Here is a 54,163-nt window from a genome sequence, read left to right on the forward strand (position 1 = left end):
TGCCTGACCAGTGCTTCTGATGGCTGCCCCCTTGATACGTGTGGTAGCCCGGAGGGAGGTCGGTGGGATGACACGAAACCCGCACCAACGACGGACCCGGATGCATGACCGGGCAGTTGGGGTCATCCTGCTGATCTGCCCGTCCGGCGAGGACATGCTTTTAAGCTTTTAATCTTTTGATGGTCAACCATTCGACCCCACCTAGGCACGCCGCAAAACAACCAGCAACCACTCCTCCAGCGCCACGAAATCAGCCTCCGTCAACCCAACCCGAGCATCGACCCGATGAAGCAGAGCATGACCCGGGTGGTGCACGGCCACCCATGCCCGGTCAACGTCCGTGAGCTCGTCGTCCACCCACGCGAACGAACGCCCCGCCGCCCAGTCGACCAAGGCACGGGTCTTCCAGTGCAGCCCGGCGCGCTCGTCCCGCTCATCGGCCTCCGACGGCTCAGGCCACACCACCACGGCGAGCTCCGGCAGACCGAGCCGAGGCGCGACCGCGTCGTTCGCCTCCGTCATCCACGTCGTCGCCCAGACCACCTCGCACGGCAGCGCGGCCAACCGCGGCCCGTGCGCCGGATCGACCCTGGTCAGCAACGGGTTGTCGACGGCCGACGTCCCAAAGGTCGGGTACCGGGCGGCACCGAACGGGATCAACGGACCGTCCACGTCGAGAAAGAGCAGGGGTCGGGAACCGGGCACAGCGGGACGATAGCCCGCCGATCACGATCCCCACCAAGATCCCCACCCCCGCGACGACGGCGTCAGACCGGACCCCCGACGAACGTGACCGTCTCGGCGAGTGGCGCGCGTCCGGTGCGGGGGTGCCGCACCGAGGAGTCCTCGTACCCGATCGACATGCCGCAGAAGAGGATCAGGTCGTCCGGGGGCGACAGGACGTCCGCGACGGTCTTGCGGTACACCGACCACGCCATCTGAGCACAACTGTGCAGCCCTTCCGCGCGCAGCAGCAGCATGACGGTCTGCAAGTACATGCCGAGGTCGGACCACTGGGCCGGGCCGAGGTCCCGGTCGATGTAGCAGAACAGGGCGGCGGGCGCGCCGAAGCAGTCCCAGTTCTCGGCGGCGGCTCGCTGGCGGGCCTCGATGTCGTCACGCGGGATGCCGAGGGCGCCGTAGCGCTGCTCGCCGAACGCGGCGCGGCGCTCGCGGTACGGGGACTTCAGCACGGGCGGGTACATCTCGTACTCCCGCTCGTCCCAGGCGTCGCCCGCGGCGACGCGCTTGGCGGCCCGTGCCTTCAGCTCGGCCAGCGGCCCGCCGGTGACCACGTAGCTGCGCCACGGCTGGAGGTTCGACCCGGACGGCGCCCAGGCCGCGGCGGACAGCACGCGCTCCAGCGCCTCCGCCGGGACGGGTCGGTCGGTGAACCCGCGCACTGCCCGTCGGCTCGTGACCGCCTCGTAAACGTTCATGATCGCGCTCCCGTCTGTTCGACGTGTCTACGCGAGAGACAGTGGAAGGGCCGGGATCTGTGACAGGTCGACTACGCACTGTGCTCAGCGTCACGGGCACGTGGGCACGCGAAAGGCCCCGCACCAGCACGGGTGCGGGGCCTTTCACACGAACGAACGCTCAGTCCTCCGGCTGGGACGGCTTCCCGGCCAGTTCGCCCGCCGCCTTGTTCTCGGCGGTCAGGGCGTCCGCCGCGACGCCGCGCTCGGCCCGCGCACGGGCCACCGCGGCGGACTCCTCCGGCGGGTCCGGGGTCAGGAAGCTGCCCGGCACCGGGTGCCCGGCCGAGCCCAGCTTGTTCATCTTCTTCGGCACGGACGCGCCCTGGTAGGCCAGCGGCAGCGGGTGGCCGTGGTCGTCCACCGGGCCCAGCGGCTGGTGGACCTCAATGAACTCGCCGTGCGGCAGGCGCTTGATGATGCCCGTCTCGACGCCGTGCTCCAGCACCTCGCGGTCCGCGCGCTGCAAGCCGATGCAGATGCGGTAGGTGATGAAGTACGCCAGCGGCGGGACGAGGAGCATGCCGATGCGGCCCATCCACGTCATCGCGTTCAGCGAGATGTCGAACTTCATCGCGATGATGTCGTTGCCGCCCGAGAGCAGCAGCACCATGAAGTACGAGATCGCCATGGCGCCGAGCGACGTCCGGACCGGCACGTCGCGCGGGCGCTGCAGCAGGTTGTGGTGCGCGTAGTCCTTGGTCATCCTGCGCTCGATCCACGGGTACACCGCCGCGAGACCGGTCAGCAGCGGCAGGCCCAGGAGGAACGGCAGGAACGGCGCGGGCACCGTGTAGTTGCCCAGGTACAGCTCCCACGCGGGCCACAGGCGGATCAGGCCGTCGGTCCAGCCCATGTACCAGTCGGGCTGCACGCCCGCCGACACCTGCGCCGCGTTGTACGGGCCGAAGTTCCAGATCGGGTTGATCTGGAAGATGCCGCCCATGATCGCCGTGACGGCCACGACCACGGCGAAGAACCCGCCGCCCTTGGCCGCGAACACCGGCATGATGCGCACGCCGACGACGTTGGTCTCCTTGCGGCCCACGCCCGGGAACTGCGTGTGCTTCTGGTACCAGACCACGCCGAGGTGCACCGCGATCAGCGCCAGGATGATGCCCGGGATGACCAGGATGTGCAGCGTGTAGAGCCGCGGGATGATCTCCGTGCCGGGGAACTCGCCGCCGAACGCCAGCCAGTTGATCCACGTGCCGACCACCGGGAACGAGATCAGCAGCGCCGCCATCACCCGCAGGCCGGTGCCGGACAGCAGGTCGTCGGGCAGCGAGTAGCCGAGGAAGCCCTCGATCGCGCCCAGCATGAACAGCACGATGCCGATGACCCAGTTGATCTCACGCGGGCGCCGGAACGCGCCGGTGAAGAAGATCCGGAACATGTGCACGACGATCGCGCCCATGAACAGCAGCGCGGCCCAGTGGTGGACCTGGCGCACGAACAGGCCGCCGCGCACCTCGAACGAGATGTGCAGGGTCGACTCGAACGCCCGGGACATCTCGATGCCCTGGAGGTTCACGAAGCTGCCGTTGTAGACGACCTCCTCCATGGAGGGGTCGAAGAACAGCGCCAGGTAGGTGCCCGACAGCAGCAGGACGATGAAGCTGTACAGCGCGATCTCGCCGAGCAGGAACGACCAGTGCGTCGGGAAGACCTTGTTCAGCTGCTTCCGCATGCCGGAAGCCATGTGGAACCGGTCATCGGCCCACTTGGCGGCGCCACCCGCCACGCGGGCGCCCGCGCCCTGCCGCTTTGTCGGCGTGGTGATGCCACTCATGACTTACGCTCCCAGAACGCCGGACCCACAGCCTCGATGAAGTCGCTGCGGGCAATCAAGTATCCGTCCTCGTCAACCGTGATCGGAAGCTGCGGCAGGGCACGGGTCGCCGGACCGAACCGGGGCTTGGCGTAGTGGAAGACGTCGAACTGCGACTGGTGGCAGGGGCACAGGAGCAAGCCGGTCTGCTGCTCGTACAGCGAAGTGGGGCACCCGAGGTGGGTGCAGATCTTCGAGTACGCGTAGAAGTCGCCGTAGTTGAAGTCCTCCTGGCCGGCGCGCTTGGTCACGGCCTGGCCGGGGCGCAGGCGGATGAGCATGACCGGGCTGTCGGCCCGCTTCAACGCGTGGACCAGGGCTTCTTCGTCGTCACGCTCCGACTCGCGGAACGGGAACACCGTTTCGAAACCGCCGGCCTCGAGGTCTTCCGGACGCACCAGCGCGACCTCGTGGAAGTTGCCCGTGTGCCGGCGCAGGTAGACCTTCTCGCCGTTCTCGGGCTTCCACGCGGTGTGCCAGAGCGAGTCCTTCGAGTCGCTGTCCGCCCACGGGTTCTTGATCAGACCGCCGAGCGGCACGGCCAGCACGCCCAGGCCGAACACGCCGGCGCCGAGGCCCGCGGTCCGCTTGATGAGCGACCGGCGGCCGATCGTGGAGCGCTCGCCGGCGTCGGCCAGCTGGGCCACGATCGTGGCCTTGTCCACCTCGGGCGACCCGCCCTCGTGGCGCTGCTGGACGGACAGCTCCTCGGGGATGAACTTCTTCGTGTAGAGCAGCGCGCCGACGCCCAGGCCGAGGATCGACAGGCCGAGCGTGAAGCCGATGACCGGCGTGTAGAGGCTGTACAGGATGTGGTCGTTCGTGTGCGGAGCCTCGTACTTCCACGGCCACCAGATGAACGCCACGAGGAACGCGATGCCGGCGAGCGCGGCGATGGTGAACCAGAGGGCCACCAGTCGCTCGGCGCGCTTCTCCGCGCGCGTGCCCTTGACCGGCCAGCGGTCCTCGTAGTGGACGATCTCGACGCCGTCCAGCCCGGCGCCGAGCTTGACCAGCTCGTCCCGGTTCATCTCGGCGAGCTCCGCCTCGCTGGGCAGCTCGTTCGGCTTCACGCCGCTCATGCCTTGGCTCCGATCCAGAGGGTCACGCCGATGAGTGCGGCGATACCCACGATGAACGCGATCAGACCCTCCGATACCGGCCCTAGGCCGCCGAGGGGGGCGCCGCCGGGGTTGTTGTTCCCGTCGGTCACCGACTTGATGTAAGCGATGATGTCTTCCTTCTCCTCCGGCGTGAGCTGCCGGTCGGAGAACTTCGGCATGTTCTGCGGGCCCGTGAGCATCGCGGTGTACAGCTGCTCTTCGGACACGCCGTCGAGCTCGGGCGCGAACTTGCCGGACGACAGCGCCCCGCCGCGGCCGGTGAAGTTGTGGCACGCCGAGCAGTTGAGCCGGAACAGCTCGCCGCCGCGGGCCGGGTCCTCGCCGCGCAGCGCCTCGCCGCGCTCCTCGGGGGTCGTCGGGCCGCCGCCGCGGGTCTGGATGAACGCGCCGATGGCGTCCACCTCCTCCGGCGTGAACTTGGCGGGCTTGCGCTGCGCCTGCGCCTCCTGGCGGGCCATCGGCATGCGGCCGGAGGACACCTGGAAGTACACGGCCGCCTCGCCCACGCCGATCAGGCTGGGGCCGCGGTCCTCGACGCCGTCGAGGTTCTTGCCGTGGCAGGTGATGCAGGTGTTGTTGTAGAGCTGCTCGCCCAGTCGCACCTGCGCCGGGTCGTCCTGCGCCTGCGCGGTCTGCGGCTGCGGCGCGAGGGCGCTGAACAGGAAGCCCGCGGCCAGCAGCGCGAAGCCCAGCGCGAGCAGGCCCGAGATCCGCCTGCGCAGCTTCGTGCCGCGCTTCCGGGCCCGTGTGGTGTTGGTGGTCATGTGTGCGGCAACCCTTGCTGGTGTGAGTTCGGGGTTCGAGCTGGTCAGGGCACGATGTAGATGATGGCGAACAAGCCGATCCAGACGACGTCGACGAAGTGCCAGTAGTACGACACGACGATCGCGGAGGTCGCCTGCGCGGGCGTGAACTTGCTCAGCTTCGTGCGGACCAGCAGGTAGCCGAACGCGATCAGGCCACCGATCACGTGCAGGCCGTGGAAGCCGGTCGTCAGGTAGAAGACGGTGCCGTAGGCCGAGGCCGGGATCGTCGTGCCCTCGCTGACGAGGGTGACGTACTCACCGGCCTGGCCGGCGACGAAGATCGCGCCCATGATCAGCGTCACGATGTACCAGCGGCGCAGACCGAACACGTCACCCCGCTCGGCGGCGAACACGCCCCACTGGCACGTGAACGAGGACGCCACCAGGATGATCGTGAAGAACAGTGCGTAAGGCACGTTCAGGTGGGTCGGTGCTGGTGGCCAGTGCCCTTCGTTCTGGGCCTTCACCGTGAAGAACATGGCGAAGAGCCCGGCGAAGAACATGAGCTCACTGGACAGCCAGACGATCGTGCCGACGCTGACCATGTTCGGGCGGTTCAGCGAGTGCACGCGCTGGCCGATTGAGGGCGCTGCCGTTGTCACACGACGCATTATTGCTTGCAGGTTTTCGTCCCGCCCATCGGGTCCGGGGCACGTGCGCAGGTCATCTGGGTCACACAGACGGTGAGGACGGTCATGGGGTTGTTGAGCCGGTTGCGTGATCGACGCGCGCGGCAGGGTGTACCCGCACTGGAGATCGATTCACCCGGGCTGGCCGTGGTGGTGGAGGCGTTCGACGTCGCGGAGGCCGACTCGGCGGCGCTGGCCAGGTCGCCGCGGTGGCGCGCGGACGAGCCCGCGGTGCTCCGGCACCACCTGGAGCTGCCGCCTGACCAGGTAGAACGCGCGCGTGAGCTGCTCGCGCCGGACGGCTGGGAACTCCGGCACGAAGATCGCTGGCACGCGGTGCGGGTGCAGCGGCTGGACGCGTTGCGCTGCGCGCAGGAGCGGGCCCGGATGGCGAGCCTGGCCCAGCGGCTCGGCGGCGACTGGATCGGGTGGGACGCACTGCAAGTCACGCACCGTTAGCCGGATAACATCTGGGTCACCTGGCACCCCGACCCGCCGGAGGATCGCGCCGATGAGCACGCAGACGACCAGGATCCTGGTGTTCAGCCACCGCCCCGAGGTGCGTGAGACGATCATCACTGCGGTGGGCCGCCGTCCCGCGCCCGACCTGGGCCGCGTCGAGTACGTCGAGGTGGGCACGATCGCCGACGTCCTGTACGAGATGGACAACGGCGGCGTCGACCTGGCGATCCTGGACGGCGAGGCGCAGCCGACCGGTGGCATGGGCCTGTCCCGGCAGCTGAAGAACGAGATCACCGACTGCCCGCCGATCGTGGTCGCGGTGCGCCGCAAGGACGACCGGTGGCTGGCGACGTGGTCGCAGGCGGACGCGGTGCTGGTGCACCCGCTCGACCCGCTGGCCGCCGCCGAGACCGTGGCCGAGGTGCTGCGCTCCACGGCCCTGCCCGTCGTCCGGGGCTGATGTCGCCGTGGAGCGCACCTGGCCGTTACTGCTGAACCAGCTCGTGGACCGCGTCGACCTGTCCCAGGACGACACGGCGTGGGCGATGGACCAAGTGATGTCCGGCGCCGCGACGCCCGCGCAGATCGCCGCGTTCGCGGTGGCGCTGCGGGCGAAGGGCGAGACGCCGGAAGAGGTCGACGGCATCGCCACGATGATGCTGCGGCACGCCCGGCGGTTCACCGTCGACGTGCGCGCGGCGGACATCGTCGGCACGGGCGGTGACAGCTCCGGGTCGGTGAACATCTCGACCATGGCGGCGATCGTCACGGCCGGCGCAGGCGTGCCGGTGGTGAAGCACGGCAACCGCGCGGCGTCGTCCAAGTGCGGCACGGCGGACGTGCTCGAAGCGCTCGGCGTGGCCATCGACCTGCCGCCGCTCGGCGTGCAGCAGACGGTGGAGGAGCTGGGCATCGGGTTCTGCTTCGCGCCGGTGTTCCACCCCGGTTTCCGGCACGCGGGCGCGCCGCGGCGCGAGATCGGCATCCCGACGTCGTTCAACCTGCTCGGCCCGCTGACCAACCCGGCGCAGCCGAAGGTCGGTCTGGTGGGGTGCGCCCGGGTGGCGTTCGCGCCGCTGATCGCGGGCGTGTTCGCCCGGCGCGGCAACACGATGCTGGTCGTGCGCGGTGACGACGGGATGGACGAGATCACCACGACCACCACGACGTCGGTGTGGGTGGCCGACGGCGGCGAGGTGCGGACCGACCGGATCGACCCGTCCGCGCTGGGCATCGCGCCGGCGTTGGCCGACGACCTCAAGGGCGGCGACGCCTCGGTGAACGCCGAGGTCGTGCGCGACCTGCTGGCCGGGAAGCCGGGCGCGGTGCGGGACGCGGTGCTGCTCAACGCGGCCGGCGCGATCGCCACGTACAACGGGCTCTCGGGCGACCTGCACGCGGACATCGCGGGCGCGATGGGCCGGGCCGCGGAGGCGATCGACTCCGGCGCGGCGGCGGACCTGCTGCGGCGGTGGGCGGCGCGGTCGTCGGAGCTGAAGACGGCTCTCGCGGACGGCTGATTTCGACGGTCCGTCGAGGCCAGGGGCGCTCGCGGACGGGTGACCCCCTCGGCGGGTCCCGTCGAGGCTGGGAACGTCCGACGGCTGCCGTTGAACGCCGGGCGTTCGAGCCGTCGTCAACGGTCCTGGCGCGACACCCGGGAGCCGTAGACGGCCGCGGCGATCCGGGCGAACGAACGGACGAGCGGGCCCGGGTCGGCGCCGACCCAGGCCACCACGAGAGGGCTCGGCGGCAGGTCGACCAGTGGCACGGCGGTGAGCCCGTCGGGCAGCGCGTGGCCCAGCGGCGCCAACCCCACCGTGCCGTTCCACAGCACGGCTTGCAGGCACTCGTGCGCGGTCCGCACGACCGGTCCGTCCCGGTGCCGCCCGCCGCTCCAGTACGCCTGCCAGACCGGGTCCGTGCCCTCCGGCAGCCGGAACCACCGCCGGTCGGCCAACTCGTCCGAGTGCACGCTCTCGCGACCGGCCAGCGGGTCGTCCACGCGCAGGACCACGCCGACCGGGTCGCTGCGCAGCACGTGCGTGACGATGCCCTTGTCGTCGAACGGCGCCCTGGTGAGGGCCACGTCGACCAAGCCGGCGCGCAGCCCCGTGGTCGGGTCGGTGAAGTCGGCCTCGCGGATCCGGACGTGCACCCCGGGGTGGTGCGCGCGGTAGGCGGCGGCCAGCCGGGTGCCCGCCTGCTCGGCGCTGTCGGCGAGGGTGCCGATCGTGATGCTCGCCGTGCCCGCCGCGGCGGCCACCCTGGTGCGGACCTGGTCGGCCTGCGCCAGCAGGGTGCGCGCCTCGTCGTAGAGCGACGCGCCCGCCGGGGTGAGGGCCACCCCGGCCGGTGAGCGGTGCAGCAGCACGTGCCCGAGGTCGGTTTCGAGCTGCTTGATGGCGCGGCTGAGCGGCGGCTGGGTCATGTGCAGCCGTGCGGCGGCCCGCCCGAAGTGGAGTTCTTCGGCGACGGCGACGAAGTAGCGCAGCTCGCGGAGGTCCATCACCAGCGAAGATACCGGCACGGTATCGGCGTTGCGGCATCGGGCTTGGACGCCTCCGCACGGTCCGGAGTGGACTGGTGGCATGACCGAACCGACCGTGCTGCCCGATCCCGCCGTGCACGTCTCCGACGCCCGTGAACTCGCCCGTGACCTGCTGGTCGTCCCGGACCGGGGCGTGCCGCTCGTGCCCAACATCGGCGTCATCGGCGGCTCGCACTCCGTGCTCGTGGTGGAGACGGGGTTGGGCGTCCGCAACGCCGAGGCCGTGCTGGAGCTCGCGGTCGAGCACGCCCGCGGGCGCAGGCTGTACCTCACCACGACCCACTTCCACCCCGAGCACGCGTTCGGCGCGCAGGTCTTCGCGGGCGAGGCGACCTTCCTGCTCAACCGCGACCAGGCCGACGACCTCGAGCGCAAGGGCCCCGGTTACCTGGAGATGTTCCGGGGTCTGGGCGAGTCCGTCGCGCGGCGGCTCGTCGGTGTCGAACTCGTGCGGCCCGACGTCGTCTACGACCGCGAGCACACCCTGGACCTCGGTGGCCGGGTGGTGGAGCTGCGCGCCACCGGTCGGGCGCACAGCCGCGGCGACCAGGTCGTCCGGGTGCCGGACGCGGACGTGCTGTTCACCGGCGACCTGGTGGAAGCGGGCCAGTTCGCGATCTTCCCGTGGTTCCCGCCGCACGACACCGACGTCTCGGGCACCCGCTGGCTGGCCGTCGTGGAACGCCTCGCCGGGACTGGTGCGCGCACCGTCGTGCCCGGGCACGGCGAGGTCGGCGACGCGCGGCTGCTCGCCGACGTCCGCGACTACCTCCGGCTGCTGCGCGACGAGACGTGGGCACGCCGTGACTCGGCGATGGGCGAGGAGGCGATCGTCGCGGAGGTCGAGGCGCTGATGGTCGAGCGGCACCCCGGGTGGGACGGTCGCGAGTGGATCGGGAAGGGCGTCGGCTGCCTGTGCGCCGAACACCCGGCGTGAACGACCGCGCCCCCGCACGAGCCGGCCGCGCCAGAGATTGCGGCCACCTTTTCACCGCCGCGCAACCAGGGGCAGTCATGCTGTCCACATGCTCTACACGGTGATGAAACGAGTGGTGGCGCCCACGGCGCGGCTGGTCTACCGGCCGACGGTCGAAGGGCTGGAGAACGTGCCCGCCGACGGTCCGGTGATCCTCGCGCCGAACCACTTGTCGTTCATCGACAGCATCGTCATCCCGATGGTGGTGCCGCGGCGCGTCTCGTTCCTCGCCAAGGCCGAGTACTTCGAGGGCAAGGGCGTCAAGGGCGCGCTGTCGCGCTACTTCTTCGGCTCCCTCGGCCACGTGCCCGTGCGCCGGGGCCTCGGCCGGGCCGCCAGGGCGTCGCTGGACACCGCCAAGGACATCCTGGACGGCGGTGGCGCGTTCGCCATCTACCCCGAGGGCACGCGCTCGCTGGACGGCCGCCTGCACCGCGGTCGCACCGGGGTGGCGCGGATGGCGCTGGAGTCCGGCGCGCCGGTCGTCCCGGTCGGGCTCATCGGCACCGACGAGGTGCAGCCGGTGGACCGCAGGCTGCCCCGCGTCCGCCCGATCACGGTCCGGTTCGGCGAGCCGCTGCGCTTCGACCGCTACGCGGGCATGCACGAGTCGCTGCCGGTGCTGCGCTCGGTCACCGACGAGATCGTCTACCGCATCCTGGAACTGTCCGAACAGGAGTACGTGGACAGCTACCAGAGCTCGAACGCCGCGGCCTGACCGCGGCGACGCCGGAAGACGACGAAGGGGCCCACTTCGCGAGGTGGGCCCCTTCGTCGATCCCGAACTCAGTCGTGGCTCGGACCGGTGTGGTACTCGAACACCAGGCCGCCGACGGCGATCAGCACCAGCACCACGGCGATCACCAGCAGCCAGATGTGCCAGAACGCGAGCGCCAGGCCCGCCGTCGCGGCGGCCGCCGCGAGGCCGATGGGCCAGTAGCTGCCCGGGCTGAAGAAGCCCAGCTCACCGGCGCCGTCGCTGACCTCGGCGTCCGCGTTGTCCTCCGGCCGCACCTCGATGCGCCGGGCGACGAACCGGAAGTACGTGCCGACGATCAGCGCCAGGCCGCCGGTCAGCGCGAGCGCCACCGTGCCCGTCGGCTCGACGAAACCGGTGTCCGCCCACGTCCAGTAGCCGTACACGACGGCCATCAGGAACGAGAACGCCATCACCAAGTCAAAAATGCGGGCTTCGACCTTCATCGCAGCGTCCTCCTACTTCCCACCGTCGGACGCCTCGCGGACAGTCCGGTCGGTGTCGAAGGGCTTGGTCGTCACGGCGTGCGGCGTGCACAACTCACCGCAGTTCAGCTCGGTCAGCGCCTCGGCGGCGGTGTACGGCTGCCCGGTGTCGTCGTTGGTCTGCTGCCGCAGCTCGATGTACCGGTCGAAGTCGGCCGACTCCAGCGCCCTGACCTCGAAGTTCATCACGGCGTGGTAGACGCCGCACAGCTCGGCGCAGCGACCCACGAACGACCCGGTCCGGTCGATCTGGTCGATCTGGAACGCGTTGTCCTGGTTGTTCTTCTCCGGCTCGGGGAAGACGTCCCGCTTGAAGTGGAACTCAGGCACGTAGAACGAGTGGATGACGTCGGTCGACCGCAGGTTGAACCGGATCGACTTGCCCTGCGGCACCACCAGGAGCGGGATCTCGCCGGACGTGCCGACGGTGCTCACCGGCAGGTCCGCGGTCTCCGTCTTGTACTGGGGGTACTGGAACTCCCAGTTCCACTGGAACGCGATCACGTCGACCGTGACGTCGGGCGTCTTGGACTTGTCCGTGACGTAGTTCTGCGTCACCGCGGTGAAGTAGAACAACACCGCGACGATGATCGTCGGCACGACCAGCAGCACGAGCTCCAGCGGCAGGTTGTAGGCGACCTGGCGGGGCAGCTCCTCGCTCTTCTTGCGGTGGAACGCGACCGACCAGAGGATCAGGCCCCACACGATCACGCCGACCGCGAGAGCCGCGACGACCGACCAGGTCCACAGCTCGCGCATCGCCTCGGCCTGCGGCGTCACGGCCACCGGCCAGCCGAAGCGCAGCACCTCTTCCGTGGAGCAACCCGTGGCCCCGACGCCGACCAGGCCGACCAGCCCGCCGACCTTCGCCAGCCGGGCTGCCCTGGTGCCCTCCTTCAGGCCCACTGCTCGCCGCCTCCTCAGTCGCCCTCAACGTCAAAAAGCTCGCAGGCAGGGGTGTGGATGCACCCATGCCGGATCATGCGGGAGCGTAGCTCAGCGCATGGCGCGTCACCCGTCGGGGGCTGCCCCCTTGGAGTGCAGTTTCGGTCACACACCGGCCCCCCGGCATACTGGAGTCTTCTCCACACGACACGAAGGGTGTTTACGGCGTGTGCGGCCTGGTAGGACTGGTTTGCCCTGGCGAGAACGAGGCCCAGCGGGCGCGCTCGGCGGTGGCTGGGGCACTGCGCTGCCAGCGGCACCGCGGCCCCGACGAGAGCGGCACCTGGCAGGGCGGTGAGGTCGTCTTCGGCTTCAACCGCCTGTCCATCATCGACATCGAGCACTCGCACCAACCCCTGCACTGGGGTCCGCACGACCAGCAGGGTCGGTACGCGATCCTGTTCAACGGCGAGATCTACAACTACGTGGAGCTGCGCGCCGAGCTGACCAAGCAGTTCGGGGCCGTGTTCGCCACCGACGGCGACACCGAGACGATCGTGGCCGCCTACCACTACTGGGGCCCGGCCGCCGTGGCCAGGCTGCGCGGCATGTTCGCCTTCCTGATCTGGGACAAGGCGCGCCGGGTGGTGTTCGGCGCGCGCGACCCGTTCGGCATCAAGCCGCTGTACTACGCGGCCGGTCCGGGCGGTGTGGCGTTCTCCAGCGAGAAGAAGTCGGTGCTGGAGCTGGCGCCGACGATCGGCATCACGCCGAAGGTCGACGAGAAGGCGCTCCAGCACTACCTGATCCTGCAGTACGTGCCGGAGCCGGAGTCGCTGCAGAGCGGGATCCACCGCATCGAGTCGGGCACGTCGTTCACGCTCACGCCGGGCGGCAAGCCGGTGGTCGAGCGGTACTTCCCGGCCACGTTCCGGCCGCGCGCGGTGCGCGGCGACGCGGACGAGAACCGGCTGTACGACGAGATCACCGAGGCGTTGCGCGACTCGGTGGCCAAGCACATGCGCGCGGACGTGACGGTCGGCTCGTTCCTGTCCGGCGGCATCGACTCGACCGTGGTCGCGGCGCTGGCCAAGGAGCACAACCCGGACCTGATCACGTTCACCACGGGGTTCGAGCGGCAGGGCTACTCGGAGATCGACGTGGCCGCCGAGTCGGCCGCCGCGATCGGCGTGAAGCACGTGGTCCGGGCGGTGACGGCGCAGGAGATGATGGACGCCCTGCCGCTGATCACGTGGTACCTGGACGACCCGGTGGCCGACCCGGCGCTGGTGCCGCTGTGGTTCATCGCCCGCGAGGCGCGCGAGCACGTGAAGGTCGTGCTGTCGGGCGAGGGCGCGGACGAGCTGTTCGGCGGCTACACGATCTACCGCGAGCCGCTGTCGCTGGCGCCGTTCGAGAAGGTGCCGGGCGCGCTGCGCAAGGCCATGGGCAAGGTGTCGACGAAGATCCCGCAGGGCGTGCGCGGCAAGGACCTGCTGCGGCGTGGCGCGCTCACGTTGGAGGAGCGCTACTACGGCAACGCGCGGATCTTCATGGACGACCAGATCCAGCAGGTGCTGCGCACGTACGACCCGAGCGTGTCGCACAAGGACGTGACGGCGCACGTGTACCGGGAGTCCGAGGGTTGGGACCCGGTGACGCGGATGCAGCACGTGGACCTGTTCACGTGGTTGCGCGGCGACATCCTGGTCAAGGCCGACAAGATGACGATGGCGAACTCGCTCGAGCTGCGGGTGCCGTTCCTGGACCCCGAGGTGTTCCGGATCGCGTCGCAGGTGCCGTCGGAGCTGAAGCTCACCAAGGAGACGACCAAGCACGCGTTGCGCCGGGCGATCCGCGACATCGTGCCCGCGCACGTGCTCAACCGGCGCAAGCTGGGCTTCCCGGTGCCGATCCGGCACTGGCTGAAGGACGAGATGCACGACTGGGCGGTGGAGACCGTGCGCCAGTCGCAGACCGACCAGTACATCGACAAGGGCGCGGTGCTGCGGGTCATCGAGGAGCACCGGTCGGGCGTCGCGGACAACAGCAGGCGGATCTGGGCGCTGCTGGTGTTCATGATCTGGCACGGGATCTTCGTGGAGGGCCGGATCCGACCGGTCGTCCCGGAGCCGCACTACCCCGTCAAGCTCTAGGTTCCGCGGTGCGGGCCCCCGGCGCGTCGGCGCCGGGGGCCTTCCCGTGTGCCGGGGCGTTCGGGCGTGGTCTCAGCCGGCCTTCTCCACCGGTTCGACGGCGCACTTCGCGCCGGTCTTCTCCGCCATGATCCGGGTGACGTCGTCGACCAGCCTGGCCAGGTGCTCCTTGGTGCGGGCCAGCTGGTCGAGGCGGGTGTCGACGGACGCCAGCTCGTCGTTCAGCAGGCGCAGCAGCGGCACGCAGCCCGCCTCGTCCTCGGGCAGCTCGACGTCCTGGTCGAACGCGTGCGCGAGCACCAGCCTGGCCAGGCGCACGTTCAGGCCGGAGCTGATGAGGCAGCGGACGCTGCGGACGCGTTCCACATCGGACTCGTCGTAGACGCGGTAGCGGGAGTCCGTGCGCTGCGGGGTGAGCAGGCCCTGCTGGTCGTAGTAGCGCAGCATGCGCACCGTGGCGCCGGTCTTCTCCGCGAGTTCGCCGATCAGCACGTATTCCCACCCCTGCCCAAAAGAGCGCTCGATCACGCAACCTTGACCCTGACGTCAGTGTCACACTTTAGCGTCGTCGCCGTGATCGCCTTCATCCTGATGCTCAGCGCCTTCGCGGTGGGCACATCCGAGTTCATCATCGTGGGCGTCCTGCCCGAGGTCGCCGCCGACCTCGGCGTCGACGTGCCGACCGCGGGTCTGCTGGTGACCGCCTACGCCGTCTCGGTCGCCCTGGGCGGTCCGGTGCTCACCGTGCTCACCGCGCGCATCGCGCGCCGCAAGCTCCTGATCTCCGTCATGGCGTTGGCGCTGGTGGCCTCCGCGGGCAGCGCCCTGGCCGACGACTACACCCTGCTCATGGTGGCGCGCATGGTGGCCGCGCTCGCCCAGGGCCTGTTCTTCGCGGTGGCGTCCCAGATCGCCATCGCCGCCGTGCCGCCGGAGAAGCAGACCGCGGCCATCGCCAAGGTCGTCAACGGCGTCGCGCTGTCCACCATCCTCGGCATCCCGCTCGGCACGCTGATCGGCCAGAACTACGGCTGGCGGGCATCGTTCGTGCTGGTCAGCGCGTTGACCGCGATCGGCCTGGTCGGGGTGGTGCTCGGCACGCCGAAGGTCGCGCACGAGCCCGACCCCGGTGTGCGGGCCAGCCTGTTCGCGTTCGGCAGGCGGACCGTGCTGCTGGGGCTCGCCACCACGATCCTGTCGTTCACCGGCCTGATCACGGCGTTCACGTACGTCGCGCCGGCGTTGCGCGAGGTGAGCGGTTTCGAGCCGGGCTGGGTGACCGGCGTGCTGCTCGTGTACGGCCTGGGGACGCTCGTCGGCAGCACGCTGGCGGGCAAGGTGGCGCCGGACCGGATCGCCCGCGTGCTGCCGGTCCCGCTGGCCGTGCTCGGCGTGATGCTGCTGGCGCAGGGGCTGATGCTGGAGAGCAAGGTGGCGGCCGTGGTGAGCGTGTTCGTGCTGGGCGCGAGCGCGTTCACGGCGGGTCCGCTGATCCACACCTACCTGATGGGGCAGGCGGGTTCGGCGGCCGGGTTGGTCGCCTCGGTGAACATCTCCGCGTTCAACGTGGCCGCGGCGCTCGGCCCGATGCTCGGCGGCGTGGTGCTGACCAGCGGGCTGGGCCTGCGGTGGGTCGGGACCGTCGGCGGGGTGTCGACCATCCTCGGCGTGGGGGTGGCCCTGGTGGTCGGCAGGCTGACCGCCCGCCCGGCAACGTCCACCGCACCCACACCGCTGGCCGCGCACGTGTGAGATGGCCCTACCGGGCGGTACTACCGCCCGGTAGGGCTTTTGTCAAGACCTGGGCGCGCATACGGTCGCCGTTGTGAGGAACACCGAGGCGGACACGCTGGCCGAGCTGATCGAAGACTGCACCGACCTGCCGCGGGAGTTGCGCGGCGCCGAGGACGAGTCCCACCCCGAGCCGGGGTCCGCCACCGCTTGGCAGGTGGACGACGCCAACTACGCCCAGGTCGCGGACTTGGACGCCTACGTCTGACGCCGCGACCGCGCGCGCTTCGGCCTTCACGTCGTTGGGGGTTCGGCTGGAGCGGGTGAGGGCTTCGCTGCCCACGGTGCTTGGCGGCGCGCCGGTCGGCGACGTACCGGCGGAGGTCGGCGTGCCGGCCGGCCCGGCTCGTCACGACGGCGTCGAGCGCCCGCAGCAGCGCAGCGCCGACACCCTGCGTCGATAGGCCAACGCCGGGTTGCGCACGTGGGCGGCGTGGGCGCTGAAACTCACTCGGCCAGGCTAACCCGGGACCGGCGGGCGCTCCTCGAAGTCGATCATGACCGGCGTGCCGCGGGGCACCCGTCGACCGGCGGCGGGGTCCTGCGCGGTGACGACCCAGGTCCCGGGCCAGGTCAGCTCGCCCAGCGGCGGCCCGTCCAGGTCGCGCGAGGTCACGACCACGCCCGCGTCGTGGCCGGTCGTCCGCGCCTGCCGGACGGTCAGGCCCACTAAGTGGGGCACTTCCGTGTGCGTCATGGCTGCCAGCGTCCCATCATGCGCAACGGAAAAGGCCCCCGCCGTGGCGAGGGCCCTTCCGCGAACTGCGGTCCAGCGGGTCGATCAGTGGAACGAGTCGCCGCAGGCGCACGAACCGCCGGCGTTCGGGTTGTCGATGGTGAAACCCTGCTTCTCGATCGTGTCCACGAAGTCGATCACGGCGCCCTCGACGTACGGGGCGCTCATGCGGTCGACGGCCACCTTCATGCCGCCGAAGTCGCGCAGCGCGTCACCGTCGAGCGTGCGCTCGTCGAAGAACAGCTGGTAACGCAGCCCCGCGCAACCACCGGGCTGGACGGCGATGCGCAAGTGCATGTCGTCGCGCCCCTCCTGGTCCAGCAGCGCCTTGGCCTTCACGGCAGCCGCGTCGGTCAGCGTCACGCCGTGCGTGGGCGGGGCGTCAGGAGTCGTGGTGACTGCGTCCTGAGCGGTCGTCATGGCTCTCCCTCAGAGGTCCTTTGCGGGCATCTATTCCGGGCAACACGGGAAGTACCCGCTTTGTTCCTACCCCCATGGTCGCACAGACGTCACTGCCGGGAGTGTGACCAGTGCCTCGCCACGCGGGCGGCGAGGTCGGCCAGGGTGCCCGCCGGGTCCGCCAGGCTGCGCTCCACCGACCCGGCGTGCTCGGCCACCGCGTACGTCTCCTGCACGCCGGCCGCCGCGGCCTCCCGCCTACCCACCGTGACCTGGCCCGCGAGGACCACGCACGGCACGCCGCGTTCGGCCGAACCACTCGCCACGGCGGTCACCAGCTTCCCGCGCAGCGACTGCCAGTCGAAGCTCCCCTCACCGGTCACGGCCAGGTCGGCGTGGTCCAGCGCTTCATCCAACCGGGTGAGTTCCCGCACCATTCCCGCGCCGGACGCCACCTCGGCCCCGAGCGCCATCAGCGCTGCTCCGAGGCCTCCCGCCGCACCCGCGCCGGGCCGGTCGCGGACGTCGGCCAGCTCGTCCATCGCGGCCAGCCGGGCCTCCAGCCGTGCCACCGCCTCGGGTGACGCGCCCTTCTGCGGGCCGAACGTGCGCGCGGCGCCGTGCGGCCCGAGCAGCGGGTTCTCCACGTCGGCCGCGGCCACCAGCCGGGCCGTCGGAGGCCGGACGGTCTCGCGCAGCCCCGCGCCGCCGTCCGTGGTCCCCGAGCCGCCCAGGCCGACCACGATCGTGTGCACGCGGGCGTCACCGGCCGCGTTGACCAGCTCGCCGACACCTCTGGTGGTGGCGGTCTCGGCGGCCCGCGCGCGCTCGTCCACGGGGACGAGGTGCAGGCCACAGGCCTCGGCGGACTCGATGTAGGCGGACCCGTCGTGCTCCAGCCACCTCGCCTCGACGGGTGCGCCGAGCGGTCCGGTGACGGTCGTCGTGTGGAGCGTGCCGCCCAGGGCGGCGTGCAGGACGTCCACGAATCCGGGCCCGCCGTCGGCCAGGGGACGCAGGTGGAGCTCGTCGTCGGGAGCGGTGCGGCGCCAGCCCTCGGCCACGGCCTCGGCGACTTCCCGCGCGGTCAGCGTTCCGCCGAAGCAGTCCGGCGCAATAACAACTCGCACCTCGCGAACAGTACTTATCGGGGCATCTCCTACTCTGGTGTGGTGAGGTTCCTGCGCCGCAACGCCGACGAAACCGCCGAGACCACCACCGAGGACGCTCCCGCGGAGGTGAACCCGGCCGATCCGTCGCGCACGCCAGGCAAGGGGCGGCCCACGCCGAAGCGACGTGAAGCGGAGGGCAAGCGACGCGGTCCCGTGCCGCCGCCGCCCCGGACGCAGCGCGAGGCGTTGAAGCGGGCACGCGGGAACAAGGTGTCCAAGGAAGACCGCCGCGCACAGGCGGCCGAGCGCCGGCAGCGGATGATGGCGGGCGACGACAAGTACCTCCTGCCCCGCGACCGCGGCCCGGTGAAGGCCTACATCCGCGACGTGGTCGACTCGCGGCGCAACCTCATGGGTCTGTTCATGCCGCTGGCGATCCTGGTGTTCGTCGCGCTGCTCGTGCCGATGCCCGCGATCCAGCAGTACGCGACGCTGCTGACCACGTTCATGCTGCTGGCGATGATCGTCGAGGGCTTCGTGCTCGGCCGGATGGTGAACCGGCGGGTGCGGCTGAAGTTCCCCACCGACACCACCCGCGGCCTGTCCATCGGCTGGTACTCGTTCATCCGGGCCAGCCAACTGCGCCGCCTGCGCGTGCCCAAGCCGAGGGTCAAGCCCGGCGACAAGGTCTGACCGCTCGACCGGCGGGGTCGGTCGAGCGCGGTCCGTCAGAAGCCGGCGACGTTGAGCAGCCGGTCCGGCACGCCGTCCGGGTCGGTGCCGGTGTTCCAGTCGAGCGTGCCCGAGGCCCGCAGTGCGGCTTTCACGTCCGCGGGTGTCGCCGCGGGGTGCGTGACCTTGTACAGCGCGGCGCCGCCGGCCACGTGCGGGGTGGCCATGGAAGTGCCGGAGATGGTGCTGTACCGGCCGTTCTTCCAGGTCGACAGGATGCAGACGCCGGGCGCGATGAGGTCGATGTCGGCGCCGAAGTTGGAGAACCGGGCGAACGTGTCGTCCGTGTAGGACGGAACGCAGGTCGGCGTCCCACCGCCGCCCGGACGGCCGTTGAAGTCGGTCAGCGCGCTGACCGTGATGACTTCCTCGTAGTTGGCCGGGACGTGCCCGGTCGCGTCGGCGGAGCTGTTGCCCGCGGCCACGGCGTAGGTGACGCCCGCGGCGACGGAGCGGCAGATCGCCTCGTGCTCGGCGTCGACGTTGGTGCCGCAGGCGCTCTCGACACCGGTGCCGCCGAGGCTCATGTTGGCGACCTCGATCTGGTCGGCGTGCGCGGTGACGTGGTCGATGCCGCAGATGACGTCGGCGGTGCTGCCGCTGCCGCTGTTGTTGAGCACCTTCACCGGCCAGATGCGGGCGCCCGGCGCGACACGACGACACCGGCGTCGTCGTCCAGCGCGCCGATCGTGCCCGCCACGTGGCTGCCGTGGCCGTGACCGTCGTTCGCGGTGCGACCGAAGGAGCAGTTCCGCGCGCCGGCCAGGTGCACGTTGAGGTCGGGGTGGTCTAGGTCGACACCGGTGTCCAGGACGGCGACGTCCACGTCCACCCTGGTGTCGACGCCGTCGATGGCGGCCGTGGGGCTGAGCTCGGCGTCGACCCGGTCGATGCCGGTCGGCATCGTCTGCGCGGCGATCGACACCACGCCGTCCGGCTGGACGAGCACCACCCGGGGATCCCGTGCGAGCCGCTCGGCGTCGGCGGTGGACATGTGCGTGGAGTAACCGCGAACGGCGCTCCGGTAGAGGTGCCCCACCGCATCGCCGTGCTGCGCCGCCATCGTCGACACGTCGACTCCATCGGCCAGCAGCACGATGTAACCGCTGGTAGGAGCCTCGGCGTTGGCCGATGCGGAGGGCAGGACGGCAGCGAGCAGGACAGCTGCGAAGGGGACTTTGCCCATGAGTCTGCGCATGACTCTCCTCCAGGATGTGACCAGGAACACCGATCCTCCCTCACCCGATCAGGCGTATGCGATAGGCCGAAAGGCCTAAACACGGTGACAGTGCGGATGTGGGCGGAGTTCATTAGCTACCCGAACGACCCGGTACTAGGCTTGGCCGCATGGAGTTCCGACGCCTCGGCCGCAGTGGCCTGAACATCAGCGAGATCTCGTACGGCAACTGGCTCACCCACGGATCGCAGGTCGAGGAGGACCAGGCGACGGCGTGCGTCCACGCCGCGCTGGACGCGGGGATCTCGACCTTCGACACCGCCGACGTCTACGCCAACACCAAGGCGGAGTCGGTGCTCGGCCGGGCGCTGGCCGGTCAGCGCCGCGAGTCGCTGGAGATCTTCACGAAGGTCTTCTGGCCGACCGGCCCCGGCGGCCCGAACGACAAGGGCCTCGGCCGCAAGCACATCATGGAGTCGATCAACGGCTCGCTCGAGCGGCTGCAGACGGACTACGTCGACCTCTACCAGGCGCACCGGTACGACAAGTCGGTGCCGCTGGAGGAGACGATGCTCGCCTTCGCCGACGTCGTCCGCTCCGGCAAGGCCCTCTACATCGGCGTGTCCGAGTGGAACGCCGACCAGATCGCCCGCGGCGCGGCGCTCGCGCGTGAGCTGAACGTGCCGTTCATCTCCAACCAGCCCCAGTACTCGATGCTGTGGCGCGTCATCGAGTCGCAGGTCGTGCCGACCTCCGAGCGCGAGGGCATCAGCCAGATCGTGTGGTCGCCCATCGCCCAGGGCGTGCTGACCGGCAAGTACCTGCCCGGGCAGCCGGTGCCCCAGGGCTCGCGGGCGACCGACGAGACCGGGTCGAAGTTCATCCAGCGCTTCTTGCGCGACGAGGTGCTGACCAAGGTCCAGCAGCTCAAGCCGCTCGCCGACGAGGCAGGCCTGTCGCTTGCCCAGCTCGCGGTGGCGTGGACCCTGCAGAACCCGAACGTGGCCAGTGCGATCATCGGCGCGTCCCGCCCGGAGCAGGTGCACGAGAACGTGAAGGCCGCCGGCGTGAAGCTGGACGAGGACCTGCTGAAGAAGATCGACGACGTGCTCGAGGGCGTCGTCGAGTCCGACCCGCGGTTCACCGTCACCCCCTGACGCGCGTAACACCCCGGAAGCCCCGCTCGGACGATCCGGCGGGGCTTTCGCGTGGGACGGACGACCGCTCACCGCCGGTTCACCGTCCTGACCGTTCACTGAGGTCGTGGACGAACCGACCGACCGGCTTCCCGGTGAGGTTCTCGTGGCCCGGCTGGTCCAGCTCGAGCCGACGGGAGGACGAACCCGGTCGGCGGCTCGTACCGATGCCTACAAAGAGCTCTTCGAGCACGCACACGACAAGGCGCTGCTTTCCGACCCGGCCGGGAACCGGTGGTTGGCCGCGATGACGGCGCACCCGGTCAGGGCGGTACGCACCATCGCGATCAGCGCCCTCGCCGGGGTCCCGGATCCCGCCCATCAGACGATCATGGTGCGGGCGCTGTCGGACCCCGACCCGGCCGTGGTCGGGTCGGCCGTGCGCGGCCTGACGGCCCGGACCGTGGCGGAGGTCTTCGACCACTTGGTCGCGCTGGTGAACCGACCTGGCCCGACCTGGGCCTGGCCGCGTCGACACGCCGGGTGGCGAATCGCCGAGTCCTCGCACCCGCGGCGGCTGGGCATCTTGGCCGACGCGTTGGCGCACGCGGACAACGGCGGTGCGCACGACATCGCGCACGCGCTCGCTCGTGCAGGCGACCCTCGCTTCGCCCCAGCGCTGATCGAGCACCTGCGTTCCCGCGCGCCAGGCGGTTGCGCGGTCGCGTTCGCGCTCGGTCACCTGCGCGTCGCCGACGCGACCGGCGCGCTCGTCGACGCGCTGCACACGGCCGATGTCACGCAAACCGTGAGCGTGCTGGAGGCGCTGGCCAAGATCGGGGCGGACGAGGCGGCACCGGCCGTCCACTCGATGCTCGACCACCGGCAGGCGTTCGTTCGCGAGGCCGCCCTGCTGACCTTGGCGCGACTCGGCGGTCCGCTGGTCGTCCCCGCGGCTCTCGCCGCCACCGACGACGGCGACCCGGCCGTTCGCGAACGCGCCATCCGCGTGCTGGCCGAGCACGGTGATCACCGCGCCCTCGGTCGCTTGGCGGCGGCGTGCGACGGCCGACACGTGCGCGTCGCGCTCAAGGGACTCGTGCGCCTGGCCGAGCCTTCGGTCGCACCGACCCTGTCGGAGGTCCTGGTGACCACCACCGACCGGAGGACCCGCAAGCTCGCCGGACAAGCCCTCGCCCGGATCGGCGCACCGCCCCACCTGCCCACCTGGCACCGGAACCGGGTCGTCCGCCGCGCCGCTGTCTGGGTTGTCGGACAACGCGCGGACGCAAAGGACGCTCATGTTCTGCTCAGGGCCTTGCAGGACGAGGACGAACTGGTCCGTGCCCGCGCCGCGTTCGCCCTGGGCCGGATCCCGATCGCCGAAGCGCTCGCCCCGCTGACGGAAGCCCTGGACGACGCTCGTCCCCGGGTACGCGCGAGTGCCGCCACCGCCCTCGGTCGGATCTCACCGGCCGACCTGCGCAACCGCCTGGCAACCGCCCTGCTCGACCCGCACCCGGCCGTCCGCTCCGCCGCCACCGCCGCCCTGCGACCGGGCGCCCCGCCCAGCGGCCAACCGACCTGACCGAACCCGCCGACGCCGACCTCGACCGCCGGGACGTCCTACTCGATTCGGACGACGAACGGGGCACCCTCGTACGTGGGTGCCCCGTTCCCGATCGACCCCGCCGACCGCAGCGGCCCGGTCGGCAGGTCAGAGTTCGAAGACCGGGTAGATGGAGTAGTTGCTCGCGTTCCACGACTCGGTCGGGAACCCGCCACCCTGCCCGTAGTGGTAGACGCCCGCGTCGCGCGGGACGCTGAACGGTGGTCGGATCAACGTGCCGATGTGGAAGTCTTCGGTGGCGACGTACCCGCCTTCCGGCGTGTAGTAGGAGACGACGTACTCCTCACCGGTGACCACCGGGACCGGCGTGGTGAAGGCGATGGGCAGGTGGGACGGCGTCACCGTCGGCTCCTCCTGCTGGTGCAGCAGCACTCCGCCAGGGCCCCACACCCGGACCGTGATCGGTCCCCGGTAGACGCCCCGCATCACGCGGACACCGGTGAGGCGGCCCGGCCGGTCCAGCCGCACCCGCGTGCCCAGCTCCACCGGCAGCCTGTCGATGTCCGCGACAGGGAACTCGTACAGACGTGGGTCGCAAGGGCAGTAGACCGTCGCGAGCACGCCGGGGGTGCCGGCGTGCAGGACGAGCGACCTGCTCCCGTAGCCCCACTCGCCGTCGTGCTGGGCGCGCACGCTGACCGTGATGTCACCGGGCGTCGTCGGCGTGATGACGTATCGCCACGGCCAGTTGCCGTCGGCGGGCAGCCAGGGGCCCTTGTCGATCGAGACCTCGGTGCCCGCGGCGCTGGTGCCTTCGCCGACCCCGGAGATCCCGGTGATCAGCACCGGCTCGCCCACCGCCACGTGCGCACCGTCGTTGGGCGAGGTGAAGCCGGTCCACGCGCCACCCGCGGACGCTACCGGCGTGCAGAAGAACATCGAGACCAGTGCGGCGGCAACCGCCACCGGTCCGCGTAATCGGACCATCAGCCCTCCCAGGGCATGTGACCGGGAGCAGTCACCCTGCTCCCGCCTGGTGATCGTCCGGCACGGCCCCGGCGCTACGCGGGAACGCCGATCTCGTGGACGCGGCCCGGCACCTCGGCGAGCGGACGTCGCCGGCCGGGTAGCGGCAGTCCCGTCGCCTGCCTACTCGGCCGGGGCGAGGGACATCGGGCCGTAGACCTCGGATTCGCTGCGCAGCAACGTCACCTGGGCGACGCCCGCCTCCCGCAGCTCGACCCACGCGGAGCTGAACCAGTCCTCCGCGGCAGTCTGGTCGGGGAACGCGAGACGCGGCCCGTCGACCTCGTGCCCCTGCTCGTCCTGGTACCGCCACCGGTACTCCATGACGGACCTCCTCGCGCTGTGCCGTACGGGTAACGTTCCCGGTCAGGCTATGTCCTTCTGGAACGGTTGGAGTGCGGTGTGACGCGTCGGACACTGGTCTTGGGCGGCGCGCGTTCGGGTAAGTCCGCGCACGCCGAGGGTCTGCTCGCCGAGGACGTGGTGACCTACGTGGCCACCGCCCGCCGCTACCCCGACGACGCCGACTGGGAGCTGCGGATCGCCCAGCACGTGGCCCGCCGTCCCCCCACGTGGACCACGGTGGAGGCGCCCGCCCCGAGCGACCTGATCGCGCTGCTCACCGCCACCAGCGAGGCCGACCCGCCGATCCTGGTGGACGACGTCGCCACCTGGCTCAACGGCGTGCTGGACGACGCGGGCGCCTGGGAGGGCCACGGCATGGGCCAGGTCGACCAGGAGTGCGCGGCGCTGGTCCACGCGGTCGCCACCACACGCGCCCGGTTGGTCCTGGTCTCGGCGGAGGTCGGCCTAGGCGTCGTGCCCAGCACCCACTCTGGCAGGCTCTTCCGCGATCACCTCGGTTCGCTCAACGCGCGGCTGGCCGAGGTGTGCGACGAGGTGCTGCTGGTCGTCGCCGGAATCCCACTGCGACTGCGCGAACCCGGAGGTAGTCGGTGACCATCGAGTTCCCGTCCGTCGAGCCGCCCAGCGAGGACGTGCGCGCCCAGGCCCTGGCCAGGCACGCCGTGCTCACCAAGCCCGTCGGCTCGCTGGGCAGGCTGGAGCAGCTCGGCGCCTGGGTGGCGGCCTGCCAGGGCGAATGCCCGCCCAGGCCGTTCACCCGGCCCCGAGTGGTCGTGTTCGCGGGCGACCACGGCGTCGCCCAGCACGGCGTCTCGGCCTACCCGCCCGAGGTCACGGGCCAGATGGTGGCGAACTTCCTGGCCGGCGGCGCGGCGGTGAACGTGCTGGCCAACGTGGCGGGCGCGACCGTCCGCGTGGTCGACCTGGCCGTCGACTCCGAGACCTCCGTCGGCGACCTCAAGGTCCGCCGCGGCTCGGGCTCCATCGACCGCGAGGACGCCCTGACCCCCGACGAGGCCGAGCGCGCGATCGAGACGGGCCGCAAGCTCGCGGACGACGAGGTCGACGGCGGCGCGGACCTGCTCATCGCGGGCGACATGGGCATCGGCAACACCACCCCCGCGGCGGTCCTCATCGCCGCCCTCACCGGCTCCGAACCCGTGGCCGTGGTCGGCCGGGGAACGGGCATCGACGACCACGGCTGGATGCGCAAGACGGCCGCGATCCGGGACGCCCTGCGCCGCGCCCGCCCGGTGATCAACGACCCGGTGGCGCTGCTGGCCACCTCCTCGGGCGCGGACATCGCCGCCATGGTCGGCTTCCTGGCCCAGGCCGCCGTCCGCAAGACCCCCGTCATCCTCGACGGCGTGGTGGTCGGGGCGGCCGCCATCGTCGCCGAGGAACTGGCGCCCGGCGCCCGTGACTGGTGGGTCGCCGGCCACCGTTCGGTCGAGCCCGCGCATGCCTTGGCGCTCGGCCACCTGAGCCTGGAGCCGTTGCTGGAGTTCGACATGCGGCTGGGCGAGGGCTCCGGCGCGGTGGCGGCCCTCCCGCTGGTCGTGATGGCGACCCGCGTCCTGGCCGAGATGGCGACGTTCGACAGCGCGGGCGTCTCCGGACCCGCCTGATGCGCCTGGCGTTGTCGTGGCTGACCGTCCTGCCCGTCCGCGTCGGCTCGGACCAGGTCGACGCGCGGGCGGCACGACGGGCCATCGCCTTCGCCCCGTTCGTCGGCCTCCTGCTGGGCGCAGCGGCCACCGCCCTCCTCCTCCTGCCGCTGCCCGACCTCGTCGCCGGTTTCCTGGTCGTCGGGTTCCTGGCGCTCGCCACGCGCGGCATGCACCTGGACGGCCTGGCCGACACCGCCGACGGGTTGGGCTGCTACGGGCCGCCGGAGCGCGCGCTGGCGGTGATGAAGGACGGCGGCGCGGGACCGTTCGCGGTGGTGGCGCTGATCGTGGTGCTGGGCGCCGAGGCGGCCGCGTTCCCGCTCGTCGGCTGGGGCGCGGTGCTGCTGGCCCTGACCGCCGGGCGGGCCGCGTTCGTGCTGTGCTGCGTGCGCGGCGTGCCTGCCGCGCGGCCGGAAGGGCTGGGCGCCCTGGTGGCCGGCACCCAACCGCGGTGGACGGCCGTCGCGTGGTGGGCGGCCCTGGCCGTGGCCGGGTTCTTCGTCCACCCGTGGCAGGGCCCGGCAGCCGTCGTCCTCGCCGCCGCCCTCGTCGTGCTGCTGATCCGGCACACCCGCAAGCGCTTCGGCGGCATCACCGGCGACGTCCTGGGCGCGGCCTGCGAGACCGCCACCCTGACCGTCCTGGTCATCAACTCACTCTGACCAACGACCCACCGCAGTTCCCGGCCGGTCACCTGCCTCGACGCCACAGCGTGTAGAGGCCCGCCACCACCGCATCCACGACGATCAGGGCCTCCACACCCGCCAACAGGTACACACCTGCCGAGAGCACCGTCAGGGAGATCAACGCGATCAGGTCCACAACGCGGGCGCGTTCACGGTCGACGCGCATGTGATCGGCCGACGTGCGATCCACCAGCGGCGGATTGCTTGGTGTGCGGGCCGAAGCGGGACGGAGTTGTCCGGCTCGGTGAGCGCCCGTCCGACGGGGTTCTGGCGAAGTCGTAGCCACACTTCAGCCTAGCACTGTGCATGGCCCGATCCACTTGAATGATGTCAAACGAACGTGGAACCCTCACGCGTAGGCCTGCGTTCACTCTCCTCTTCCGTTCACGATCGTTCAACATGCAGTACTCTGAACCCGTGATCCCAGTCGACCCGGCCCTGCTCCAAGCCTTCGCCGCTGATCTGAAGGCGTGGCACGTCGCCCTTGGCGAGCCGAGCTACACCGCGATCAGCCGGACCGCGAGCAAGCACGGGGAGTCGCTGTCGCCGGCGAGCATCAACAACCTCCTCACCGGGAAGCGCCTGACGAGTTCCGCCATCGCGCTGGCCTTCGTCCGCAACGTGCTGCGCCACGTCGGAAACCACGACGAAGTCGTGCTCCAGTCGGAAGTCGCACGTTGGCTGAAGCGCTGGACCGAGGTGCGCAGTTCCGCCAATCCCGCCGTGATCACCATCGCACCGGGCGTGGACCGCACCGACACCTCGATGGCGAACCATCCAGGCTCAGCCCTCCCACCGGCACCGGAGAACCAGAACTCCGCACCACCTGACCAATGGCAAGCGTCGGAGCAGGAGGTGAGGCGCCCGCCCACGTCCGAACTGCTGCCGCCGAACCTCCGAATCTTCCGCTCGATGGTGGACGAGGCACTGCGCGCCGAAGACTCCCAGCGACGGCAATGGGCCGATGCGAGGTGGGGGTGTTACGCGTTCTACGACTTCGACGGCGAACCCATCTACGTCGGCCAGACGAACGAACGGCTGCGCATCCGGATCCGGCGGCACTTGACCAACCAGCGCACTGACGCGGTGGCGATGCGCATCCTGGACGTCATGGAAGTCGCCGAGGTCGAACTGTGGCCGTTGTGGGAACTGGAGCACGTCGCGGTATCGGATCCCAAGGCCAGGGAACGGATCGACGGGGTCGAGTACACGATCTACCGGAACGCCCTGGATAGAAGTTCACTCGGCCTGCTGCTCAACGAGAAGATCCCGCACCGAACCGAGCCGGTCGACCTACCGGCATCCGCGCGGTTCCCACTGGTGGACGCGACGATCCGACAGACGCAGGGCGCGCCGGACATCCGCATCGCCCGATGCGCCGAAACGTTGTCGCGCCTGGCCTCCGTCGCGGCGGAGCGTGGCATCGTCAGCACCGGCCTACGCCAGGTGATGGTGGTGCAGGCAGCCCGGCTCACTCGCCTCGCCGCATCCCGCCACGCCTACGCAGCAGGTCTTCACCAGCCGCCTGAGGACTTGGTCGACGTCCACTACCTACGAGCCCTGGACACGTACTGACCACACCCTCACAAGGGACCCGCCACACCACCGCAGAGGCCCGATTCGACACATGGGTTCGGGTGCCTAGGCTGGAGCAAGCCGGCAGGCCCGGCGGGACACTCTTCCCCGCCGGGCCTGTCGGCTTTGGCCTGCCTGGAGTGCCCATGAGGGCCCATGCCAAATCGAGCGGAACTCGAGTGAGCGGCCCAACGAACTGCGGCGTCCCGCTCAGTTGATCTTGACCATCCACCCGTGCGGATCCGCCACCAGGCCCTGCTGGATGCTGGTCAGGTGGTTGCGCAGCTTCATGCTCACGTCGCCCGTGCGGCCACCGGAGATGCTGAACTCGCCGTCGGCGTGCTTCACGTGCCCGACCGGCGTGATGACGGCGGCCGTGCCGCAGGCGAACACCTCGGTCAGCTCACCCGATTCGGCCTTCTTCTCCCACTCCTCGGTGGAAATCCGCCGCTCCTCCACCGCGTAACCGAAATCGGCGGCCAACCGCAGCAGCGAGTCACGCGTGATCCCCGGCAGCAGCGCGCCGGACAGCTCCGGCGTCACCACCCGCGCGTTGTCGCCGGCGCCCAGGACGAAGAACAGGTTCATCCCGCCCATCTCCTCGACCCACCGCCGCTCCACCGCGTCGAGCCACACGACCTGGTCGCACCCCTGCTCGGCGGCCTGCGCCTGCGCCACCAACGACGCCGCGTAGTTGCCCGCGAACTTCGCCGCACCGGTCCCACCGGGCGCCGCGCGCACGTACTCCGTCGACAGCCACACCGTCACCGGCTTCAACCCGCCCGCGAAGTACGACCCGGCGGGCGACGCGATGAGCACGTACACGTACTCCTTCGCCGGCCGCACGCCGAGGCCCTTCTCCGTCGAGAACAGGAACGGCCGCAGGTACAGCGACTCCTCGGGGATGGCGGGCACCCACCGCTCGTCCACGGCCAGCAGTTCCCGGATCGAACCCAGGAACAGCTCGTCGGGCAGCTCGGGCATCGCCAACCGGCGTGCCGACGCGCGGAAGCGCTCGGCGTTGGCCGAAGGGCGGAAGGACGCGATCGATCCGTCGGGCTGGCGGTACGCCTTGAGCCCTTCGAAGATCGCTTGGCCATAGTGCAGCACCATTGCCGCCGGGTCCAGTTCCAGCGAGTGGTAGGGCTCGACGACGGCGTCGTGCCAGCCCTGCTCCTGGTTCCAGCGGATCGTCACCATGTGGTCGGTGAAGTGCTGCCCGAAGCCCGGCTTGGCGAGTACCTCCGCAACGCGCTCCGGGGTCGCCGGCTGCGGGTTGGGGGTCCGGGTGAAAGGCAACGCGGTCGTCATAGCAGCACGATAGCCGCCACTTCGACGTCAGAAAATCGCTGTCCCGACGCTCGGACATCCGACCATCCACCCGGGCCGGACCGACCCCTAGCCGACCGCCTGCCGCACGCGACCCAACGCGAGCAACCCGGTACCGAGCGCGAGCGCCACCCCGGTGATGACCAACGCCCCGGCGGGCGCGCTCATCGCGAGCAGGACCGACAGGCCCAACCCCAGGCACGCCGTGCGCATCGGCCACGTCCGGTCTTCCTGCAGCAACACCCGCGCCGACGCGTTCGTGAAGCCGTAGTAGAACGCCGTGCCGCACGCGCCCACCGCCAACGCCGTGGCCGGCGACAGCACCACCACCGCGCCGACCGCCAGCGCCGCGCTCACCACCTCCAGCGGCCAGCCCGCCCGGATCGCCGGCAGGTCGCCCGTCTCGGTCAACCCGACCAGCGTCCGCCGTGCCGACGCCAGCACGAAGAACAGCGACGACACCGCCGCCACCGCCGCGCCGACCGAGAGCACGGGCAGCAGCCACCGCCCGTCGGCCACGATCAGCGCGTCCCGCAACGGCGCCGGCGACAACGCCAGCCGCGCGGACCCGAGCTGCCGCAGCACCGCCGCTCCGACGGCACCGCCCACCAGCAGCACCACGCCGATCACCACGGGCACCGCGAAGTGCAGCACCCGAGCGGAGAACACCTGGTCACCCGGCTTGGGAGCGGTGATCCGCTCGAAGCCGACGAACGCCGCGAACAACAGCAGCGACGCGCCCATCACGCCCTCGAACCCGGCGGCGGGCACGTTCCCGAGCCCGAAGGGGTTCTCCGGCGGCGCCACCGAGAAGCACACCAACACGACGAGCAGCAGCACGCCGAGCACCACGGCGGCGGCGGCCACGCTCAGCCCGACGCTCCACCGAACCCCGGCGGCGCCCAGACCGGCCGTCACCGCGATCAACCCCACGGCCGCGAGCACCCGGTGCTCGGGCACGACGTAGGCCCCGAACATGCCGGCCAGCGCCGCCGCCATCCCCGCTCTGCCGACCAGGTGCGCGCTGGCCCCGATGCGCGCGGGCCAGGGCCCGAGCTGGTTGCGGATGTAGGCGTACCCGCCGGGTGAGTCCGGATACGCCCGGTGCTGGTCCGCGGTCGAGAACGCGCAGCACAACGCGGCGACCGCGGCTAAGACCAGGCCGGGGAGGAACCACGGGCCCGCGATGGCCGCGGCGGGGGCGAAACCGGTGAAGACACCGGCGCCCAGCGTCGCGCCGAGAGCGAGCGCCACGGCCCCGGCACGGGGCGTGATTGTCACCGGTACACAGTCTCAGATCGACCGGGTGACTGCTAACGCCCGGCCGGTCGACCCCCATTCGTGTTAATTGTTACTCATTGCTATCGAAGGTGCGGCGGTCATGAGTGTGAACGGGACCTTTAGCATTCGTCACGATCCACCCCCATCCCGCCGCACGACCAGAAAGTGCCGGGAGGACCCCGTCAAGGAGCCGCAGTGACCGCGCCGAAGCTGGCCATCACCGACAGTGACCCGAGCAGCACCACCGCCGACGCCGTTGTGGTGGGCACAGTCCAGGGACCGGACGGGCTCGCCCTCGCGGCCGGGTCCGAGGCGGTGAACGCCGCGTTCGACGGCGCGCTGCTGGACGTGCTCGACGCCCTCGGCGCGAGCGGCAAGGCCGAAGAGGTCGTCACCGTGCCGTCGCTCGGCAAGCTCTCCGCCCGCGTCGTGCTCGCCGTCGGCCTCGGCAAGCCCGCCGACGACGGCTCCGTCACGGAGGACCAGGTGCGCCGCGCGTCCGGCGCCGCCGCCCGCGCGCTGTCCGGCCGCAAGCGCGCCGTCACCACGCTGTCCGCCCTGCACCTCGGCCCCGCCGTCGAGGGCACCGTGCTGGGCGCGTACTCGTTCACCGCGTACAAGTCGAACAAGGGCGACGGGCCGGTCGCGCGCGTCGACCTCGTCGCGCCCGCCGAGGGCAACATCCGGGCGCACCGGGCGACGCTCAAGGCGTCCACCGCGATCGCCGAGGCCGTCACCGCGACCCGCGACCTGGTCAACACCCCGCCGAACGACCTGTTCCCGGCGTCGTTCGCGGACCGGGCCGCCGCCCTGGCCAAGGCCGAGGGGCTCGAGGTCGAGATCCTCGACGAGAAGGCGCTACGCAAGCAGGGCTTCGGCGGCATCCTCGGCGTCGGCGGCGGCTCCAGCCGTCCGCCGCGCCTGGTGCGCATCACCTACCGCGGCCCGAAGGCGGGCAAGAAGGTCGCGCTGGTCGGCAAGGGCATCACCTTCGACACCGGCGGCATCTCGATCAAGCCCGCGGCGGGCATGGACGAGATGACCTCGGACATGGGCGGCGCGGCGGCCGTGATCGCCACCGTCGTGCTGGCCGCGAAGCTCAAGTACCCGCTGGAGGTCACCGCTTGGGCGCCGATGGCGGAGAACATGCCGTCGGGCACCGCCTACCGGCCCGGCGACGTGCTGACCATGTACGGCGGCAAGACCGTCGAGGTGCTCAACACCGACGCCGAGGGCAGGCTCATCCTGTCCGACGCGATCGTGCGCGCCTGCGAGGACGCCCCGGACTACCTGATCGAGACGTCCACGCTGACCGGCGCGCAGGTCGTGTCGCTCGGCAAGCGGACCGCCGGCGTCATGGGCACCGAGGACTTCCGCGACCGCGTGGCGTCGATCGGGCGTGCGGTCGGCGAGCAGGCGTGGGCCATGCCGCTGCCGGACGAGCTGCGCGGTGACCTGGACTCCAAGGTGGCCGACATCGCGAACGTGGCCGGGCACCGGTTCGGCGGGATGCTCGCCGCGGGCATCTTCCTGCGGGAGTTCGTGGCCGAGGGCGTGACCTGGGCGCACATCGACATCGCAGGTCCGTCGTTCCACACCGGTGGTCCTTACGGGTACACCACCAAGGGTGGCACCGGCGTGCCGGTGCGCACCCTGGCGGCGGTGCTCGCGGACATCGCGGCGAACGGCTGATCAGGGCTTTTCGGGTAGTCCGGGCTGGGTTGGGCTCAGCTCGGGCTCGGGTTGGGCTCGGGTTGGGCTCGGGTTGGGCTCGGGTTGGTTCGAGGGTTCGGGTTCGCCAGCCCGTCAGGTCGCCAGCCCTTCAGTTCGCCACGCTGATCGCTTTGTGCGAGGTCCCCGGGTCGGTCAGGCACCGCAACACCAGCGATGCCAGATCGGCCCGGGACACCCGCATGCCCCCGCGCACGTTGGTGTCCACCGCCGTGCGGTAGGAGTCCGTGCGCGGCCCGTCGGTCAGCTGCGGCGGGCGGACGATCGTCCACTCCAGACCGCTCGCGCGCACGACGTCCTCCATCCGCGCCATGTCACCCCACGGGTGCTTGAGCACCTGGCGCAGGATCGGCTTGACCAGGTAGCGGCTGAACGGGTCGTCGCCGTCGGTCACCATGCCGCTGTTGCTGACCACGACCAGCCGCCGCACGTCGTGCGCCTTCATCGCCGTGATCACCGACTTGGTGCTGTCGGTCTGCACGGACGTGGGCTTGCGCGCCGCACGCGTGCCGATGGCCGAGACGACGGCGTCCGCGCCGGCCACGTGCCGCCCGATCGAGTCGGGGTCCATCACGTCGGCCACGGTGTCGCGACCGTTGCGGGTGCGCACGATCGCGGTGACCTCGTGACCTGCCTCCCTGGCCAGCTCCACGATCTTCGTGCCGGTGCCGCCGCTGGCTCCCAGAACGGTGATCCTCATGCTTCGTCCCTCCAGGTTAGTGAGTGCTCACTAACCACTAGGGTAACCCCATGACCACACGCGACCGCATGCTCGACGCGGCAGCCCACGTCATGCGCACCAAAGGGCTCGCGCGGGCGACCACCAAGGAGATCGCCAAGGCGGCGGGCTTCTCGGAAGCGGCGCTGTACAAGCACTTCGCGGACAAGACCGAGCTGTTCCTGGCGGTGCTGCGGGAACGTGCGCCGAGCGACCTGGCCGGGCTGCTGGCCGGGCTGGAGGCGGGGCACGGCGACGTGCGGGAGGCGTTGGCCGAGATCACAAGGGTCGCGATCGCGTTCTACGTCGAGACGTTCCCGATCGCCGCGTCGATCTTCTCCGAGCCCGCGTTGCTGGCCGCGCACCGCGAGGCGTTGAAGGCGCACGGGGTCGGGCCGGGGACCGTGCCGGAGATGCTGGCCCGGTACCTGGAGGCGGAGCGCGGGTTGGGGAGGTTGCCGGCGGGGGTCGACGCCGGGTCAGCGGCGGACCTGCTCCTGGGCGCGTGCCACTACCAGGCGTTCCTGGGGTTCTTCGCGGACCGGCCGGTGGACGTGGACGCGCTGGTCAGGACGCTGTGGGACGGGATAGGCCAGGCGTAACGCCCGGTGCGGTCGGAAGCGGTCGGAAGCGGTCGGATGCGGCGAAGTGCGGCCACGTGCGATCGTCGACGCCGGTGCGACCACCCAGGTCGGTGCGACGACCCCTAGGCCTGGTTCTTCCGCCGCGAGTACTCCCGCATCCGCTTCGGGTAGCCCACGATGCCCGCGTCGTAGATCGGGATCTCCAGCTTCTTGGCCAACCGCTTGGCGCCTTCCGTGCCGTCGATCCGGCGCCGGGTCCACTCGCCGTCGTGCGCCACGAGCACGACCGTGGTCTCCGTCACGGTCGTCTTCGGCTCGACGTACGCCTCGACACCCCGGCGGGCGGCGGCCCACTGCTCCAGGTGCCCGGTGTCCGTGGACGTGGACGCCCGGAGCACGCCAGGGCGCTGCTTCCTGCGAAAACGGTCGAACAGCCCCACCGGGCCACCTCCTGCAAGGACTTCTGTCGACCATGGTGCCGGCGCGGGTGTGAAGGTGGGGGCAAATCGCCCGAAGACCGACACCGCGTCGCGGGCGTTCGCGCGGTAGTGACAAGATGGCAACTACACGCGCGCACCCGCGCGGAGTAAGGCATCAAGCTCTCCAGGGAGAACCCGTGACCGACACCTCCGCCGACCTTGTGATCCTCGGTGGCGGCTCGGGCGGCTACGCCTGCGCGTTCCGCGCGGCCGAGCTCGGCCTGTCCGTCATCCTGGTCGAGAAGGACAAGCTGGGGGGCACGTGCCTGCACCGCGGCTGCATCCCCACCAAGGCGCTGCTGCACGCGGCGGAGGTCGCGGACAACGCGCGCGAGGGTGACCAGTTCGGCGTGAAGTCCTCGCTGGAGGGCATCGACATCGCGGGCGTCAACTCGTACAAGGACGGCGTGGTCAGCCGGCTGTACAAGGGTCTCCAGGGCCTGGTCAAGGCCAACAAGGTGACCATGGTCGAGGGCGAGGGCCGGTTCGTCGGCCCGAACACCGTCGAGGTGGACGGTCAGCGCTACACCGGCAAGAACGTCGTCCTGGCGACCGGTTCGCACGCCCGCAGCCTGCCCGGTCTGGAGATCGGCGGCCGGATCATCACCAGCGACCAGGCGCTCAACCTGGACTTCATCCCGGAGAAGGTCGTCGTGCTCGGCGGCGGCGTGATCGGCGTCGAGTTCGCCAGCGTGTGGGCCTCCTTCGGCGCGGACGTGACCATCGTCGAGGCGCTGCCCCGGCTGGTCCCGGCCGAGGACGAGTACGCGTCCAAGCAGTTGGAGCGCGCGTTCCGCCGCCGCGGCATCAAGTTCAAGACCGGCGTGAAGTTCACCGGCGCGACGCAGAGCGAGTCGGGCGTGTCGGTCACGCTGGAGTCCGGCGACGTGCTGGACGCGGACCTGCTGCTGGTGGCCGTCGGCCGCGGCCCGAACACGGCGGGCCTCGGCTACGAGGAAGCCGGCGTCAAGGTGGAACGCGGCTTCGTGATCACGGACGAGCGGCTGCGCACCGGCGTCCCGGGCGTGTACGCCGTCGGCGACATCGTGCCCGGCCTCCAGCTCGCGCACCGCGGCTTCCAGCAGGGCATCTTCGTCGCCGAGGACATCGCCGGGCAGAACCCCAAGGTCATCGACGAGGCGGGCATCCCGCGCGTCACGTACTGCAAGCCCGAGGTCGCGTCGGTCGGCCTCTCCGAGGCGGCGGCCAAGGAGAAGTACGGTTCGGTCGAGACGTTCGTCTACGACCTCGCCGGCAACGGCAAGAGCCAGATCCTGAAGACCGCCGGCGGTGTCAAGCTCGTCAAGGCGCCCGACGGCCCGGTGGTCGGTGTCACCATGGTCGGTGAGCGGGTCGGCGAGCTGATCGGTGAGGCCCAGCTCATCTACAGCTGGGAGGCCTACCCCGAGGACGTGGCTCCGCTGATCCACGCCCACCCGACCCAGACAGAAGCCCTCGGCGAGGCATTCCTCGCCCTGGCCGGCAAGCCGCTGCACGTGCACGGCTGACCGTCGCACCCCAGTCAGCCGATCCCCGACCCACGCACGAGGAGTCAGCGAACGATGGCCTTCTCCGTCCAAATGCCCGCACTCGGCGAGAGCGTCACCGAGGGCACGGTCACCCGCTGGTTGAAGCAGGAGGGTGACCGCGTCGAGGTCGACGAGCCCTTGCTGGAGGTGTCGACCGACAAGGTCGACACCGAGATCCCGTCGCCCGCGGCGGGTGTGCTCCAGAAGATCGTCGCCCAGGAGGACGAGACCGTCGAGGTCGGCGCCGAGCTCGCCGTCATCGGTGACGGCTCGGACTCCGGTGCCTCGTCGTCTTCCTCCGACTCGTCCGCCGGTGAGGCGGCCGCGCCGGCCGAGGAGGCGCAGCCCGAACCGCAGTCCGCGCCCGAGCCTGCGCCGCAGGCTGCCGCGCCGCAGGCCGAGGCCGCTCCGGCTGAGGCTCCGGCGTCGTCCGGTGGTGGCTCGGCCGACGGCACCCCGGTGACCATGCCCGCGTTGGGCGAGAGCGTCACCGAGGGCACCGTGACCCGGTGGCTCAAGGCCGTCGGCGACTCGGTCGAGGTCGACGAGCCGCTGTTGGAGGTGTCCACCGACAAGGTCGACACCGAGATCCCGTCGCCGGTGGCGGGCACGCTGCTGGAGATCACCGCAGGTGAGGACGAGACCGTCGAGGTCGGCGGCCGGCTCGCGGTGATCGGCTCGGGTTCGCCCGCGCCCGCGGCGCAGGAAGCGCCCAAGCCCGCGCCTGCTCCGGCTGCTGCTCCGGCGCCGGCGCCCGCGCAGGAAGCGCCCAAGCCGGCTCCCGCACCTGTTCAGGAAGCATCGAAGCCCGCGCCGGCTCCCGTCCAGGAGGCGCCCAAGCAGGAAGCACCGGCGGACGACTCGTCGTCCAACGGCGCCCCCTACGTGACGCCTCTGGTGCGCAAGCTCGCGTCGGAGAACGGCATCGACCTCGCCACGCTCAAGGGCACCGGCGTCGGCGGCCGGATCCGCAAGCAGGACGTGCTCGCGGCGGTCGAGGCCAAGAAGGCCCCGAAGGAAGCGCCGAAGCCCGCTGCCGCGTCTGCTCCCGCTCAGCGCGTCGCCTCCGCGCCGGCGGACACCAGCGGCAAGCGCGGCACGGTGCAGAAGCTGCCCCGGCTGCGGCAGATCGTCGCCCAGCGCACGCGTGAGTCGCTGCAGGTCTCGGCGCAGCTCACCCAGGTGTTCGAGGTGGACGTCACCAAGATCGCCCGGCTGCGGAACAAGGCCAAGGCCGCGTTCGAGCAGCGCGAAGGCACGAAGCTGACGTTCCTGCCCTTCTTCGCCAAGGCGGCGGTCGAGGCGCTCAAGCAGCACCCGGTGCTGAACGCGTCGATCGACGAGGAGAAGAAGGAGGTCGTGTACCACGGTGCCGAGCACCTGGGTATCGCGATCGACACCGAGCGGGGCCTGCTGAACGCGGTCATCGCGAACGCGGGCGACCTGAACCTGGCCGGCCTGTCGCACAAGATCGGCGACTTGGCGGCGCGGGCGCGGGGCAACAAGCTCACGCCCGACGAGCTGACCGGCGGCACGTTCTCGCTGACCAACCTGGGCAGCAACGGCGCGCTGTTCGACACGCCGATCATCCAGCAGCCGCAGGTCGGCATCCTGGGTGTGGGCGTGGTCAAGAAGCGCCCGGTGGTGATCACGGACGAGAACGGTGACGACACCATCGCCATCCGGTCCATGGCCTACCTGGCGCTGACCTACGACCATCGACTGGTCGACGGCGCTGACGCCGGTCGGTTCCTCACGACGGTGAAGAACCGGTTGGAAGAAGGCTCGTTCGAGGCGGATCTCGGGCTCTGAGGTTCGTGTGAGGTCCGGCTCGGAGGTTCAGTCTCTGAGGTTCGGATGTGAGGTTGCAGGCTGAAGGCCGCTCCCGGGTGGGGGGCGGCCTTTGGTTTTGGGTGGTTCCTGAAAGATTAAAAGCGTCCTCGCCGGACGGCAGATCAGCAGGATGACGCCTGGTTTGGTGGTTGAGCGCCGGGTCCGTTGTGGTGCGGGTTTCGTGTCATCCCACCGACCTCCACAAGGGCTACCACACGCGTCAAGGGGGCGGTCATCAGTGGAAGCCGTGGGCAGAGGTGAACGGCCCCCTTGACACGCGCGGTAGGGCTGCGCCAGGTCGGCGGGATGACACGAAGCCCTTCCTTTTGGGGAGGAAGGGCGCAGGGCGTGGCGGGCGTGGTGGTGTGGGTGACACGTTCGCCGCTGTGCAACTGGGGGCGTGCTGCGAGACGATCAAGGCATGCGTGTTGTCATCGCGGGATCGTCGGGCTTGATCGGCACCAGTTTGGTTGCCGCGTTGCGCGGCGCGGGGCACGAGGTCCTGCGGTTGGTTCGGCGGAAGCCCTCCGCGCCGGATGAGCGTGGGTGGGATCCGCCTGCCGGGCGGATCGACGTGGGCGCGTTGGACGGTGTGGACGCGGTGGTCAACCTTTGTGGTGCGGGGGTTGCGGACAAGCGGTGGAGTGACGCGCGGAAGCAGGTGTTGTTGGACAGTCGCACGGTGCCGACCGAGGTGTTGGCGGCGGCGGTCGTGGAGCGCGGGGTTCCGGTGTTGGTCAACGCCAGTGCGATCGGTTACTACGGCGACACCGGTGACGAGGTGGTGGACGAGACCAGTCCGTCGGGCACCGGGTTCCTGGCGGAGTTGTGCCGGCAGTGGGAGGCCGCGACGGCGGCGGCGGACGGGCACGCGCGGGTGGTGCGGATGAGGACGGGGTTGGTCATCAGTCCGTCCGGTGGGTTGTTCGGGAAGATCAAGCCGTTGTTCACGGTGTTCCTGGGTGGGCGGTTGGGTGACGGGCGTCAGTACATGCCGTGGATCTCGTTGGACGACACGATCGCGGCCATCCGGTTCGTGGTGGAGCACGACGTGTCGGGGCCGGTGAACGTCACCGCGCCGAGTCCGGTCACCAACGCCGAGTTCACCCGGACGGTGGGGCACGCGTTGCACCGGCCGACGCCGTGGGTGGCGCCGGCGTTCGTGTTGAAGGCCGTGCTGGGTGACGTGGCCGAGGAAGGTCTGCTGGCCGGTCAACGGGCGGTGCCCAGGGTGTTGGAGCAGCGTGGTTTCCAGTTCCTGCACCCCGCGCTCGGTGCGGCCGTGGCGGCGGCCGTCGAGAGGTGATGGGCGCGTTGGTCGGCGTCGTGCTGGCGCTGGCCTCGATGGTGTTGGGGGTCACGGTCCGGGAGGAGCCGCCGGCGCTGGACGAAGGGCTGCGGCAGACGGCGGTGGAGTTGGGGCCTGGGTTCGCGCACGCGTCGGCGGTGGTGAGCTTCGTGCTCAGCCCGGGGTTGGCGACGATCGCGTTGATCTCGTTGGGGTTGCGTGCGCTCTTGGCGAAGGACCCGTTGTTGGCGCGGTGTGCCGTGCTGCTGGCGGTGTGCTGGTCGACGTTGTTCGCCCGGCACGCCTACCAGCGGGTTCGGCCGATCGAGTTCCCCAAGTGGGCCTATCCGAGCGGGCACGTCACGGCGGTCGCGGCGGTCGCGTTCACGGGAGTGGTGTTGTGCGGGTGGTTGGCCCGCCGGCACTTGAGGCTGGCGGTGGCGTTGGGGTGTGCGGCGGTGGTGTTGACGGCGGCGAGCCGGGTCGTGCTGGAGATGCACTGGTTCACCGACACGGTGGGCGCGGTGTTGGCGGTGGTGGGGGTGGGTCTCGTCGTTGCCCGTGCCCTGGGGCTGGTGCCGGTGGGCGTAATGTCGAGACGTGAGCAGTCCTGACCTTTCCTGCCGCACCTCGACGGACCCGATCGAGGTGCGCGAGCTGGGCACCATCGACTACCTGGCCGCGTGGGACCTGCAACGGGAGCTCGCCGAGGCACGCGCGGACGGCGCGGTCGGCGACACGATGTTGCTGCTGGAGCACCCGCCCGTCTACACGTGCGGACGGCGCACCGAGGCCGAGGAGCGGCCGAAGGGCGGCGACGTGCCGGTCATCGACGTGGACCGGGGCGGCAAGATCACCTGGCACGGGCCTGGCCAGCTGGTGGGCTACCCGATCGTGGGGTTGGCCGAGCCGTTGGACGTGGTGCAGTACGTGCGTCGGTTGGAGCAGGCGCTGATCCACGTGTGCGACCAGTTGGGCGTGCGCACGGGTCGGGTCGAGGGCCGCAGCGGTGTGTGGATCCCGGCGGACGACCGGGGTGTGGAGCGCAAGGTCGCGGCGATCGGGATCCGGGTGCAGCGGGGCGTCACCATGCACGGGTTCGAGATCAACTGCAACGCGGACCTGGCGGCGTTCGGCGAGATCATCCCGTGCGGCATCCGGGACGCCGGTGTGGCGTCGCTGTCGCACGAGCTGGGCCGGGACGTGACGGTGGCCGAGGTGCTGCCGTTGGCGCGCCAGGCCGTTGTGGACGCGTTGAACGGCGACTTGCCGTTGACGGAGCGCACGCTGGTCCGCGCGGAGCCGGTGGCGCCTGGGGTGACGTTCGCCCTTCAGACGGGCTGACAGGGTGATGCCTGCCCCCTAGTGTTCCGGAATTACGGATAACTAGAGGGGGACTCGTCGTGCTCCTGACTCGACGGCATCTGTTCCGGGCGTGCGGGGTCGCTGGTGTGGCCACGCTGGCGCCGACGGCGGCACCGGACGACTGGTTCGGTTGGTTACGGGCGAACCGGCAGCACGTGGCGGTGGTGCTGGACGACGGGCGGGGTGGCCGGGTCGCGCACCGGCCGCACGAGCGGCAGCCGTTGGCGTCGGTGCGGGTGGTCGCGCACCTGGCCAAGTACGCGGAGGGTGTCGTCGAGCCGGACGAGCGGGTGCGCGTCGCGGACTGGGAGCAGTACCGCGTGGGGCACGACGGTGGCGCGCACTCGGCGTCGTTGCGGGAGTTGGGTCTGGCCTGTTCGAACGGTGTGACGGCGGACGATCCGCGGCGGTTCGTGACCGTGGGCGAGTTGGTGGCGGTGATGGTCCGGCACGGCGACGGCGCGGCCGGTGACTGGTTGCGCGGGCGGCTGGGGGTGGCGGTGCCGGCGTTCTCGACCGAGGTGTTGCGGTTGGTGCTGGGGCGGTCGGTGGAGGTCGAGCGGTACGTGCGTGATCCGCGGCTCCGGTTGGAGGTGCTCGGGAAGTCGGCCGACGTGACGCACGAGGGACGGCGGTCGTGGGCTCGGGGGACGTGGGCGGGGACGGCGGCGGAGGTGAACCGGGCGTGCCGGGCGTTGGCCGGGGTGCTGATCGAAGGCACGGGGTTGCCGGGCATCGTCACGGTGGCGTGCAGCGTGCGGTGGGACGACGGCCGGGTGGGCAGTGCGGCGGTGTTGACCAGGGAGGTCGACGAGGCGTGGCACGCGCGGGCCGGCGAGCTGGTGCGGTTAGTCCGAACGGCCCTGGCGGAGCCCGCTGTCCTGCGGGAATTCCACGTGAGCCTCTCGTAGGATGACCGCGGTGGACCTGGTGCGACGACTTGCCGAGCTGGAACAGCGCGTGGCCGCGTTGGAGGGCGACGAGCGGGAAGCGCTCCCGGTGACCGACAGCGGCGCGTTCGGCTACGGCGGGCAGGTGGCGTTGGGCGACGAGCGGGTCTCGTGGCAGATCGACGTGACGCCGGAGCGCGCGCTGTCGTTGCCCGACCGGCCTCGGATCGAGGTGCTGTCCGCGTTGGCGCACCCCGTGCGGGTGGAGCTCGTGCGCACCCTGCTCGCCCGGGGCGCCCAGCCCGCGACGGCGTTGCAGGAGGCCGCCCGGCTCGGATCGACCGGGCAGTTGTACCACCACTTGAAGGCGTTGACCGCGTCCGGCGTGGTGGAGCAGGACAAGCGCGGGACCTACCGGCTGCGGCCGGCCGCGACCGTGCCCGTGCTCGTCCTGCTCACCGCCGCGTCGGACGTCGCCGGTCAGCTGGGCAGCTGAGGCGCGACGGCCGCCGCGATCAACTCCACGTGGTCGAGGTCGGCCAGGTCGAGGACCTGCAGGTACGCCCGGCTGATGCCGGTCCGCTCACGCCACGCGCCCAGCTTCTCGACCACCTCGTCGGGCGTGCCGGCCAGGCCGTTCTGCCGCAGGTCGGCCACCTCGCGGCCGATGGCGGCGGCCCGGCGGGCGACCTCGGCGTCGTCACGTCCCACGCACACCACCAGGGCAGCGGAACGGGTGATGTCCGCCGGGTCGCGGCCGATCTCCGCGCACGCCGCGTCCACGCGCGCCAGCACCTCGACGGCGTTCTCCACGGGCTGGAACGGCAGGTTGAACTCGTCGGCGAACCTCGCCGCGAGCGCGGGCGTGCGCTTGCGGCCCGTGCCGCCGACCAGCACCGGGATCCGGCCCGCGGGCTTGGGCAGGGCGGGCGAGTCGGCGAGGGTGTAGTGCTTGCCGTCGAAGTCGTAGGTCTGGCCGACGGGCGTGTTCCAGAGGCCGGTGATGATCTCCAGCTGCTCCTCGTACCGCTCGAAGCGCTCGACCGTGGACGGGAACGGCAGGCCGTACGCGGTGTGCTCGGCCTCGAACCAGCCCGCGCCGAAGCCGAACTCGACCCGGCCGCCGGACATCTGGTCCACCTGCGCCACGGAGATGGCCAGCGGGCCGGGGTGGCGGAAGGTGGCGGCGGTCATCAGCGTGCCGAGTCGGATCGTCTTGGTGTCGCGGGCGAGGCCGGCGAGCGTGATCCAGGCGTCGGTGGGGCCGGGCAGGCCGTCGACGCCGCCCATCTTGAGGTAGTGGTCGGAGCGGAAGAACGCGCTGTAGCCGGCCGCCTCGGCCGTGCGCGCCACCGCCAGCAACTGGTCGTAGGTGGCCCCTTGCTGGGGCTCGGTGAAGATCCGGAGGTCCACCACGGTGACGCTAGTCGGCCGGGCGGGAGGCTCGCGATCCGATCGTCTTCACCGGCGACGTGACCGCGAGCGCTTCTCCTCGACCGGAGCCGGCGCCGGGACGTCCCGGACGCGCAGCCCCTCGACGACGCGGACGATGGTGCGCTCCACCTCGGCGCTGGCCTTGCGGGGGTCGGACGCGCCGGCGATCGTGCTCGCGCCCGCCGAGAGGGCGCCGAAGAGCAGGCGGCTCATGGTTTCGACCGGCAGCTGTTCGAGTTCGCCCGATGTGACCAAGACCTCGATCGTGGCGCGCAGCAGGCCGTAGCTGAAGTGCTCCTCGGCCTCGCGCCAGCGCTCCCAGCCCATCACGACCGGCGCCTCGTGGATCACGATCCGCTGGTAGGCGGGCTCCAGGCAGACCCGCACGTACGCGCGCAGGCCCGCGATGGCGGTCTCCCACGGGTCGCCGGGCGCGCTGACGATCTCGCCGAGCTTCTCGATGAACTTGGTCTCCACCGAGTCGAAGGCGGCCTCGAACAACGCCTGCTTGCCGCTGAAGTGGTGGTAGAGCGCGCCCTTGGTGAGCCGGGCCCGTTTCGCCACCTCGTCCAGCGAGGTACCCGCGTACCCGCGTTTGGTGAACAGCTCCACGGCACTGTCCACGAGGGCCTGCCTCGTCGACTCCGAGTAGTCCAACCGCCTCGACCGCACTGTCACCACGTTCACAACCGTACGACATACCGACGGTACGTACTCGTGGTATGTTCGCCCCATCGGCCATACCGACGGTATGCCAAAGACCTGGGGTATGACGCCGGTCACCACGAGAGGAGGGCGTGATCATGAGTTGGTCCGACTTCTACCGACGGCGCGACGCTCTGGACGCCGTGCTCCGCGCCGCGGCGGGCAATCCCGCGGCTCCCCTGACGTTCGACCGCGACCTGTTCGCCACCGAGGACGAGCTGCTCCTGGCGTTGCACTACCGCTGGATGCAGCAGCTCACCGGACGGCTCGGCGCGGCGCTGGAGGACAGCGACGACGACCGCGTCGAGACGGTCGCCCGCACGTGGCGCGCGCTGGCCGCCGAGCAGCCCGTGCTGCGCGCGGTGCTGGACGCGCACCTGACGTCCACCGAGGCGAACGAGCGCGAGCAGCGCATGCTGGCCCTGACGGCGGGCTTGGCCGAGCTGTCCGAGCCCGGCGCGGAGATCGCCCGCGTCGGCGCGGCGTTCACGAGCCTGATCCGCACGCGCCCCGCCGTCGTGGCGGGCAGGCACCGCAGGCTCGCCAAGAGCGCCTGACCGCCTGGTAGGTATTGACCCATGCCGAAGTGGATCGCCCGGAAGTGGGACACCGCGGACATCCCGGACCAGAGCGGGCGCACCGTGCTGGTCACCGGGGCCAACTCGGGCCTCGGCCTGCGCACCGCGGAGGTGCTGGCGGGCAAGGGCGCGCGCGTCCTGCTGGCCTGCCGGTCCCCCGAACGCGGGCAACGCGCGCTGGAGCGGGTGCTCGCCACCGGTGGCCGAGCCGAGCTGGTGCCGTTGGACCTGGCCGACCTGTCGTCCGTCCGCACGGCCGCGTCGCTGGTGCGCGAGCGCACCGGTGACGCGCTGGACGTGCTGGTCAACAACGCGGGCGTGATGGCGGTGCCGCTGGGGCGCACCACCGACGGCTTCGAGCGCCAGTTCGGCACCAACCACCTCGGCCACGCCGCGCTGACGTGGCTGCTGATGCCCGCGTTGCGCACGCGGCCGGACGCGCGCGTGGTCACCGTGTCGAGCTTGGCCCACCAGGCGGGCCGCATCGACCTGGCCGACCCGAACTACGAGGTGCGCCGGTACACGTCGTGGGGCGCCTACGGCCAGTCCAAGTTGGCGAACCTGCTGTTCGCGAGGGAGCTGGACCGCCGGACGCGGGCGGCGGGCGTGGACGTGACGTCCGTCGCGGCGCACCCCGGCGTCACCGCCACCGAGCTGAGCGCCAACATGGCCCGGGCGCAGGGCAACCCGCTGCTGGGCATCGGCGCCAAGATCACCGACTTCTTCTCGCAGTCCGTCGAGGTGGGGGCGTTGCCGCAGCTCTACGCGGCGACGGCGCCGGACGTCGAGCCGGGCGGCTACTACGGGCCCGACGGGTTCCGCGGCATGCGCGGCCACCCGGCGCCCGCGGGGTCCACGACAGCCGCCCGCGACGAGCTCGCGGCCAGCCGGTTGTGGGACTTGACGGCCAAGCTCACGGGCGTGGCGCCCGACCCCTCGTGACGTAGGGTTGAAGTCGTGACCGTCGTACCTGAAGGTCGGAAGCTGCTGCGGCTGGAAGTCCGCAACAGCCAAACGCCCATCGAGAAGAAGCCCTCGTGGATCAAGACCAAGGCGAAGATGGGCCCCGAGTACCGGGAGCTCAAGGGCCTGGTCAAACGCGAGGGCTTGCACACGGTGTGCGAAGAAGCCGGTTGTCCCAACATCTACGAGTGCTGGGAAGACCGGGAGGCCACCTTCCTGATCGGTGGCGAGCAGTGCACCCGTCGCTGCGACTTCTGCCAGATCGACACCGGCAAGCCCGCCGACCTCGACCGCGATGAACCGCGTCGGGTGGCGGAGTCGGTGCAGGCCATGGGTCTGCGCTACTCGACCGTGACCGGCGTGGCACGTGACGACCTGGAGGACGGCGGCGCGTGGCTGTACGCCGAGACCGTCCGCCAGATCCACGCGATGAACCCGGGCACCGGCGTCGAGCTGCTGATCCCGGACTTCAACGCGGTGCCCGAGCAGCTGGCCGAGGTGTTCTCGTCGCGGCCCGAGGTGCTGGCGCACAACCTGGAGACCGTGCCGCGGATCTTCAAGCGCATCCGGCCGGCGTTCCGCTACGAGCGGTCGCTGGAGGTCATCACCGCCGCCCGGGAGGCAGGCCTGGTGACGAAGTCCAACCTGATCCTGGGCATGGGCGAGACGCCGGACGAGGTCACCGAGGCGTTGAGCGACCTGTACGACGCGGGCTGCGAGATCATCACCATCACGCAGTACCTCCGGCCCTCGCCCCGGCACCACCCCGTGGAGCGGTGGGTGAAGCCGGAGGAGTTCGTGACGCACAAGGAGACCGCCGAGAGCATCGGGTTCTCCGGCGTCATGGCGGGCCCCTTGGTCCGCTCGTCCTACCGCGCCGGGCGGCTGTACGCGCAGGCCGTGCAGAAGCGCGGCGACGTGCTGCCGGAGAACCTGCGCCACCTGCTCGAGGCGGGCAGCGCGGCGCAGGAGATCACCTCACTGTTGTCGGCTCGCTGACCACCACGCCGTCCAGCGCTCGGACGTAGTCGGATCCGAACGCGCTGGACGGCGTGTGCGCGCCGGGGGTCGTGTCGGCCAGGCGTTGGACCGCCTTGATCACCGAGTCGGCGGTGAGGTCGTAGGCGTTCGGTCCGGTGAGCGCGGCCTGGACCCGGTGGCCGTCGCCGTCCCAGACCTCGCCGAACACCTCGCAGCGGGTCCTGGCCCTGGTCGTGCCGCTCGGACCGCCGATGCGCTTGGCCAGCGCCCGGCCGAGCCGTTGCGCCAGGTCGGTGCGCAGCAGTGGCGCGGTGAGCGGCTGGAGTGCGCCCAGCACGCCCGGGATCGTGGTGAACGTGGTGATGTTCGGGATGCCGGTGGACCGGTAGGCCGTGCTCACGTCGCCCCACGGGATGGCGCCGACCTCCCTCGGCCGGTCGCGGAAGTGCGCCGTGCGTCGGCGGTGACCGAGCCGGACCGAGCGGATCTCGCCGTCCACCCGCGCCCGTCCCCCGCCGCCCGAGCCTTCGACGGCGGTCAGCGCCGTGCCCGTGCTCGCGCCGCCCTGGACCAGGAACGCGAGGTCGAGGTGCGTGGCCGTCGGCAGGGCGTCGTGCAGCATGGCGGCGAGGCAGTCCGTGGGTACGACGTCGAACCCGGCGCCGGGCAGCAGCACCACGCCGGCTTCCTTCGCGTCCCGGTCACGTCGGCTGACGGCCTCGAAGACGTCGATCTCGCCGGTGATGTCGACGTAGTGCGTGCCGCTCTTGAGGCACGCCTCCACCATGGGGCCCGACGTCGCCGAGAACGGCCCGGCGCAGTGGGCGACCGCGTCCACGTCCTCCAGTGCCCCTGAGGCTCGCTCAAGACCGAACACCCGGTGCTCCAGCCCCAGCCGTTCGGCGAGGGGACGGAGCTTCGCCGCGTCACGCCCCGCCAACACCGGCCGCAACCCCCGTCGCACGGCCAGTTCCGCGACGAGCGTGCCGGTGAACCCGTAGGCGCCGTAAACCATCCACGTCATGCGCTAGAAGCTACTCGCAGGTAGCTAGGCGGACGACCGGCGGCGCACCACGATGCTGCCGACGACCAGCAACGCACCCAACACGCAGACGGGAGCGGCCCAAGCCAACCGCTCCAAACGCAGCCGGCCGCAGATCTCGACGAACGCCGCACCCTCCGCCTCGACCGCCACAGGGTCGAACCCCATGCCGACGCTGTTGCCGCAGGCGACGGAGAACCCGGACGGCGAGTCGGTGGACAGGGGCAGCAGCATGATCAGCAACCCGGCCAGGAAGAACGCAACACCGACCACCGCGGTGACGGCCCTGGGCGACATGCGAGGAAGTTACGTCTTCGGCACGCTCCGGCATAGGGGGATGCCACATAGGGGGATCGCGTTAGCAGCCCCTAATGGGCCATCCGGCCTACTCGGGGCCAAGCGGACCTCCTGGTGCGCCGAACGGTCCCCCGCGCTCCCGGTCCGATCGGCCGAACCATTCAGGAACCGGACAATTTCAGGAACTCTTCAGGACGTGATCACGACCGAAAAACGATAATCACCCCATCGAGCGACTTGCTTTCCGTCGACGCCACCCATTACGCCCAACTCCGCGCCTCAGCGTGCAACTACGCACCTCATCACCCGCACCGAGCCCCACCACCGCTGGGCTCAGACCGCTTGCCGCTCGCCGACCGATCCGCCCGTTCCACCCGTTCGTGCGTCACGGTAAATGCACCTCACCGAACTCCGCGAGCCGTTCCGCCGCCGCCGCTAAAGGAGCTCCGACCCTCGTGAACAGCATTGAAGACCGCGCCCTGCTGACCACTCTGGAACGTCGTCTGGCCGCCGCATTGGGTGGCAGCACCCGATTCGGCCACCTGGCACTCCACTGGCCCGCCGCCGCGGCACGACGGGCCCGCGACACGGTCGCGTTCCGCACCAACGACGTTGGCGGCTACGGCCCGATCCCCCTCGACCGAACGTTGGACATCACCACCGTCACCGCCCGCTTCGCCCGGATCCCCGAGTTCGCCAGAACCGACGAGCTCAAGCAGTCCCGCTTAATCCCCTGCGCCGACCACGACCTCGAAGAACTGCTGACCGCCCCAATCCCCATGGACCGCTGGATCACCTTCGAGACCACCGTCGGGGGCCGCACCTACCGCCTCCACGAGGGCCGTTGGCACGAGGCGAGTCAGGCAACCCCCACGAACACCGCCTTGTCAGAACCGAAATCGGGCTGCAAAGTAATCTGGAGCTCTCCCGCCTGCGCCCCGACCGCGAACGCCACGTCGTAGGCGTAGGTCTTGCCGGGCAACACAGTGGCGCTCTCCATCCCACCACCCCCACACGGACCGTTGGAGTCGAACACAGCTTCCGCTTTCCTGCCGTCGAACTGCGCTTCGCCGCCAAACGAGAACACGGCCAGATCGAACGGCTCATCCGTGCCGTTGATGACGGTCACGGTCACCTTGGCCGCGCGAACAACGTCCGGCCCCGAACCGCGCTGCTTGGGCACGCACGACACGGGTGCGGAGACTTCAACGGCCAGTCCGCCGGCCCAGGTGTAGCGCTGCCCCCACGTGGGCGGCGACTGCACCGCGTCGGGCTTCCCCTCGGTCGGAGCGGCACTGCCCGTTCCACCGCTCACCCGCCCTTCGTTGGTGGAGCCGCCAAACTCCTCCACCACCGCTATCTGGGCCATGACGGTGAAGACGATCGCGAGCACGCACAACACGACACCGATCACCGCGATGATCTTCTTGGTGCCGAAGAGCGCGATGATGCCGAGCACGAGTCCGACACCGGCGACCACGATAGTCAGGTTGTTGAAGAAGGTGATGGGCGACCCGACGACGCCCGTGATGCCGAGAATGAGCGCCGTCCAGGCGAGCGCACCGAAACGACTCGGATTTGCCACGACCTGAGGCGGGTACGGCTGCGGATATGGTCGCGGGTAAGGATCTTGTTGGTGCTCCATGGCGCACTTCCCCGAATCCGACGTACGCCCGGAAGTCGCAGTACCCAAACGGGACGTTACAACGTATGCCCGACCGTTATCCGCCCAGCCACGGAGGTAACGCGCAGATCGCGCATGACGATTGGCCGCACCACCGATAATATGAACAGTTTTTGGATCGCCCTCGCCAGCGTCCTGCGATCAGCACCTACTCGATGGCGTCGAGAGCCAGGTGCCACGGGTAGTGGGGCATCACTTTGCCTCCGGTCCTCGGCGGGTGCGGTTGGAGGCCGTCTTCGCCGAACACCACCTTCACCCCGGACGACCGCAGCGCGTCGATGCTGCGGTGGAGGACGGGGTTGGCAGCGAGGGCGGTGTTGACGAAGGGCAGGACGGCGATCGGCACGCCGAGGCCGGTGAGTTCGGCGAGTTGGGTCAGCACGTAGGTGTCGGCGATGCCGGCGGCCCACTTGTTGATCGTGTTGTAGGTCGCGGGCGCGACCACCACCGCGTCGGCCTTGGGCAGCGCCGGCTGTCCCTGGCGCTGGTAGCCCGTGCGGACGGGGTGGCCGGTGAGGTCTACCAGCTTGTCCAGGTCGAGGAAGTGTTCGACGGCGGCGGGGGTGGCTACGCAATGAACCGACCAGCCTCTGCCTTGGGCAAGGTCGATGGCGACGTCGACGTGATCGGCCGGGCCGGCGGCGCAGACCATCAGGTACAGGACTCGCTCGGTCATTCGGGCACTCCGGCTCGGTGGGCAATCTGACGGGCGGGTTCCTGTGAGGCATGTGAAGGCGAAGCGAAGGCTCTACAAGATCGACCAGTGGATCTCGTCGCCGGCCTCCAGCGCCGCGATCCGACGACGCACCTCGTCGGCCTGCGGCGACCCGTTGACGGCCTTCCGCGCGTTCGTCGTCACCATGCGCAGCTCGCGAAGGTCCCGCATGGTGGCGAAGCCCTCCCACTCGCGGATGTCGCGGCCGTAGCGGGCGCAGAACTCCTGGTACTCCTGCTCAGGGAAGCCGAAACGGCGGCAGTGCACCTCGACCGTCACCAGATCCCACTCCACCGGCCCGACCGCCGCGCTGTCCCAGTCGCAGAGCACTGGCCGGTCGCTCCCTTCGTCCCACAGGGTGTTCCGGTGCTGCGGGTCACCGTGGATCAGGCGCGGCGGGCCGTCGTAACGCAGTCCGGGGACCGCGTCGACCAGGCGGCTCCAGCGCCGCAGCAGGACGTCGCGCTCATGGTCGGAAATGATCCTGCTCGCCTGGATCGAGTGGTGGATGGCGCCCAGCGCGTCCAATTCCGGCAGCGGCAACGACGGAAGCGGCACTTCGTGCAGAGCTCGAAGGGGTACGGCGATGTCACTTGCCGCGATCTGGCGCGTCGGTGGCAGGTATCGCCACAGCGTCACCCCGCAACCGGCGGCTTCGAGCGGCTGGCTGGTGCCGGCGAGCAACGGCACCGACGGCACCCCGTGCTCGGTCACCCACTCGACGAGGGCCACCACCGCCGCGGTGTGTCGGATGTTCGGCCGCGCCACCTTCACGATGACCGGCGCGGTGACGAGGCGGAAGACGGCGTTGGTCTGATGCCTGAGGAGTTCGGCACCTGCGGCATCGAGACCTGCCCGTTCGCAGACGGCTTGCAGAACCAGCCGAGTGCGTTCGGGCGTAAAAGTGTTTTCCGTGAGCCGGGGAAGATCGTGGCCGGCGAGCGCCATCAGCCGGAACCCTCCTGTGCGGTGACCAATTCACGCAGTTCCACGGCAGCGGGCAACTGTCGCTGAGCGGCAGGAATGGCTGCCACGACGTCAAGCGCGCGGGTCAGCACGATGCGGGTCCGATGTTCGGGCGGCAACTGTTCCAGGGTACGTACCGCCAACTCGCAGGCACTGTCAGCATCGCCGCGAATCACTTCACCGACCGCCTGATCCAACTGGATCAGTGCCGGGTCGATCGGGATCGACGGCTCCTGGCTGTAGCGCTCGAGCGCCTGCGCTTGGACGTGGCGGGCACGGTCGGTCTCACCCAGGTACGTGAGCGCCCCGGACAAGTAGAGGAGCAGTCGCTTGTCGTTGAACTGGAAAGCCGCGTCGGTCATCGGCTCATCGAGTTCGTCGACCATCTGTTGCGCCCTGCGCATAGCGCGGCCGGCACCTTCCCGGTTGCCGAGCCGGGCCAGCGCCCGACCTTCGGCTGCGGCGGCAAGGGCACTGGCGCTGCAAACGGTTCTCGGCAGCAATGCCTGCGCTGCCCGTGCGAGGACGACGGTTTGCTCCACTCGACCGTAGTAGTAGGGCAACATGGCTTCCTGTGCACGCACCTGTGCCTGCAGTCGGGGGTTCGCCGTGTCGTCTGCCGCGAGTCGGGCTGTGCCGTACCAGTAGCGAGCGCGGCTGACCTCCCCGAGCTTCATCAAGGCGTCGGCGCTCAACAGGCCAAGGACTGCGGTGGCTTCAGACAGCCGAGCCTGCACGCCTGCCGGCTGACGCTCCGCCGCCATCGACTGGACCTCGATGAGGTCCGGCACCACCGCTCGAAGCACCGAGACCGGTGCGGTGCGGGTGTACGTCATGACGTGCTCCGCTACCCGTTCCTCGATCACGCCGAGACGCGCGACGGACGCGAGGCCGGTGGAGAGCGTCTGGTCGACGAGAAGCCGCGTGCGGTCGAGCGCGGTCATGAGCGCGGGTCCATCCGGAACGTCCGGGTCGCCCACAGGAGCAACCAGCCGGCCGTCCGCGTCAAGCAGGCGCGCGAGTTCGCGCACCGACACGCCCAGCAGTTCCATGAGCTTCGGTCGCACGTGAGGCGACGGCTCGCTGTCGCCGGATTCCCAGCGCCGAACCGTGGACGTGTCGACGTCCAGGGCTTCGGCCAGCCGTTCCTGGGTGTAACCGGACATGCGACGGACCTGGGCGAACCGTGCGCGTTTCGCTGCCATCGGCCGACCTCCGGGAGATGCCGCCACCACCGTAGCGGACGACCGTTTCCCTGAGTCAGCACCCGGTACGCGGTCGATGCGCGGTCAATGCGCTCCTCGCGCACTGTTGTTCCGAAGTTCACTGCGATTCGCTTTCCACCAACGAATCCGCGGTGTCGGGAGAACTCTCGACTGAACGATCGGGAAAGAGAACCATGTCCACAGACGCGCAGTCATCCACCACCCTGCGGGCCGCGCTCGACTACGCCGAGATGGGCTGGCCCGTCATACCCGGCGCGATTTGGCACGCCGGGCACTTCGCCCATCCACTGGACGAGCGTCCGGTCACCGACCCTTGCCTCCGTCCGATCGGAGAGGCCACCACAGACACCGCTCGCGTGCGGGAATGGTGGTCGGCAACAGGCCTCCACCTGCCCAACGTCTTCACGGTGATCGGTGCGCGCCTCGGCGCGATCATGGTGGCCGAATCGCTGGTCATGGATTTGGCGGACAACCCTTGGTTCGTTGCCAATCCCACGCCGGTCCTGGCCTTCCCGAACATGCCGATGGCCTACTTCCTCGTTCGACTGCCGATGCCCTCGGTACTGCTCAGCGCTCAAGCACGAGTGCTCGATCCGGGGACGCCCCTGCCCATGCCGCCGAGCGCCCTCGGTGAAACGCCGGTGATCTGGCTGGTCTCACCCGAAGAGGCAGGTCATGCCCTGATGGTCGGTGACGAACTGGCCGATCTCATCCAAGCTGTGGAAAGGAAGACCGCGTGAACGAGTCGATGCACGAGTTGGCCGCCGGCGAGGCCCCGCGGCTCTTCGCCATCGTGGAGGAGCACGGCGACCCGAAAGACCTCCGCGTCGCCGGGTACGGCCTGGCCTACGAGGACCGGGCCGAGGTCAACTCGGTGGAAGGCGACTTCCACCTCGCCTCCCAGAGCCCTGAACACGCCCGCACTCTGTTCGAGATCAGCTCCCGTTCGGCCGGAGTGCGGCGAGCACACGTTGTCTGGCTGGACGGCACCCGAAGCACGCAGCCGGACCGCGGCGGTCTTGACGGGCGAAGCGAAGGCGCGAAGCGCTGAAGCGAAGCCCGCCAACGTGGGGGCCAGGGGCGCCAGCCCCGGCGGGGGTCCGGGGGCGGAGCCCGCCGGGCGGGGCGCGGGGGTTGCACCCCCGCACTAGCACAGTGGGCGCGGCAGGATTCGAACCTGCGACCGCTCGGGTGTAAACCGAGTGCTCTTCCGCTGAGCTACGCGCCCCCGAAGCGCCGGCCCTCTCGGTGGCCGGCGTCGGAAGGTATCAGGACAGGGCTGCCACGGCCTTCTTCCACGCCTCCTGGTCGCGTGGTTCGCCGGGGGCGTTCACCTCGGCGTAGCGGACCACGCCGGCGGTGTCGAGGAGGAAGGTGCCGCGGTTCGCCAGGCCCGCCTGTTCGTTGAACACGCCGTAGGCCTGGGCGACCTGCCCGTGCGGCCAGAAGTCCGACAGCAGCGGGAACTGGTAGCCCTCCTGGGCGGCCCACGCCTTCAAGCTGAACGGTGTGTCCACGGACACGCCGATGACCTGCACGTTCTCGTCCTCGTACGCGGCCAGCTCGTCGCGCACCTGGCACAGTTCGCCGGTGCAGATGCCGCTGAACGCGAACGGGTAGAACACCAGCAGCACGTTGCGCTCCCCGCGGAACGAGGACAGCGTCACGGGCTGCTTGTTGTAGTCGTTGAGCGTGAAGTCAGGGGCCTGTGCGCCGACCTCGACCATGCAACCCTCCAGCGAAATCATGCAACCCGAAGAACGGGCTCCACCCGATCGGGGAGCCCGCCGTCGAGCCTAGGGCATGGCGGTCGGCGTGCCTCGTCGCGGTTAGCGCTTCGTCTTGGCCGACTTCGGCGAGACGAGCCTGGTCGCGGACCAGTCACCGCTCACCGTGATGTTGGAGGTCTGGGCGAGTCCCGCGGTGGACACGGCCTCGGCGATGTCACTCGGCTCGACGTGACCGGCCCGACCCGTCTTGGGCGTCAACACCCAGATCACGCCGTCGTCGGCCAGGGCCGTGGTGGCGTTGATCAAGGCGTCGGCGAGGTCGCCGTCCTCCTCGCGCCACCACAGCAGGACCACTTCCATGACCTCGTCGGAGTCCTCATCGAGCAGATCACCGCCCACCCGCTCCTCGATCGCGGCACGGAGGTCGTCGTCGACGTCCTCGTCCCAGCCGATCTCCTGGACCACGCTGCCCGGTTCGATCCCGAGCCTGTCGGCGACACCGATCTTGCCGGCGTCTTCCGCGGCGACCACGGCTTCCACTCCTCCAAGTACACAAGAGCGGCAGTCGGGTACGACTGCCGCGCGATGTCACTACCAGTCGCGGCTAGCGAACACTGTCAGCCCCGCCACGCGCAACCGTAACGGCCAAGACACGCCGCATCGGGTACCCCCGAGTGCGGTACTCCGACCGGATGAGGC

General features: G+C 70.4%; 62 protein-coding genes and 1 tRNA gene. 30 read left to right on the forward strand and 33 right to left on the reverse strand.

What is annotated here, in order from left to right; translation table 11 throughout:
• Positions 1-201: 201 nt before the first annotated feature.
• The 6 genes from ADK67_RS30315 to ctaE form a co-directional block, all read right to left on the reverse strand.
• Complete coding sequence (locus ADK67_RS30315) at positions 202-705, reverse strand: HAD domain-containing protein (RefSeq protein WP_053719963.1); 504 nt, start codon at positions 703-705, stop codon at positions 202-204.
• 62 nt (positions 706-767) lie between these two features.
• The gene (locus ADK67_RS30320; protein ID WP_053719964.1) at positions 768-1,439 is read right to left on the reverse strand and encodes a nitroreductase; all 672 of its coding nucleotides are present in this window, start codon (positions 1,437-1,439) and stop codon (positions 768-770) included.
• A 160-nt stretch (positions 1,440-1,599) separates the two neighbouring features.
• A complete protein-coding gene (gene qcrB, locus ADK67_RS30325; protein ID WP_053719965.1) occupies positions 1,600-3,270 on the reverse strand; it encodes a cytochrome bc1 complex cytochrome b subunit in 1,671 nt (556 codons plus the stop codon).
• Positions 3,267-4,391 (reverse strand): cytochrome bc1 complex Rieske iron-sulfur subunit, encoded by a 1,125-nt coding sequence (gene qcrA / locus ADK67_RS30330; protein ID WP_053719966.1) that lies wholly within the window; start codon positions 4,389-4,391, stop codon positions 3,267-3,269. The genes qcrB and qcrA overlap by 4 nt, the downstream gene beginning before the upstream one ends.
• Entirely contained in the window at positions 4,388-5,197 is an 810-nt protein-coding gene (gene qcrC / locus ADK67_RS30335; RefSeq protein ID WP_053719967.1) for a cytochrome bc1 complex diheme cytochrome c subunit, read from the reverse strand. The genes qcrA and qcrC overlap by 4 nt, the downstream gene beginning before the upstream one ends.
• A gap of 44 nt (positions 5,198-5,241) precedes the next feature.
• Positions 5,242-5,850, reverse strand: a complete 609-nt coding sequence (gene ctaE / locus ADK67_RS30340) for an aa3-type cytochrome oxidase subunit III (protein WP_082404045.1) — start codon at positions 5,848-5,850, stop codon at positions 5,242-5,244.
• An 84-nt stretch (positions 5,851-5,934) separates the two neighbouring features.
• Here ctaE and ADK67_RS30345 point away from each other — a divergent pair, with 84 nt between their 5' ends.
• The 3 genes from ADK67_RS30345 to trpD are packed head-to-tail and all read left to right on the forward strand — an operon-like array spanning position 5,935 to position 7,850.
• Entirely contained in the window at positions 5,935-6,327 is a 393-nt protein-coding gene (locus ADK67_RS30345; protein WP_053719969.1) for a hypothetical protein, read from the forward strand.
• A gap of 52 nt (positions 6,328-6,379) precedes the next feature.
• Positions 6,380-6,790: a hypothetical protein gene (locus tag ADK67_RS30350; RefSeq protein WP_053719970.1), complete on the forward strand. Its 411-nt coding sequence runs from the start codon at positions 6,380-6,382 to the stop codon at positions 6,788-6,790.
• 7 nt (positions 6,791-6,797) lie between these two features.
• Positions 6,798-7,850 carry an anthranilate phosphoribosyltransferase gene (gene trpD, locus ADK67_RS30355; RefSeq protein ID WP_053719971.1) on the forward strand — a complete coding sequence of 351 codons (1,053 nt, stop codon included), beginning with the start codon at positions 6,798-6,800 and terminating at the stop codon, positions 7,848-7,850.
• 116 nt (positions 7,851-7,966) lie between these two features.
• Here the strand turns inward: trpD and ADK67_RS30360 are convergent, their stop codons facing one another.
• On the reverse strand, positions 7,967-8,839 hold the full coding sequence (locus ADK67_RS30360; protein ID WP_053719972.1) for a LysR family transcriptional regulator: 873 nt from the start codon (positions 8,837-8,839) through the stop codon (positions 7,967-7,969).
• A gap of 82 nt (positions 8,840-8,921) precedes the next feature.
• Between ADK67_RS30360 and ADK67_RS30365 the strand changes: the two genes are divergently transcribed.
• Together ADK67_RS30365 and ADK67_RS30370 are read left to right on the forward strand one after the other, a co-directional pair.
• Positions 8,922-9,818, forward strand: a complete 897-nt coding sequence (locus tag ADK67_RS30365) for an MBL fold metallo-hydrolase (RefSeq protein WP_053719973.1) — start codon at positions 8,922-8,924, stop codon at positions 9,816-9,818.
• A gap of 88 nt (positions 9,819-9,906) precedes the next feature.
• Positions 9,907-10,575: a lysophospholipid acyltransferase family protein gene (locus tag ADK67_RS30370; RefSeq protein ID WP_053719974.1), complete on the forward strand. Its 669-nt coding sequence runs from the start codon at positions 9,907-9,909 to the stop codon at positions 10,573-10,575.
• Positions 10,576-10,643: 68 nt separating this feature from the next.
• Here ADK67_RS30370 and ADK67_RS30375 read toward each other — a convergent pair whose 3' ends face one another.
• Both ADK67_RS30375 and ctaC read right to left on the reverse strand, forming a co-directional pair.
• On the reverse strand, positions 10,644-11,060 hold the full coding sequence (locus ADK67_RS30375; protein WP_053719975.1) for a cytochrome c oxidase subunit 4: 417 nt from the start codon (positions 11,058-11,060) through the stop codon (positions 10,644-10,646).
• Between the two features lie 12 nt (positions 11,061-11,072).
• Positions 11,073-12,005, reverse strand: coding sequence for an aa3-type cytochrome oxidase subunit II (gene ctaC / locus ADK67_RS30380; RefSeq protein ID WP_053719976.1), 933 nt, complete (start codon positions 12,003-12,005; stop codon positions 11,073-11,075).
• 206 nt (positions 12,006-12,211) lie between these two features.
• Here ctaC and asnB point away from each other — a divergent pair, with 206 nt between their 5' ends.
• Positions 12,212-14,140, forward strand: a complete 1,929-nt coding sequence (asnB, locus tag ADK67_RS30385; RefSeq protein ID WP_053719977.1) for an asparagine synthase (glutamine-hydrolyzing) — start codon at positions 12,212-12,214, stop codon at positions 14,138-14,140.
• A 72-nt stretch (positions 14,141-14,212) separates the two neighbouring features.
• Here asnB and ADK67_RS30390 read toward each other — a convergent pair whose 3' ends face one another.
• Positions 14,213-14,668, reverse strand: a complete 456-nt coding sequence (locus ADK67_RS30390; RefSeq protein ID WP_231648421.1) for a MerR family transcriptional regulator — start codon at positions 14,666-14,668, stop codon at positions 14,213-14,215.
• A gap of 45 nt (positions 14,669-14,713) precedes the next feature.
• Here ADK67_RS30390 and ADK67_RS30395 point away from each other — a divergent pair, with 45 nt between their 5' ends.
• Both ADK67_RS30395 and ADK67_RS52840 read left to right on the forward strand, forming a co-directional pair.
• On the forward strand, positions 14,714-15,892 hold the full coding sequence (locus ADK67_RS30395) for an MFS transporter (protein ID WP_231648422.1): 1,179 nt from the start codon (positions 14,714-14,716) through the stop codon (positions 15,890-15,892).
• Between the two features lie 73 nt (positions 15,893-15,965).
• Positions 15,966-16,139: a hypothetical protein gene (locus ADK67_RS52840; RefSeq protein ID WP_197289687.1), complete on the forward strand. Its 174-nt coding sequence runs from the start codon at positions 15,966-15,968 to the stop codon at positions 16,137-16,139.
• Between the two features lie 252 nt (positions 16,140-16,391).
• On the opposite strand, the gene ADK67_RS30400 is transcribed toward ADK67_RS52840, so the two are convergent.
• The 3 genes from ADK67_RS30400 to ADK67_RS30410 all read right to left on the reverse strand — a co-directional run bounded on the left by ADK67_RS30400 (position 16,392) and on the right by ADK67_RS30410 (position 18,196).
• Positions 16,392-16,628: a PASTA domain-containing protein gene (locus tag ADK67_RS30400; RefSeq protein WP_053719979.1), complete on the reverse strand. Its 237-nt coding sequence runs from the start codon at positions 16,626-16,628 to the stop codon at positions 16,392-16,394.
• 84 nt (positions 16,629-16,712) lie between these two features.
• Positions 16,713-17,087: a HesB/IscA family protein gene (locus ADK67_RS30405; RefSeq protein WP_053719980.1), complete on the reverse strand. Its 375-nt coding sequence runs from the start codon at positions 17,085-17,087 to the stop codon at positions 16,713-16,715.
• 89 nt (positions 17,088-17,176) lie between these two features.
• On the reverse strand, positions 17,177-18,196 hold the full coding sequence (locus tag ADK67_RS30410) for a glycerate kinase family protein (RefSeq protein ID WP_053719981.1): 1,020 nt from the start codon (positions 18,194-18,196) through the stop codon (positions 17,177-17,179).
• Positions 18,197-18,238: 42 nt separating this feature from the next.
• Between ADK67_RS30410 and ADK67_RS30415 the strand changes: the two genes are divergently transcribed.
• The gene (locus tag ADK67_RS30415) at positions 18,239-18,871 is read left to right on the forward strand and encodes a DUF3043 domain-containing protein (protein WP_053719982.1); all 633 of its coding nucleotides are present in this window, start codon (positions 18,239-18,241) and stop codon (positions 18,869-18,871) included.
• Positions 18,872-18,906: 35 nt separating this feature from the next.
• Here the strand turns inward: ADK67_RS30415 and ADK67_RS54815 are convergent, their stop codons facing one another.
• Complete coding sequence (locus ADK67_RS54815; RefSeq protein WP_269436055.1) at positions 18,907-19,536, reverse strand: S8 family serine peptidase; 630 nt, start codon at positions 19,534-19,536, stop codon at positions 18,907-18,909.
• Positions 19,533-20,108, reverse strand: coding sequence for a S8 family serine peptidase (locus ADK67_RS54820; RefSeq protein ID WP_269436056.1), 576 nt, complete (start codon positions 20,106-20,108; stop codon positions 19,533-19,535). Before ADK67_RS54820 ends, ADK67_RS54815 begins: the two co-directional genes overlap by 4 nt.
• Before the next feature lie 149 nt (positions 20,109-20,257).
• Between ADK67_RS54820 and ADK67_RS30425 the strand changes: the two genes are divergently transcribed.
• Entirely contained in the window at positions 20,258-21,244 is a 987-nt protein-coding gene (locus ADK67_RS30425; RefSeq protein ID WP_053719983.1) for an aldo/keto reductase family protein, read from the forward strand.
• Between the two features lie 106 nt (positions 21,245-21,350).
• Entirely contained in the window at positions 21,351-22,811 is a 1,461-nt protein-coding gene (locus ADK67_RS30430) for a HEAT repeat domain-containing protein (RefSeq protein ID WP_053719984.1), read from the forward strand.
• A gap of 129 nt (positions 22,812-22,940) precedes the next feature.
• On the opposite strand, the gene ADK67_RS30435 is transcribed toward ADK67_RS30430, so the two are convergent.
• Positions 22,941-23,780, reverse strand: a complete 840-nt coding sequence (locus ADK67_RS30435) for a DUF4082 domain-containing protein (RefSeq protein WP_082404047.1) — start codon at positions 23,778-23,780, stop codon at positions 22,941-22,943.
• 162 nt (positions 23,781-23,942) lie between these two features.
• Positions 23,943-24,143, reverse strand: coding sequence for a hypothetical protein (locus ADK67_RS30440; RefSeq protein WP_053719986.1), 201 nt, complete (start codon positions 24,141-24,143; stop codon positions 23,943-23,945).
• 78 nt (positions 24,144-24,221) lie between these two features.
• On the opposite strand from ADK67_RS30440, the gene cobU reads away from it, so the two are divergent.
• From cobU to ADK67_RS30455, 3 genes are read left to right on the forward strand one after another with little or no spacing between them, the layout of a single operon-like run.
• The gene (cobU, locus tag ADK67_RS30445) at positions 24,222-24,779 is read left to right on the forward strand and encodes a bifunctional adenosylcobinamide kinase/adenosylcobinamide-phosphate guanylyltransferase (RefSeq protein WP_053719987.1); all 558 of its coding nucleotides are present in this window, start codon (positions 24,222-24,224) and stop codon (positions 24,777-24,779) included.
• The gene (cobT, locus tag ADK67_RS30450; RefSeq protein ID WP_053719988.1) at positions 24,776-25,813 is read left to right on the forward strand and encodes a nicotinate-nucleotide--dimethylbenzimidazole phosphoribosyltransferase; all 1,038 of its coding nucleotides are present in this window, start codon (positions 24,776-24,778) and stop codon (positions 25,811-25,813) included. The genes cobU and cobT overlap by 4 nt, the downstream gene beginning before the upstream one ends.
• The gene (locus tag ADK67_RS30455) at positions 25,813-26,517 is read left to right on the forward strand and encodes an adenosylcobinamide-GDP ribazoletransferase (RefSeq protein ID WP_053719989.1); all 705 of its coding nucleotides are present in this window, start codon (positions 25,813-25,815) and stop codon (positions 26,515-26,517) included. Before cobT ends, ADK67_RS30455 begins: the two co-directional genes overlap by 1 nt.
• A gap of 28 nt (positions 26,518-26,545) precedes the next feature.
• On the opposite strand, the gene ADK67_RS51365 is transcribed toward ADK67_RS30455, so the two are convergent.
• Complete coding sequence (locus tag ADK67_RS51365; RefSeq protein WP_157620941.1) at positions 26,546-26,707, reverse strand: hypothetical protein; 162 nt, start codon at positions 26,705-26,707, stop codon at positions 26,546-26,548.
• 161 nt (positions 26,708-26,868) lie between these two features.
• Here ADK67_RS51365 and ADK67_RS49510 point away from each other — a divergent pair, with 161 nt between their 5' ends.
• On the forward strand, positions 26,869-28,116 hold the full coding sequence (locus ADK67_RS49510; RefSeq protein ID WP_157620942.1) for a GIY-YIG nuclease family protein: 1,248 nt from the start codon (positions 26,869-26,871) through the stop codon (positions 28,114-28,116).
• A gap of 210 nt (positions 28,117-28,326) precedes the next feature.
• Here the strand turns inward: ADK67_RS49510 and ADK67_RS30465 are convergent, their stop codons facing one another.
• Together ADK67_RS30465 and ADK67_RS30470 are read right to left on the reverse strand one after the other, a co-directional pair.
• Entirely contained in the window at positions 28,327-29,427 is a 1,101-nt protein-coding gene (locus ADK67_RS30465) for a branched-chain amino acid aminotransferase (protein ID WP_053719991.1), read from the reverse strand.
• An 87-nt stretch (positions 29,428-29,514) separates the two neighbouring features.
• The gene (locus ADK67_RS30470) at positions 29,515-30,726 is read right to left on the reverse strand and encodes an APC family permease (protein ID WP_063797767.1); all 1,212 of its coding nucleotides are present in this window, start codon (positions 30,724-30,726) and stop codon (positions 29,515-29,517) included.
• Positions 30,727-30,921: 195 nt separating this feature from the next.
• On the opposite strand from ADK67_RS30470, the gene ADK67_RS30475 reads away from it, so the two are divergent.
• Positions 30,922-32,418 (forward strand): leucyl aminopeptidase, encoded by a 1,497-nt coding sequence (locus tag ADK67_RS30475; RefSeq protein ID WP_053719993.1) that lies wholly within the window; start codon positions 30,922-30,924, stop codon positions 32,416-32,418.
• 130 nt (positions 32,419-32,548) lie between these two features.
• Here the strand turns inward: ADK67_RS30475 and ADK67_RS30480 are convergent, their stop codons facing one another.
• Positions 32,549-33,157, reverse strand: coding sequence for an NAD(P)-dependent oxidoreductase (locus ADK67_RS30480; RefSeq protein ID WP_053719994.1), 609 nt, complete (start codon positions 33,155-33,157; stop codon positions 32,549-32,551).
• Between the two features lie 50 nt (positions 33,158-33,207).
• On the opposite strand from ADK67_RS30480, the gene ADK67_RS30485 reads away from it, so the two are divergent.
• Positions 33,208-33,777 carry a TetR/AcrR family transcriptional regulator gene (locus tag ADK67_RS30485; RefSeq protein WP_053719995.1) on the forward strand — a complete coding sequence of 190 codons (570 nt, stop codon included), beginning with the start codon at positions 33,208-33,210 and terminating at the stop codon, positions 33,775-33,777.
• A gap of 104 nt (positions 33,778-33,881) precedes the next feature.
• On the opposite strand, the gene ADK67_RS30490 is transcribed toward ADK67_RS30485, so the two are convergent.
• Positions 33,882-34,199 (reverse strand): hypothetical protein, encoded by a 318-nt coding sequence (locus tag ADK67_RS30490; protein WP_053719996.1) that lies wholly within the window; start codon positions 34,197-34,199, stop codon positions 33,882-33,884.
• A 176-nt stretch (positions 34,200-34,375) separates the two neighbouring features.
• Between ADK67_RS30490 and lpdA the strand changes: the two genes are divergently transcribed.
• From lpdA to ADK67_RS30525, 7 genes are all read left to right on the forward strand, one after another.
• Entirely contained in the window at positions 34,376-35,746 is a 1,371-nt protein-coding gene (gene lpdA / locus ADK67_RS30495; protein ID WP_053719997.1) for a dihydrolipoyl dehydrogenase, read from the forward strand.
• Positions 35,747-35,800: 54 nt separating this feature from the next.
• Positions 35,801-37,579, forward strand: coding sequence for a 2-oxoglutarate dehydrogenase, E2 component, dihydrolipoamide succinyltransferase (gene sucB, locus ADK67_RS30500; RefSeq protein WP_053719998.1), 1,779 nt, complete (start codon positions 35,801-35,803; stop codon positions 37,577-37,579).
• Positions 37,580-38,021: 442 nt separating this feature from the next.
• Entirely contained in the window at positions 38,022-38,906 is an 885-nt protein-coding gene (locus ADK67_RS30505) for a TIGR01777 family oxidoreductase (RefSeq protein WP_053719999.1), read from the forward strand.
• Positions 38,906-39,502, forward strand: coding sequence for a phosphatase PAP2 family protein (locus ADK67_RS30510; RefSeq protein ID WP_053720000.1), 597 nt, complete (start codon positions 38,906-38,908; stop codon positions 39,500-39,502). Before ADK67_RS30505 ends, ADK67_RS30510 begins: the two co-directional genes overlap by 1 nt.
• The gene (gene lipB, locus ADK67_RS30515; protein ID WP_053720001.1) at positions 39,489-40,232 is read left to right on the forward strand and encodes a lipoyl(octanoyl) transferase LipB; all 744 of its coding nucleotides are present in this window, start codon (positions 39,489-39,491) and stop codon (positions 40,230-40,232) included. The genes ADK67_RS30510 and lipB overlap by 14 nt, the downstream gene beginning before the upstream one ends.
• Positions 40,233-40,339: 107 nt before the next feature.
• Positions 40,340-41,164, forward strand: a complete 825-nt coding sequence (locus tag ADK67_RS30520) for a hypothetical protein (RefSeq protein ID WP_053720002.1) — start codon at positions 40,340-40,342, stop codon at positions 41,162-41,164.
• 1 nt (position 41,165) lies between these two features.
• Positions 41,166-41,639 (forward strand): ArsR/SmtB family transcription factor, encoded by a 474-nt coding sequence (locus tag ADK67_RS30525; RefSeq protein ID WP_053720003.1) that lies wholly within the window; start codon positions 41,166-41,168, stop codon positions 41,637-41,639.
• Here the strand turns inward: ADK67_RS30525 and ADK67_RS30530 are convergent.
• Together ADK67_RS30530 and ADK67_RS30535 are read right to left on the reverse strand one after the other, a co-directional pair.
• Positions 41,624-42,556, reverse strand: coding sequence for an LLM class F420-dependent oxidoreductase (locus ADK67_RS30530; RefSeq protein WP_053720058.1), 933 nt, complete (start codon positions 42,554-42,556; stop codon positions 41,624-41,626). The genes ADK67_RS30525 and ADK67_RS30530 overlap by 16 nt on opposite strands.
• Before the next feature lie 48 nt (positions 42,557-42,604).
• A complete protein-coding gene (locus ADK67_RS30535; RefSeq protein ID WP_053720059.1) occupies positions 42,605-43,249 on the reverse strand; it encodes a TetR/AcrR family transcriptional regulator in 645 nt (214 codons plus the stop codon).
• 131 nt (positions 43,250-43,380) lie between these two features.
• Between ADK67_RS30535 and ADK67_RS30540 the strand changes: the two genes are divergently transcribed.
• From ADK67_RS30540 to lipA, 3 genes are read left to right on the forward strand one after another with little or no spacing between them, the layout of a single operon-like run.
• Positions 43,381-43,839: a hypothetical protein gene (locus ADK67_RS30540; RefSeq protein ID WP_053720060.1), complete on the forward strand. Its 459-nt coding sequence runs from the start codon at positions 43,381-43,383 to the stop codon at positions 43,837-43,839.
• Positions 43,840-43,860: 21 nt separating this feature from the next.
• Positions 43,861-44,802: an oxidoreductase gene (locus ADK67_RS30545; RefSeq protein WP_053720004.1), complete on the forward strand. Its 942-nt coding sequence runs from the start codon at positions 43,861-43,863 to the stop codon at positions 44,800-44,802.
• Between the two features lie 15 nt (positions 44,803-44,817).
• Positions 44,818-45,822, forward strand: a complete 1,005-nt coding sequence (gene lipA, locus ADK67_RS30550; protein WP_053720005.1) for a lipoyl synthase — start codon at positions 44,818-44,820, stop codon at positions 45,820-45,822.
• On the opposite strand, the gene ADK67_RS30555 is transcribed toward lipA, so the two are convergent.
• Both ADK67_RS30555 and ADK67_RS30560 read right to left on the reverse strand, forming a co-directional pair.
• Positions 45,797-46,828 carry a saccharopine dehydrogenase family protein gene (locus tag ADK67_RS30555; RefSeq protein WP_053720006.1) on the reverse strand — a complete coding sequence of 344 codons (1,032 nt, stop codon included), beginning with the start codon at positions 46,826-46,828 and terminating at the stop codon, positions 45,797-45,799. The two genes, lipA and ADK67_RS30555, sit on opposite strands and share 26 nt — an antisense overlap.
• A gap of 24 nt (positions 46,829-46,852) precedes the next feature.
• Positions 46,853-47,143 carry a hypothetical protein gene (locus ADK67_RS30560; RefSeq protein WP_053720007.1) on the reverse strand — a complete coding sequence of 97 codons (291 nt, stop codon included), beginning with the start codon at positions 47,141-47,143 and terminating at the stop codon, positions 46,853-46,855.
• A gap of 455 nt (positions 47,144-47,598) precedes the next feature.
• Between ADK67_RS30560 and ADK67_RS49515 the strand changes: the two genes are divergently transcribed.
• The gene (locus tag ADK67_RS49515; protein ID WP_197289688.1) at positions 47,599-48,105 is read left to right on the forward strand and encodes a TIGR04141 family sporadically distributed protein; all 507 of its coding nucleotides are present in this window, start codon (positions 47,599-47,601) and stop codon (positions 48,103-48,105) included.
• Here ADK67_RS49515 and ADK67_RS51370 read toward each other — a convergent pair.
• The 4 genes from ADK67_RS51370 to ADK67_RS30585 all read right to left on the reverse strand — a co-directional run bounded on the left by ADK67_RS51370 (position 48,003) and on the right by ADK67_RS30585 (position 51,713).
• The gene (locus ADK67_RS51370) at positions 48,003-48,788 is read right to left on the reverse strand and encodes a hypothetical protein (protein WP_157620943.1); all 786 of its coding nucleotides are present in this window, start codon (positions 48,786-48,788) and stop codon (positions 48,003-48,005) included. The two genes, ADK67_RS49515 and ADK67_RS51370, sit on opposite strands and share 103 nt — an antisense overlap.
• A gap of 187 nt (positions 48,789-48,975) precedes the next feature.
• Positions 48,976-49,503, reverse strand: a complete 528-nt coding sequence (locus tag ADK67_RS30575) for a flavoprotein (RefSeq protein WP_053720010.1) — start codon at positions 49,501-49,503, stop codon at positions 48,976-48,978.
• A gap of 72 nt (positions 49,504-49,575) precedes the next feature.
• A complete protein-coding gene (locus tag ADK67_RS30580; protein WP_063797769.1) occupies positions 49,576-50,490 on the reverse strand; it encodes an aminoglycoside phosphotransferase family protein in 915 nt (304 codons plus the stop codon).
• On the reverse strand, positions 50,490-51,713 hold the full coding sequence (locus tag ADK67_RS30585; RefSeq protein WP_082404054.1) for a helix-turn-helix domain-containing protein: 1,224 nt from the start codon (positions 51,711-51,713) through the stop codon (positions 50,490-50,492). The genes ADK67_RS30580 and ADK67_RS30585 overlap by 1 nt, the downstream gene beginning before the upstream one ends.
• Positions 51,714-51,907: 194 nt before the next feature.
• Between ADK67_RS30585 and ADK67_RS30590 the strand changes: the two genes are divergently transcribed.
• The gene (locus tag ADK67_RS30590) at positions 51,908-52,474 is read left to right on the forward strand and encodes a bifunctional DNA primase/polymerase (protein ID WP_053720012.1); all 567 of its coding nucleotides are present in this window, start codon (positions 51,908-51,910) and stop codon (positions 52,472-52,474) included.
• Entirely contained in the window at positions 52,471-52,785 is a 315-nt protein-coding gene (locus ADK67_RS30595) for a hypothetical protein (protein ID WP_197289690.1), read from the forward strand. Before ADK67_RS30590 ends, ADK67_RS30595 begins: the two co-directional genes overlap by 4 nt.
• 105 nt (positions 52,786-52,890) lie before the next feature.
• Here the strand turns inward: ADK67_RS30595 and ADK67_RS30600 are convergent.
• The 3 genes from ADK67_RS30600 to ADK67_RS30610 all read right to left on the reverse strand — a co-directional run bounded on the left by ADK67_RS30600 (position 52,891) and on the right by ADK67_RS30610 (position 53,995).
• Positions 52,891-52,962: transfer RNA gene (locus ADK67_RS30600), tRNA-Val, on the reverse strand.
• A gap of 40 nt (positions 52,963-53,002) precedes the next feature.
• Positions 53,003-53,461 carry a peroxiredoxin gene (locus ADK67_RS30605; RefSeq protein WP_053720013.1) on the reverse strand — a complete coding sequence of 153 codons (459 nt, stop codon included), beginning with the start codon at positions 53,459-53,461 and terminating at the stop codon, positions 53,003-53,005.
• A gap of 102 nt (positions 53,462-53,563) precedes the next feature.
• On the reverse strand, positions 53,564-53,995 hold the full coding sequence (locus ADK67_RS30610; RefSeq protein WP_053720062.1) for a DUF3052 domain-containing protein: 432 nt from the start codon (positions 53,993-53,995) through the stop codon (positions 53,564-53,566).
• Positions 53,996-54,163 lie beyond the last annotated feature (168 nt).

It is taken from the genome of Saccharothrix sp. NRRL B-16348 (genome assembly GCF_001280085.1).
Taxonomy (GTDB): Bacteria; Actinomycetota; Actinomycetes; order Mycobacteriales; family Pseudonocardiaceae; genus Actinosynnema.

Bases quoted from the DNA above. Each gene is read 5' to 3' on its own strand.
- ADK67_RS30560 (WP_053720007.1), bottom strand. From the start codon at position 47,143: ATGTCGCCCAGGGCCGTCACCGCGGTGGTCGGTGTTGCGTTCTTCCTG.
- ADK67_RS30370 (WP_053719974.1), top strand. From the start codon at position 9,907: ATGCTCTACACGGTGATGAAACGAGTGGTGGCGCCCACGGCGCGGCTG.
- ADK67_RS30485 (WP_053719995.1), top strand. From the start codon at position 33,208: ATGACCACACGCGACCGCATGCTCGACGCGGCAGCCCACGTCATGCGC.
- ADK67_RS30555 (WP_053720006.1), bottom strand. From the start codon at position 46,828: ATGACGTGGATGGTTTACGGCGCCTACGGGTTCACCGGCACGCTCGTC.
- ADK67_RS30440 (WP_053719986.1), bottom strand. From the start codon at position 24,143: ATGGAGTACCGGTGGCGGTACCAGGACGAGCAGGGGCACGAGGTCGAC.
- ADK67_RS30480 (WP_053719994.1), bottom strand. From the start codon at position 33,157: ATGAGGATCACCGTTCTGGGAGCCAGCGGCGGCACCGGCACGAAGATC.
- ADK67_RS30510 (WP_053720000.1), top strand. From the start codon at position 38,906: ATGGGCGCGTTGGTCGGCGTCGTGCTGGCGCTGGCCTCGATGGTGTTG.
- ADK67_RS30375 (WP_053719975.1), bottom strand. From the start codon at position 11,060: ATGAAGGTCGAAGCCCGCATTTTTGACTTGGTGATGGCGTTCTCGTTC.
- ADK67_RS30590 (WP_053720012.1), top strand. From the start codon at position 51,908: ATGTCCACAGACGCGCAGTCATCCACCACCCTGCGGGCCGCGCTCGAC.
- ADK67_RS30345 (WP_053719969.1), top strand. From the start codon at position 5,935: ATGGGGTTGTTGAGCCGGTTGCGTGATCGACGCGCGCGGCAGGGTGTA.
- ADK67_RS30350 (WP_053719970.1), top strand. From the start codon at position 6,380: ATGAGCACGCAGACGACCAGGATCCTGGTGTTCAGCCACCGCCCCGAG.
- ADK67_RS30575 (WP_053720010.1), bottom strand. From the start codon at position 49,503: ATGACCGAGCGAGTCCTGTACCTGATGGTCTGCGCCGCCGGCCCGGCC.
- ADK67_RS30455 (WP_053719989.1), top strand. From the start codon at position 25,813: ATGCGCCTGGCGTTGTCGTGGCTGACCGTCCTGCCCGTCCGCGTCGGC.
- ADK67_RS30580 (WP_063797769.1), bottom strand. From the start codon at position 50,490: ATGGCGCTCGCCGGCCACGATCTTCCCCGGCTCACGGAAAACACTTTT.
- qcrB (WP_053719965.1), bottom strand. From the start codon at position 3,270: ATGAGTGGCATCACCACGCCGACAAAGCGGCAGGGCGCGGGCGCCCGC.
- ADK67_RS51370 (WP_157620943.1), bottom strand. From the start codon at position 48,788: ATGGAGCACCAACAAGATCCTTACCCGCGACCATATCCGCAGCCGTAC.
- ADK67_RS30405 (WP_053719980.1), bottom strand. From the start codon at position 17,087: ATGACGACCGCTCAGGACGCAGTCACCACGACTCCTGACGCCCCGCCC.
- sucB (WP_053719998.1), top strand. From the start codon at position 35,801: ATGGCCTTCTCCGTCCAAATGCCCGCACTCGGCGAGAGCGTCACCGAG.
- ADK67_RS30545 (WP_053720004.1), top strand. From the start codon at position 43,861: ATGCCGAAGTGGATCGCCCGGAAGTGGGACACCGCGGACATCCCGGAC.
- qcrC (WP_053719967.1), bottom strand. From the start codon at position 5,197: ATGACCACCAACACCACACGGGCCCGGAAGCGCGGCACGAAGCTGCGC.
- ADK67_RS30400 (WP_053719979.1), bottom strand. From the start codon at position 16,628: ATGACGCACACGGAAGTGCCCCACTTAGTGGGCCTGACCGTCCGGCAG.
- ADK67_RS30360 (WP_053719972.1), bottom strand. From the start codon at position 8,839: ATGGACCTCCGCGAGCTGCGCTACTTCGTCGCCGTCGCCGAAGAACTC.
- ADK67_RS30525 (WP_053720003.1), top strand. From the start codon at position 41,166: ATGACCGCGGTGGACCTGGTGCGACGACTTGCCGAGCTGGAACAGCGC.
- ADK67_RS30505 (WP_053719999.1), top strand. From the start codon at position 38,022: ATGCGTGTTGTCATCGCGGGATCGTCGGGCTTGATCGGCACCAGTTTG.
- qcrA (WP_053719966.1), bottom strand. From the start codon at position 4,391: ATGAGCGGCGTGAAGCCGAACGAGCTGCCCAGCGAGGCGGAGCTCGCC.
- ADK67_RS30320 (WP_053719964.1), bottom strand. From the start codon at position 1,439: ATGAACGTTTACGAGGCGGTCACGAGCCGACGGGCAGTGCGCGGGTTC.
- ADK67_RS30365 (WP_053719973.1), top strand. From the start codon at position 8,922: ATGACCGAACCGACCGTGCTGCCCGATCCCGCCGTGCACGTCTCCGAC.
- ADK67_RS49510 (WP_157620942.1), top strand. From the start codon at position 26,869: ATGTCAAACGAACGTGGAACCCTCACGCGTAGGCCTGCGTTCACTCTC.
- ADK67_RS54820 (WP_269436056.1), bottom strand. From the start codon at position 20,108: ATGCGCAGACTCATGGGCAAAGTCCCCTTCGCAGCTGTCCTGCTCGCT.
- ADK67_RS30435 (WP_082404047.1), bottom strand. From the start codon at position 23,780: ATGGTCCGATTACGCGGACCGGTGGCGGTTGCCGCCGCACTGGTCTCG.
- ctaE (WP_082404045.1), bottom strand. From the start codon at position 5,850: ATGCGTCGTGTGACAACGGCAGCGCCCTCAATCGGCCAGCGCGTGCAC.
- ADK67_RS30425 (WP_053719983.1), top strand. From the start codon at position 20,258: ATGGAGTTCCGACGCCTCGGCCGCAGTGGCCTGAACATCAGCGAGATC.
- ADK67_RS30605 (WP_053720013.1), bottom strand. From the start codon at position 53,461: ATGGTCGAGGTCGGCGCACAGGCCCCTGACTTCACGCTCAACGACTAC.
- ADK67_RS51365 (WP_157620941.1), bottom strand. From the start codon at position 26,707: ATGCGCGTCGACCGTGAACGCGCCCGCGTTGTGGACCTGATCGCGTTG.
- ADK67_RS30465 (WP_053719991.1), bottom strand. From the start codon at position 29,427: ATGACGACCGCGTTGCCTTTCACCCGGACCCCCAACCCGCAGCCGGCG.
- ADK67_RS30585 (WP_082404054.1), bottom strand. From the start codon at position 51,713: ATGGCAGCGAAACGCGCACGGTTCGCCCAGGTCCGTCGCATGTCCGGT.
- ADK67_RS30540 (WP_053720060.1), top strand. From the start codon at position 43,381: ATGAGTTGGTCCGACTTCTACCGACGGCGCGACGCTCTGGACGCCGTG.